Origin of the sequence: Chitinophaga deserti (assembly GCF_003149455.1) — a bacterium.
GTDB classification, from domain to species: domain Bacteria; phylum Bacteroidota; class Bacteroidia; order Chitinophagales; family Chitinophagaceae; genus Chitinophaga; species Chitinophaga deserti.
The window spans coordinates 909,415-967,085 of the sequence record NZ_QFFK01000001.1 but is presented as its reverse complement, the minus strand read 5'-3'; the positions used below and the strand labels follow the sequence as shown (position 1 = coordinate 967,085).

The window sequence follows — 57,671 nt, the reverse complement described above, 5'->3', positions numbered from 1 at the left end:
TGTGGCTTTTTCCTTCCCGCTGAAGATCATGGCAGGGGCTACGCTAATGGATGTTTACCAGAAGGAGAACGGTGTGCGTACCAGGCAGATGCTCACAGAGCAGTTTACGGGTACCTGGTCGGTTAGTTATGCCTTCAAGCGTGCGGGGCTTACTGTGGATTATACCGGTAACATATATGGTCCCATGCTGCTGCCGGTGCAACCAAAAGATCCCCGTCCGGCCAAATCGCCGGTATGGAGCATTCAGAATGTACAGTTAACGAAAAAGCTGGGTAAGGAGTGGGAGATTTATGGCGGGGTGAAGAATCTGCTGAATTTCCTGCCTCCCAGCAACAGTATAGCGCATGCGCATGATCCGTTCGACAAGCGGCCCGGCTTTAATGCCGATGGTTCGGTAGATCCTTATAACATGACATTTGACCCCGCTTATGTATTCGCGCCTAACCAGGGCATCCGCGGATTCCTGGGGGTACGGTTTACGAAGCTCTGATCAGAGGTGGAGGCCTACCTTGATGCCAAGGTGGATGCTGGGAAGATATTTAATGGCTTCATCATGTTTAGCAATAACCGACATACCTTCCAGGTGGTGGGTGGTGGCAGTGTAAACTTTACTGCGGACGCCTACACCGAGGTAGGGATCGAGGATGAACCGGCCCCGGGTCATCTGGCGGCCAAGGAGGAGCTGGAGTCCATAAACATTTTTATCGCCTGAATTTTCGAAGGTCGCGCCATTGAGCGTGACCTTTTCATTTGCATAAAATACTTTCTTGAAGAGCAGAACGGGTTCGAAGTAAGTGCCTGCCATGCGGATGGCGGTGTTCCTGCGTACGAGGTACCATTTAAGTCCGGCCCGGAAGCCAAAGCCGCGGCCTTCCACAAACTGCTCGGTGGAGATGCCCGGGTTTTCCTTTCCGATATTGATCCTTTTAAAGAATACGTAATCGGGGTAATCGGTATAAATGCCGGAAACGCCCAGTTCGAGGCTCAGGGTTTCGGAGAGGTCCTGCTCCAGGTAAAGGTCCAGCTCATTAATAATGGTGGTGGGATTGACTTTGATGTAGGTGCGTTTGCGGAAGGGCTCATCCTGCGCGTGTACGGAGGTAGCTGCTGCAAGGAGAAGAATGGTAAAGATTCTTTTCATACGTCTGCCGGGTTAGAGGGAGGATGAGGCGGGGGTGTGAGACCCGCCTTACGGGAATCAGGTCAATAATCGTTCCACAATAACGGGGAACCATTTGTGTTCGAGTGCCAGTACTTTTTGGGCGAGGGACTGGGGGGTATCGCCGGGAGTGATGGTGCATTTTTCCTGGAGGATGGTGGCGCCGTCGTCATATTTTTCATTGACGAAGTGGATGGTGATACCGCTTTCGGGGTCGCCGGCGGCAATAACTGCTTCATGAACGAAGTGGCCGTACATGCCTTTACCCCCATATTTGGGAAGCAGGGCGGGGTGGATGTTAATGATCTTGTTGGGGAAAGCCTGTACGAGGTTGGCGGGTACTTTCCAGAGGAAGCCTGCGAGTACGATCAGATCGATGTGAAGGTCCTGCATCAATTTAACATAAGTGTCTCCCCTGAAGAAGGCTTCTTTATCTATTATATAAGAAGGTATATTTTCACTGGCGGCGATCTGGAGGACTCCTGCGTCCGGTTTATTGGAAACGATGGCGGCAACCCGGATGCTGGGAGATCCTTTAAGGTGATCGATGATTTTCCGGGCATTTGAGCCGGTTCCGGAGGCGAAAATGGCGATGTTTTTCAAGCTGATCAATTAATTAAGTCACAAAAATAGGCAGATAACCATTCCCGGTAACGCTAAATTTCCATAAATTTAAGTATCCGCCCTGGCCATGCGGGAAGGAGGTGAGGAAAATCATCCTGTGAGAATGCGCAAAATCATGGCAATACAACCTTCTTATGTGTATATTGTTGTAGGTTGAAGTATCACTTATCCGGTCAGGAACAACTACAGGTGAGGCACTATCCGTCAGTCCGGTTGAATTCTCCATGCAAAAATAGTATTACTGTTATCGGCGTTATCCCCATTTGGGGGAAATATGATTTTTATCAGGAATTGGTGTGTGCGTATAGGCGAGAGAGGGATAGAGGGTAGCCGAAATCAGCCACAGGAAGTAATTTCAGCGAAGATGGCTTCGCGGATGTTATATAAAAAGTGCTTTCAAAACAAGGACAATTTTTTTTCGTTTGTTGGTAAATTGTCAACATTCTGTCTTATTTTTGCTGGCACTTTTAAAGAAACCTTAGGTCAAATCTAAACTAAATAGGCTGTGTATCGTCGTGTTTCCATTCGTTTGCGTAAGCAATTTGTGAGTGTTCTTATCCTATGCGCGGGGCTGGTTTGTTCCATCTCCAACGCGCAGGCAGCAGATCCTGGTGCAGGTAAGACGCTATTTCAGCAGAATTGTGCTTCTTGTCACAATGTGCACAAAAAACTGACAGGCCCTGCGCTCGCAGGTGTTGAAAGCAGGTGGGCTGATAAGGCGCTGCTTCACAAGTGGATCCGCAACTCCGCGTCCGTTATTGCCAGTGGCGACAAGTATGCCGTTGATCTGTTCAACGCTTACAATAAGCTGCCGATGACAAACTTCCCTTCACTGACTGATGCTGATATCGACAATATCCTCGCATTCGTTCAGCAGGAAGAGTCTAAGCCTGTAGGTGGCGATAAGGCTGCTGCAGGTGGTGGAGCTGCCGGTGCTGATGGTAAAGATTCAGGAAACAACAGCCTGCTGTTCGGCATCATCACCCTGATCCTCGCGATCGTAGCGGTGATCCTCATGCAGATCAACAGTAACCTGAACAAACTGGCATCTGAGAAAGAAGGTCATGATACCATTGAGCCGGTTCCTTTCTACAAAAACAAAGTTTACATCGCCCTCTGCATCCTGGTGCTCTTTATCGTTGGCGGCTACTACACTATCCAGGGAGCAATTAACCTGGGCCGTCAGGATGGTTACATGCCGGAGCAACCCATCTTCTACTCTCACAAGGTGCACGCAGGTATCAATCAGATCAACTGTCTTTACTGCCACTCTTCCGCTGAAAAGAGCAAGCATGCCATGATCCCTTCGGAGAACGTGTGTATGAACTGCCACAAGGCTGTTACCGAATATACCGGTCCGGACCTGTTCACTGCTGAAGGCAAGAAAGTAAACGGTACTGCTGAGATTCAGAAACTGTACGATCATATCGGTTGGGATAAAGACGCAGGTCGTTACACCAAACCCGCACAGCCGATCGAATGGAAGAAGATTCACAGCCTGCCCGACCACGTTTACTTCAACCACTCCCAGCACGTAAGCGCAGGTAAAGTACAATGCCAGACCTGCCACGGCAATATTCAGGATATGGATGAAGTAAAACAGTTCGCCGACCTGTCTATGGGCTGGTGCGTGAACTGCCACCGTACCACGAAAGTGCAGTTTGCTGAAAATAACTACTACAGCATCTTCGAAAAGCTGCATAACGATGTAAAATCCGGTAAAGTAGACAGTGTAACTGTTGAAATGCTGGGCGGTACAGAGTGCCAGAAGTGCCACTACTAATCAATAGATCAGATAAAAAGATCAGACTAAATTTTCAAATCGTAACGCGATATAAATAATCACATGGAGCAAAAAAAGTATTGGAAAGGCTTGGAGGAGTTGCACAATACCACTTCGCATCAGGAGGCTGTGAAAAACGAATTCAGGGAAGATTTGCCCTTTGAAGAGAGTGAAAGTTTTCTGGGCGCAACCACCCCTCGCCGGGATTTCCTGAAATACCTCGGGTTCACCACCGCTGCCGCTACCATCGCAGCAAGCTGTGATATCCCTGTAAAGAAGGCTATCCCTTACGTAAACAAACCGGAAGATATTACCCCCGGTGTTCCCAACTATTATGCTTCCGCTTATGCAGTAGACGGTGAGTACGTTCCCCTGGTGGTGAAAACCCGTGAGGGCCGCCCCATCAAGGTAGAAGGCAACGAAATGTCTGCCATCACCAAAGGTGCCACCACTGCCCGCGTACAAGCTTCCGTTCTTTCTTTATATGACGTAGCCCGTCTCCGTTTCCCCGGTATCAATAACAAGAACAAGGAAACTGATCTGGCAAAGCGCATCCAGGAACTGCAATATGCTGAGCTGGACAAACAGATCGCCGCTGCCCTTTCCGGGAAATCAGTAGCACTGCTGACCTCTACCATTATCAGTCCTACCACTAAGAAACTGATCGGCGAATTCCTGGCGAAATATCCCGGTAGCCGTCACGTAACATACGATGCCGTTTCCTATTCCGGTATGCTCCTCGCTAACGAGGCATCCTATGGCAAACGCACCCTCCCTGCTTACCATTTCGAGAACGCTAAAGTGATCGTTAGCCTTGGCGCCGACTTCCTCGGTACCTGGCTGAACCCCGCCGAGTTTTCCGGTCAATACGGTGAAACCCGGAAGATCAATGCGAAGAACCCCGAAATGAGCAAGCACTTCCATTTCGAAAGCATGATGAGCCTCACCGGCGCAAATGCTGACGAACGCTTCACTCACCGTCCTTCCGAAGCCGGCGTTGTAGCACAGGCACTCCTCGCTGCCCTTGGTGGCGGCGTTTCTGCCCCTGCTATCGCCAATACCCGTCTGAAAGAAGGTATCGCCAAAGCGGCTAAAGCCATCCAGGCTAACCCCGGTAAGGCGCTCGTGGTGTCTGGCTCTAACGATGTGAATGTGCAGATCCTGGTAAACGCCATCAACAACCTGGCGGGTTCCAACGGTTCTACCATCGACTGGGCTGCTAACGTTAACTACAAACAAGGTATCGACGCTGATATGCAACAGCTGGTGAGCGACCTGAACGCAGGCTCCGTAGGAGCACTGATCGTTTACGGCGTTAACCCCGCTTACGACTATTTCGACGCTGCCAAATTCATCTCCGGTGTTCAGAAAGCCGGCGTATCGATCTCCTTCAACGACCGTTACGACGAAACCACCGAGCTGTGCAAATACATTCTGCCCGACCATCACTACCTCGAAAGCTGGGGTGATGCCGAGCCACGCAGCGGTTACTATGGCTTTATCCAGCCTACCATCGCTCCGCTGTTCAAAACCCGTGCTTTCCAGGACTCCCTGCTGACCTGGACCGGTAACACTACCGCCTGGGTAGATTACCTGAAGAACGAATGGATCACGCGCCTTGGCTCTCAGGGTGCATGGGACAAAACCCTGCAGGACGGTATCATCGAACCGGCTACAGCCCCCGCAATGGGTGGTGCTTCCTTCACAGGAGATGTTGCTGCCGCTGCCGCCAAAATCGGTACACCTAAAACTTCCGGCCTCGAACTGGTAGTGTATGAGAAAGTAGCCATCGGTAACGGTAAAGAAGCAAACAACCCCTGGCTCCAGGAAATGCCCGATCCGATTACCCGTTCTACCTGGGATAACTACGCCTGTGTATCCAATAAGCTGGCGAAGTCCTTCAAAATGGAACTGGGCGACGATTACGAGATCAACGCTGAGAAGAAAGTTCTGAAAATCACCGCTAAAGGCAAAACCGTTGAACTGCCCCTGCTGATTGTACCTGGTATCCAGGAAGATACGATCGCAATCGCAGTAGGTTATGGCCGCGGCAAAAAAGAATTCATTGGTAAAGCCGCCGGCGAGGTGGGAGCGAACGCTTATCCTTTCGTATCCTACAACGGCCAGACTTTCGATTACTTCGTAACCGAAGCGAAAGCCGAAGCCACCGGTGCTAAATATGCTGTAGGTCTTACCCAGACCCACAACAGCTACGAAGGCCGCCCGATCGTGAAAGAAACCACACTGGAAGAGTTCATCAAGAACCCGAAAGAAGTGAACCACGACCGTCAGCACCTTTTCGAAACTTATGGTGAAGATTTCCGTAACGAAGGAACTCTTTATACCGGCGGTACTAAATTTGAATATCCCGGTATCAAATGGGGTATGTCTATCGACCTGAACTCCTGCTTCGGCTGCGGCGCCTGCGTGGTGGCTTGTACAGCGGAGAACAACGTATCTGTTGTAGGTAAAGAGCAGGTGGTTCTGGCGCACGAAATGCACTGGCTGCGTATCGACCGCTACTTCGCCGGAGACGAGAACAACCCTGAAGTTGTTTTCCAGCCTATGCTCTGCCAGCACTGCGATAACGCTCCCTGCGAAAACGTTTGCCCGGTAGCTGCTACCAACCACTCTTCCGAAGGTCTTAACCAGATGGCATATAACCGTTGCATCGGTACCCGCTATTGCGCGAACAACTGTCCGTACAAAGTCCGCCGCTTCAACTGGAGAGACTGGAATGGTGCTGACAGCTTTGAAGGCAACCTGCACGATACTGCTGATATGAACGATGCCCTTACCCGCATGGTGCTGAATCCTGATGTTGTGGTTCGCTCCCGTGGTACGATGGAAAAATGTTCTTTCTGCGTACAGCGTCTGCAAGACGCGAAACTGCACGCGAAGAAAGAAGGCCGCCCCATGAAAGACGGCGAAGCCAAAACCGCTTGCCAGCAGGCTTGTGCTACCGGCGCCATCGTATTCGGTAACGTAAATGATAAGGACAGCCGCATCTTTAAGGTTCGTAACGAAGAGCAGACAGACCGCCTGTACTACGTACTGGAAGAAACGCACGTATTACCCTCCATCAACTACCTGGCTAAGATCCGTAACAAGGATGCAGCCCCGGTAGCCGCAGGACACGGTGCGAAAACCGAAGAGAAAGCTCATCACTAATGATAGCGTTCCCTTCCGAAAGGGAGGGACAAGAATGACAGAACTAGTTAAGAAACAGTTTTAAGTTTTGAAACAACTTAGTTCCGGCTCCGGGCCGGGACGAGCAAAGCTCGAAATACTATGCATTTGAAGTACGAATCCACACTGAGAGAACCTTTAGTAGATGGGGTTAAGGATTATCACCAGGTAACGGAGGACATTATTAGTCCTATTGAAGCGAAACCTGGGAAACTGTGGTATATAGGCTTATTCATCTCCATTCTCCTGCTGCTGTTCGGTGTATTCTCCGTTTTCTGGGAGGTTTACTTCGGTACAGGTGTGTGGAACCTGAACAAAACGATCGGTTGGGGTTGGGACATTACCAACTTCGTATGGTGGGTAGGTATCGGTCACGCCGGTACACTGATCTCCGCCATCCTCCTGCTGTTCCGCCAGGGATGGCGTACAGGGGTAAACCGCGCGGCGGAAGCGATGACCATCTTTGCGGTAATGTGCGCGGGCCAGTTCCCGATCTGGCACATGGGCCGTGTATGGATGGCATTCTTCGTACTCCCTTACCCTAACACCCGTGGCCCGCTGTGGGTTAACTTTAACTCTCCCCTCCTCTGGGACGTGTTCGCGATCTCCACTTACTTTACCGTTTCCCTCCTGTTCTGGTACTCCGGCCTGTTGCCTGACTTCGCAACCGTTCGTGACCGTGCCAAAACCAAGCTGCGGAAAATGCTGTACGGCGTGGCTTCTTTCGGCTGGACAGGTTCTACCAAACACTGGCAGCGTCATGAGTCGCTCTCCCTGGTTCTCGCCGGTTTGAGCACCCCCCTGGTACTGTCTGTACACACCATCGTATCTTTTGACTTTGCTACCTCCGTAATCCCCGGCTGGCACACCACGATCTTCCCTCCCTACTTCGTAGCGGGTGCGATCTTCTCCGGCTTCGCGATGGTACAAACACTGCTGATCATCACCCGTAAAATACTCGGCCTTGAAGATTACATCACCATCGGCCACGTAGAGGCAATGAACAAGGTGATTGTACTGACCGGTTCTATCGTGGGCGTTGCCTACCTTACCGAGCTGTTCATGGCATGGTACTCCGGTGTTCAATACGAATTCGATACCTTCTATAACTTCCGTGCTGCCGGTCCGCTCGGCTGGTCTTACTGGATCATGATGACCTGTAACGTAATTTCTCCGCAGGTGTTCTGGTTCCGCAAGATGAGAAGGAACATTATGGTAACGTTCATCATGTCTATCATCGTAAACATCGGTATGTGGTTTGAGCGTTTCGTAATCATCTGTACTTCACTGTACCGCGATTACCTGCCGTCCAGCTGGAGCTACTATCGTCCGTCCTGGCCAGAAGTTGGCTTCTACCTCGGAACGTTCGGTCTGTTTTTCACCTGCTACTTCCTGTTCGCGAAATACTTCCCGGTAATTGCTGTTGCGGAGATCAAATCGATCCTGAAAACATCCGGTAAGAACTTCAAAGACAAAATGGACGTTTACGAAGATCAGAGCGTTGAGAAATTCGCGCATGATAACACACACCACTAAGAATAGAATTAAGATTAACGGAATACAGAATAATTATCCATATGGCTGTTAAGAAATTTGTTGTAGGCAGTTTTGATGATGAGGCGGTATTGTTTCCGGCGGTAAAGAAAGTACGCCAGGCCGGTTACAAGATACACGACGTTTACACTCCGTTCCCGATCCATGGTCTTGATCATGCGATGGGCCTGAGAGAAACGAGCCTTCACACGGCCGGCTTCATTTACGGCATCACCGGTACTACCACTGCCCTGTCTTTCATGGGCTGGGTATTTACTACCGACTGGCCGATGAACATCGGTGGTAAGCCGCACTTCCCTTTACCGGCGTTTATTCCCATCACTTTTGAGCTGACGGTATTGTTTTCAGCAGTAGGGATGGTAATGACGTTCATGTACCTCTGCCAGATGGCTCCGTTTGTGAAGAAGCACATTTTCCACCCCCGCCAGACAGATGATCTGTTTGTAATGGCGATCGAGCTGTCTGACAAGACAAGCGCGGAAGAGGTGAAAGGCTTCCTGAGCAGCGTAGGTGCGAAGGAGATTAACGAGCAGACGGCTGAGGCCGGATGGTGGTTAGGCCGCTTCGACAAGGAAGACAAAGTGTTTGCGAAATAATTCGTCGGGCACGAAAAGAGACAGATAGATCAGTTTTGACAACATAAAGGAGGGCAGGACCGGAATGGTACTGTCTGACAACTGAAAAGACAATTAATATCGGATGAAAAGGACTTCCAACATACTGATTGTAGCAGCCTTAGCAGGGGGCGCCTTCCTGGCATCCTGCGGGAATAAGGGGCCGCACCATAGAAATCCCGGCAAGATTTATGCGCCCGATATGTACGAGTCCCGTGCATACGAGTTCTACAGCGCCCGTCTGGCGAGCATGAAGCCCGTGGAAGGAACGGTGAAGCGCGGCGCTATGCTGCCGTATCACCTGAAAGCGGAAGACACGGCGCAAGCCAACCTGGGTCGCAATCCCCTGGTGCTCGATAAAGCAGGTCTGGATGAAGGGAAGCGTCTGTACGACATCTACTGCGGCGTTTGCCATGGTCAGAAACTGGATGGTAACGGACCGCTGTACAAAGGCGGCGACGGGCCTTATCCTGCTGCACCTCCGGCATTCCTCACCGGTAAAGTGCTCGGATATACTGAAGGACGTATCTTCCACGTAATCACTTATGGATTCAACGTGATGGGCAGCTATGCCAGCCAGCTGGATATTGAACAGCGTTGGAAAGTGGTAGGCTATATCAAGAACATGCAGAACGGAGGCAAAGCTCCTGAGGCTCCGGCCACAGCAGCACCCGTAGCCGATTCAGCAACAGCAGCGGCACCCGTTGTAGCCGCAGCTAAATAATTAGATTAAAACGCATTTCAACTTCGTATTTTAATATACAACAGTAATGAAGGACCAATTTGTAGTACCAGCAAGATTAAAAACGACCAGCTTCGTGCTTGTGGGCATCGGCTTGCTGACTTTGTTGATCGGAATATTTGCACTAGGCGGCGAACATGGCCCCACCCGTTTCTGGGCAGGGCTGCTGCAAAACAGCACCTTCTTCCTGATGGTAGTGTTGGCCAGCACCTTTTTCATCTGTGTAACCACACTGGCTCATGGTGGCTGGCAGATGGCTTTCCGCCGCGTGCCTGAAGCCATCTCAATGACAGTGCCTGTGCTGAGCGTTATCGTGCTGGTAGTACTGGGCTTCCTTATCTTCGGTAACAAAGGCCATATTTACCACTGGCTCCACCCCGAAGGAGACCGCATCCTGGAGTTCAAATCTCCATTCCTCAATGCCGGTTTCATTTCCACCATGACGGTGATCACACTCGCACTCTGGAGCATTCTCACAATTAAATTGCGCAGAATGTCTCTTGCAGAAGATAAAATGCTCCTCGACCATGAAAGCCGTAAAGCGCTTATCTGGAAAGGAACTGTATGGTGCGGACTGTTTGCCGTTGTTTACGCACTGAGCATGGGTTCCACCACACCGTGGATCTGGCTCATGAGCATCGACGCACACTGGTTCTCCACCATGTACAGCTGGTACACTTTCGCCAGCACCTGGGTTTCCGGTCTCTCCCTCATCGCCCTTTTCGTGATTTACCTGAAAAGCAAAGGTTATCTCGAAATGGTGAACGAAGAGCACCTCCACGATCTGGGCAAATTCATGTTTGCATTCAGCGTATTCTGGACTTACCTCTGGTTCTCCCAGTACATGCTGATTTGGTACGCAAACATGCCCGAAGAAACTATTTACTACAAGCCGCGCGTATGGGGTGAGTTCAGGCCCGTATTCTTCCTGAACCTCATCATCAACTTCATCTGCCCGCTGCTGATTCTGATGAAACGTAATTCCAAACGTAACTATACGCTGGTTGCTTTCATGGGTGGCCTCATCATCTTCGGACACTGGCTCGACTTCTTCCAGATGGTAATGCCCGCTACCGTGAAACATCTGTACTTCCCCTGGTATGAACTGGGTCTCGGTCTTGGTTTCGTTGGTCTGATCATTTATCTGACCGCACAACAGCTCGCTAAAGCGCCGCTGACAGCAAAGAACCATCCGTACCTGAAAGAAAGTATCATCCACCACACCTGATGCGGGGGCGAAGACAAACAACGTTTAGCATTAGATAACTTAATTTTTATTCAATAGCAATGTCAGGATATTTAGCAGTTATAGTAGTTGTTCTCATATTCGTCGTAATCTTCCAGATTGCGAAGGCAAGCGAGTATGTGTCCATTCTCAAAGGGGAAAAGAAAGCGCGCGAGCAGTCCAACCGTATTAACGGTTTCCTGATGATCGTGTTCCTGGTGCTGGGACTGATCGGCGTGTGGTACTGCCACGATATGTTGGATGATTCGATGCTGGGAGAGCCTGCATCAGATCATGGCGTAGGAGTGGATGGACTGATCAAGGTAACCTTCATCATCACCATGATCGTTTTCGTGCTGACGCAGATCGCACTTTTCGTATTCGCCTGGAAATACCAGGAGAAAGACGGCCGTAAAGCATTCTTTTATCCGCATAACAACAAACTGGAAGTAATCTGGACCGTTATTCCGGCCATCGTACTCACCGTACTGGTTGCCTTTGGTATCCGCCACTGGCTGCGTATGACTTCCGATGCTCCGAAAGAGTCCATGATTGTGGAAGTAACCGGCAAACAGTTTAACTGGATTGTTCGTTACCCCGGTAAAGACGGTCAGCTCGGCCGCCGCAACTTTAAACTGACCAACGACTCCAATAACCCTGTGGGCCAGGACTGGGCAGACAGCCTGAACCACGACGACGTGATTGCTCCGGACCTGCACGTAGTAGTAGGCAAACCGGTTAAGCTGATCATCGGATCCCGTGATGTGGTGCATGATGTGGGCCTGCCGCACTTCCGTCTGAAAATGGACGCTGTGCCCGGTATCCCCACTACCCTGTGGTTTACTCCCACCATCACTACCGCAGAATACCGTAAACGCACCGGCAACCCAGACTTCGTATACGAACTGGCCTGCGATCAGATGTGCGGTAACGGTCACTATTCCATGAAGGCGAACATCATTGTGGAAACACAGGAAGAATACGACAAATGGTTAGCGACACAGGTGACCCAGTACTCCCAGGCGCATCCCGCACCTGAGGCTGCTCCGGTAGCACCCGCGGTACCCGCTGATTCCACTAAAGCCGTAGCGGCCCTTACGAAATAGTAACTCATCCTTAGAGAAGAGAAATTAGGAGCGAAAAAAATTAAAGAAATAGCTGGCAGACCCGCCCCGTTTTCCGGCTGATCATAAACAGAACTTATTATGAGTAACGAAGCAAAACCGCACAGTCAGGATTTTCACCATCACGGTCATGAAGACCATGGGCATGAAGGGCATGACCACCATGGGCATGATGGTCATGATCACCATCATGAGGAAACCTTCATCTCGAAGTACGTTTTCAGCATGGACCATAAAATGATCGCGAAGCAATTCCTGATCACTGGTATTATCTGGGCCATTATCGGTGCGTTCTTTTCTGTATTGTTCCGTCTGCAACTGGGCTTCCCGGATGCAACCTTCCCCTGGCTGGAATCTATCCTGGGCCATTGGGCAGAAGGCGGCCGCATTACACCTGAGGCTTACTACGCCCTGGTTACCATGCACGGTACTATCCTCGTGTTCTTCGTATTAACTGCCGGTCTTTCCGGTACATTCTCCAACCTGCTGATTCCCCTGCAGGTAGGTGCACGCGACATGGCGTCTCCCTTCATGAACATGCTGAGCTACTGGTTCTTCTTTACCGCCAGCCTGGTTATGATGTCGTCCCTGTTCGTACAAACCGGCCCTGCTTCCGGTGGCTGGACGTCTTATCCTCCGCTGAGCGCCCTGGGTGATGCCTCTATCGGTTCAAAGATCGGTATGGACCTCTGGCTGATCAGTATGGCGCTGTTCGTAGTTTCTTCCCTGCTGGGTAGCCTTAACTATATCTCTACGATCCTGAACATGCGTACCAAAGGCATGAGCATGACGAAGATGCCCCTTACTATCTGGAGCTTCCTCTTCACCGCTGTGCTGGGTGTTCTTTCGTTCCCCGTACTGCTCTCCGGTTTCGTACTGCTGCTGTTCGACCGTCATGGTGGCACCAGCTTCTATCTGAGCGAACTTTTTGTACAGGGTAAAGTACTGCCTAACGAAGGTGGTTCCGCGATCCTCTACCAGCACTTGTTCTGGTTCCTGGGTCACCCTGAAGTATATATCATCATCCTCCCTGCGATGGGTATGGTATCTGAGATCCTGGCGGTTAATTCCCGTAAGCCCATCTTCGGTTACCTGGCAATGGTGGGTTCTATGTTTGCGATCACGGTACTGGCGTTCCTCGTATGGGCACACCACATGTTCGTGACCGGTCTGAACCCTTTCCTCGGCGCGTTCTTCGTTTTGCTGACGCTCCTGATCGCCGTACCCTCTGCTATCAAGGTATTTAACTGGATTACGACTATCTGGCGCGGTAATATCCGTTTCACGCCTGCTTCCCTGTTCTCTATCGGTTTTGTGAGCACATTCATCTCCGGTGGTCTTACAGGTATCTGGCTGGGTAACTCCGCTATCGATATTCACCTGCACGATACTTACTTCGTAATCGCGCACTTCCACATCGTAATGGGTGTATCCGCATTCTTCGGTATGTTCGCCGGTGTTTACCACTGGTTCCCGAAAATGTACGGCCGTTACATGAACCAGACGCTCGGTTTCATCCACTTCTGGATCACACTGGTAGGTGCTTACCTCATCTTCTGGCCCATGCACTACCAGGGTATGGCAGGTATGCCCCGCCGCTACTTCGATTACAGCAACTGGGCATCCTTTAACCAGTTCGAAGGTCTGAACGCTTTCATCAGCTTTGTAGTAATCATCGTGTTCGCCACACAGCTGCTGTTTGTATTCAACTTCTTCTATAGCATTTTCAAAGGCCGTAAGCTGACCACAACTAACCCGTGGGCTGCTACCACCCTCGAATGGACTACCCCCATCAATCCCGGTCACGGCAACTGGCCTGGTGAGATTCCGGAAGTTCACCGCTGGGCTTACGACTACAGCAAAGACGGAAAAGATTTCATCCCGCAAACAGTACCGGTATCGCCCGACGAATCCGGCCACTAAAGCTGCCGGCAGGGCATACCCCTGCCGTAACAGGATGATGGAAAGAAATAGTGTTGTTTAATATGTTGCAAGAAAATTCCATAAAGTTGTCTTTATCATACGCCATTGCAAGCAGGGTGAAGGATTACTTCATGATGATGAAGTTTACACTGACCTTCATGGTTGTGTTCTCCTGTGTGGTTGCCTATTTACTGGTGCCTGGCGTGGAATTTAACCTGATTAAAGTTCTTTTATTATTTGCAGGCGGTATCCTGGTATCGGGCTCCGCTAATATCATCAACCAGATCCTGGAGCGGGAAACGGATAAACTGATGGCGCGCACGGCTGTAAGGCCGCTGCCCGGCGGAAGGGTTTCCGTATCCGAAGCCTGGTTGCTTTGCGTGATCACCGGTGTGGCAGGCATAGCGATTATGGGTTTTGCTTTCAACTGGTTGAGCGCAGGGCTGAGCCTTCTTTCGCTGGTACTGTACGGTTTCGTATACACCCCGTGGAAGAAGTGGAACTCTCTGGCGGTGCTGGTGGGTGCTGTACCCGGGGCTTTTCCGATGCTGATCGGATGGGCTGCGGGAGAAAATGCACTTTCTATCGGTGGCTGGTCGCTTTTTGCCATCCAGTTCCTCTGGCAGTTCCCCCACTTCTGGGCTATTGCCTGGGTAGCGCATAAGGATTACACCCGCGCGGGCTTCCGGCTGATGCCTTCCGAACAGGGGCCCGGCAAAATGATCGCCCTCCAGGCTGCGATGTATACCTTACTGATGATTCCTGCGGGCGTAGCGCCGTATCTGCTGGGGCTTACCGGGTACATTTCCGCCATAGTGGCCATCCTCATCGGCGGCTGGTACCTCTGGAAAGCCATACAGCTGTACCGCAAGGCAGATGTGCCCTCGGCAAGGAAACTGATGTTCGGTTCGTATATTTACCTGGCAGTGATATTGCTGGCCTTTTTGTTTGATAAAGTAAAACTGTGAGGAGATGATGACAATGAACGCACCAAAGAATAAGTTGCACCCGCATAAATATTCACTCTGGATTGCCATGGCGAGCATCACCATGATGTTCATCGGGTTTACTAGTGCATATGTGGTAAAACGTTCGCAGGCCAACTGGCTGGCGTTCGAACTGCCAACGATTTTTTACGTGTCTACCGTCCTGATCCTGCTGAGCAGCCTTACCATTTACCTGGCCGGCCGTCAGTTCAAAGCGCGCAACATGAGCGCTTACAAACAGCTGATCACGTTAACGGCACTGTTGGGAATAGGATTCGTGGTATGCCAGTTCATGGGTTTCGCGGATCTTAAAAGCAACGGCTTACCCCTGAGCAGCACGGTTTCCGCTTCGTTCATATATGTGATCGTTGGCGCACACGTACTGCACGTACTGGGCGGTGTGGCGGTATTGATGGTGATGTTTGTACGGGCTTTCCGTACCCGCATTCGTACCTACAGTACCATTCCCATCGAAGTAGCATCCACCTACTGGCATTTTGTGGACGGCCTCTGGATTTATCTGCTGATATTTTTTAGCCTGGCCAGATAATAAAACTAGAAAAAAGATACTGTTTAGAACCAATAAAATTCACAATTCGTACAATGGATAACGCAGTAACAGCGAAGAAAAAATGGTGGACCGGAGGGCATTCCCCCTTCAACGTGAGCTATGGTAAGTTGATGATGTGGTATTTCCTCATCTCCGATGCTTTCACGTTCGGCGCATTGCTGATTTCTTACGGCACGCAACGTTTCATGGCAGAAGGCTGGCCTGACCCCAACGTCGTATTCCATTCATTCCCTTTCATGGGGCATGCAAATCTCCCGCTGGTGTTCGTGAGCTTGATGACCTTCATCCTGATCATGTCATCCGTAACCATGGTACTGGCAGTAAACGCCGGTCACTACATGGATAAAAAAGCGGTTGTGAAATGGCTTTCCCTCACTATCGTAGGTGGTATCATGTTCCTCGGCTGTCAGGCATGGGAATGGACGCACTTACATGAAGTAGGCGCCTGGTGGGGCCGCAACCCCTTCCCGAATGCTGACGGAACGGCTGCCATCTCTACCAACTTCGTTGACTTCTTCTTTACCATCACCGGCTTCCACGGGCTTCACGTAACTTCCGGCGTTGTACTGAACATCATCGTTCTCATCAACGTGCTGAAAGGTACCTACGAACACCGCGGCCACTACGAAATGGTAGAAAAGGTAGGCCTCTACTGGCACTTTGTAGACTTGGTTTGGGTATTCGTATTCACCTGCTTCTACCTGCTGTAAGAAGCTCCCCGATTTTTGACTGAACGTATTTTAATAAAGAGAAAAGTTATTTTTGATCATGGCGCAAACTCAAAACGCATCCGATAGGCAGGCATCCATCAAGAGCATCTGGAAAACATTCTGGATCCTCCTGATCGTTACCATGGTGGAAGTAGGACTGGCTTTCCTGCACCTGTATTCCGGATTCCCCGGCAAACTGTTGCTGAACTCCATCTTCATTGGTCTCACCATTGTGAAGGCTTTTTATATCGTTGCCGAATTCATGCACCTCGGCCATGAAATTAAAAACCTGATCTGGACGATCATGATGCCGCTGCTGCTGTTCATCTGGTTCATCATCGCCTTCCTCGCAGACGGCGACAGCTGGAAACACATGCGCAGAAACTCCCCCAGCGCTCCGCTCCCTGCAGAGAAAGTGGCGCCCGCGCATGGTGGTGGCAATCATCACTAAGCACCCGGTCGTAAACACGATATTCCGAAAAATGTAAAAGTGATGCCGTCACAACCGATAGCACTCATTTTTACATTTTTCGCTTTTATAAACGTCTAAAACTTACGGTTATCAACAGGAAAGCATTACTCGGCGTTGCACTGGCCATTCTCGTTCCCCTCGCAGGGTACCTGATTGTGGACCATTACGGCAAGAATGTCGTGTCTATACCGCCGTTTCTCATAGCAGAAAGAGTAGACACGATCGTGAAAGATGGAAAAACGTCCTACGATACCGTTTTCCACCAGGTAAAGGATTTCACTCTCACCAACCAGCTCGGAGAGCAGGTGAGCCTCAGCCAGATGGAAGGCAAGATCCTCGTCGTGAATTACTTCTTTACGAGCTGCCCCACCATTTGCCCTACCCTCATCAAAAACCTGAAAAAGGTACAGGACACTTACACAAAGAACGATACCCTCATCCAGATACTCTCTCTCTCGGTAGATCCCGTACGTGATTCCGTGCCTGTTATCAAACATTATGCAGACAGTAAAGGTATCGATCCCCGTAACTGGTGGCTGCTCACCGGTGATAAGAAGAAGATCTACGACCTGGCCCGTCACGAATTCTTCGTGAATGCGCTCGAAGGTGATGGCGGACCCGATGATTTCATACACACGGAGAAATTTGTGCTGATTGATAAAGACCGCTTTATCCGCGGTTATTACAATGGCATGGATACCAGTGATGTAGCCCGTATGGTGAACGACATTGCCATTTTGCACATTGCCAAGAACAAGAAAAAGCCCGGACTGCTCAAGCGCCTCTTTTCCGGGGGCGATAAATAACAAGTGAACATGAATCTGAAGAATAAGAATCTGAATGCGATCATCACGATTATATCCATCGCCATCCCTGTAGTGGTGGCAGTGTTATTCGTAATTCCCAAGCCCGATATAGAAGCCGGGTTCGATGTGAAGGTGATGCCTTTCTTCCATGCGGTGCTCAATTCCGCTACGGCTGTGCTGCTGCTGGCGAGCCTGTATTTTATCAAGAATGGTAAGAAACAGGCCCATAAATGGGCGAATCTCACTGCGGTGGGCCTCTCTGTGATTTTCCTGCTTTCTTACGTAACCTATCACTTCCTCACTGATTCCACGAAGTTCGGGGATATGAATCACGACGGCCTGGTAGATGCAGCGGAAATATCCACGGTGGGAGGTATCCGGTATTTTTACTACTTCCTGCTGCTCACGCATATCCTATTGGCCATTGTCATTGTGCCTATGGTGCTTTTCACACTCCTGCGGGCATTCCAGAACGATGATGCTAAGCACCGCCGCATAGCACGGATAACCTGGCCGATTTGGTTCTATGTAGCCATTACCGGGGTGATCGTGTACATGATGATACAGCCATATTATGCCTGAGGCCTGACGTAAATCAGGCCCGGGCGCTTAAAAATTGCCTAATTTCGGAACGTGAAAAAGTTATTCTACCTGTTGATGACCGCAGCGTTGCTGCTACCCGGAAGCCAGTTACTGGCGCAATGCTCCCTCTGCACGAAAACCGCGCAGCAATTAGGTGAAGGACCGGCCAAAGGCCTTAACAATGGTATCCTGATGCTGGCCGCAGCACCGTTGGCGCTGGGCATATTCCTGGGAGTACGTTGGTATAGGAGCCAGCGGGTGGCAGAATAAGCGCCTCCCTGCTATTACTTAGATGGCAGGTTTCCGGAACTCCGGACAATCCACCCGTAAATCTCCCGCCTTTAAAATGGCGTTCACGAGGTGGCAGTAGTGAAGTTTCCCTTTCTTTTCGTAAAATCTGCAGTTCAGGCACATCCGCTGTGGCGTAATCACCAGGTTCCTGTTAAGATCCTGAATAAGGCCCAGCAATTGTTCCAGCATACCCGCCTGCTTCTCCGGCGGCATTTCTTTTACTGATTCCTGCATCGGCTCGGCAAAGCCTTCTACTTTGCGGGCTACGGATTTACCCTCACGGGTAAGGTGCAGTGTATGGCTCCGGCTGTCTTCCTTATCATCTTTACGCTTCACAAAACCTTTCGATTCGATCGTTTTGATAGCATCGCTGATCGTCGCTTTCGTCATGTTGAAATGCGCAGCCAGGTGAGTGACAGTTTTGAGCTTTTCCGGATAATGGAGGAGGTAGGTGAGTATTTGCACCTGAATGGGGCTGATCCCGTACTGTTTCGCTTCCTGCCAGAGCAAAACACGGAAAGCTTCTGAAAGTCTTTCCAGCGCTGCCACCACTTTACTGGCGGTATTGGTGGCCTGGTGCTCCGGATTGAAGGTGGATTCCTTTCGCATGGTATTTATTGTAACGCAATAGTTTTTCTGTTAAGCCTAATTGTTCTTCTATCGGGTTTACGCGGGGGGCGTAATGTACAAAAGTTTTAAGCGGCCGATATCACACTTTCATGGTGATTCACAAGCTTTTTGATAAACGGAACTGCACCTGCAAAATTGTACGGAACATCTCTCCGGGGGGTATTTCGTGCCTCCCTCACCGCGCTTTATCCGCAGTATCTTTGCATCACCTAATTTCGATATATCTATCTGGTTGAATGGAAATTAGCCCCGTTTGCTAAACGGTACTTCCCCCGGTAAATTTATTTACGGAAACTTCTTTGACCGCCTCATTGCCCGATAGTACATGCGTGGGATAAGTACGATGTACTGCGGTGGGGCTATTGCTCAGACATTGTATAAATACATCATGCGAGCACCCCCGGGATACATTACGGGGAATAAATATAAAAAAGAAAAAGAGGCCGGAGCCTCTTTTTTTAATGCGATTCGGATACAAACTTCAGTCCGATGATAGAACCGATCAGCATCACTAGGAATACGAGCCGCATGGCGGAAGCCGGCTCTTTAAAAAAGAGCATGCCTGCAATAGCGGTTCCGGCAGCGCCTATGCCCGTCCACACGGCATAAGCTGTACCAATGGGCAAGCCGTTGTTGATCGCTTTATTGAGCAGGAAAAAGCTCAGCGTAATACATACCACGAATGAGATGGAGGGCCAGAGCTTCGAGAAATTCTCAGAATACTTCAGCGAAATGGTAAAGCCGATCTCGAACAGACCGCCCAGCACCAGGAATAACCAGGCCATAACAAATGCTTGTTTTAGATGATTAAAAAATATGTCGGAAATGTTGAAAGAAAAGAGTGTGCGCGCAGGATCAGCCGCCGTAATTGAAAACGGCGTAAGTGAAGAAAAGTCGGAATACTCTGATTTGGGTGACCATTTCTGCGTTTACGTTAAGATGGGGCAAAGATAGCAATTTTTCAGCTATAGCGGTGAATGATGCGGTAGAGGTTAAACCCCGGAGCGTCCATATGGGTGCGGATCTCGCTTATAAGGCCCGCCCTGTCTATCTGTTGCATCCTGCGGTACTGGATAAGCTGCCAGGCTTTTTCTGCCAACAGCAGCGCCTTACGGTCGTTGTTTTCGTGTATATGATCCCGGTGGCCGTCTATGGCGGCCACTAGTTCATCGATACCCTCACCACGGAAAGCCACTGTTTTCACAACAGGTGTTTCCCAGGTGGCGCTTGCCCGTGAATGGGCCAGCAGGCGCAGGTTACGGGCAAACTCATCCGCCTTCGGCCGGTCGGCCTTATTAACTGCGAAAACTGAAGCGATCTCCATCAGTCCTGCCTTCATCGTCTGTATCTCATCTCCCGCTTCAGGAACCACCACTACCACCGTTGTATCAGCCACGCCGGCGATCTCCACTTCGCTCTGCCCCACACCTACCGTTTCAATAAACAGGTAATCGTACCCGGCTGCTTTGATGATATCAGCCACCTCGAGAATCTTGGGGCTCAGTCCTCCAAGTGCGCCGCGGCTGGCCATGGAGCGGATGAATACATCGGGGTCCGAAAAATGCCCCGACATGCGGATGCGGTCGCCCAGCAGGGCGCCGAAATTAAAGGGCGAAGATGGGTCTACCGCAATAACGGCTACACGTTGCTTACGCTCCAGCAGGGAAGAAATCAGTGCATTAACCAGCGTGCTCTTACCTGCACCGGGAGGGCCTGTAATGCCCACCACGCGCGTGTCTGCCCGCGGCGGAAGGGATTCCAGCAGCAGTTCATATCCCGGAGTTTCATTTTCCACCAGGGAAATACAACGGGCCAGGGCGCGCACGTCTCCCACCAGGAGCCGCTCGAGTAAGGCAGACATAAAACAAATGTATTGAGGATTTTTCACAACTGGGCAGGCACCATTTCACAGCCAACTTTTTTCAGCGGAAAATCGTATCTTTTATCAGACTATTGAACCGGCTGACTTACTATGACGAACTTTATTCCGATATTTCCCCTTGGCATCGTTGTCTACCCGGGCGAGATGCTGAACCTGCATATTTTCGAGCCGCGGTACAAACAGCTCATAGACGAGTGTATCGTGGAAAAAAAGCCCTTTGGCATCCCCGCTGTTATAGATAAGAAAGTCAATGAATACGGTACCCTCGTGGAGATTTCACGCGTGGAGAAAACCTATGACAACGGTGAAATTGAAGTGCGGACGCGCGGCCTCAAAGTATTCCGCATACTGGAAGTGATCCGCGAAGTACCCGAAAAACTGTATGCAGGCGCTATCGTTAATTACCCCGATAATCAGGAGCGTACCAGTGAAAAACTGCGCGAACAGGTACTCACTGCCCTGCGGGAATTGCACGAATTATTACAGGTTACCAAAAGCTTTCCGGTGGAAGATCATCGCCTGCGCGCATATGATATCGCGCATCATGCGGGGCTATCGCTGGAAGAAGAATATGAAATGCTCCACCTTTTCCAGGAACTGCAGCGCCTGGAGTACCTCAAACGTCACCTCAGCAAGGTTATTCCCCTCATGGCCGAAATGGAGCGGCTGAAAGACCGTGTGAAACTGAACGGTCACTTCCGGAATTTATCCGTGGATAATTTTTAACTTGGCGCCATGATAGGCCCGATTTTTTGTCTGGACCTGGGCAATACCCGGTTAAAATGTGGCATTATGCAAGGTGGGGAACTGCGGGAAGAGCGGTTTTTCAGCGAGGAAGCATTGTTACAGGAGGTGCAGGCATTGCTGAAGGAATGGCGTCCTGCAGCGGCGGTACTATCCTCGGTAATTGATCATCCGCCGGCACTGGAAGAGCTGCTGGCGAAGGAAACACGGTTCATCCGGCTGCAATACGACACACCCATGCCGGTAAGTATTGAATACGAAAAGCCGGAAACACTGGGGGTAGACCGGTTAGCGCTGGCAGCAGGGGCATGGGAGTTGTTTCCGGGAAAGAACAGTCTTATCATTGGGGCCGGATCGGCCATCACATACAATTTTGTGAACAACCGCGGAGCGTTTCTGGGCGGAGGCATCAGCCCGGGAATTGACATGCGCTTCAGGGCACTGCATGCTTTCACAGATAAATTACCATTGGTTAAAGCGGAAGAACATTATAGTTTTGTGGGATATAATACCCGTCAAAGCATACTCAGCGGAGTGCTGGAAGGCGCACTGGCGGAGGTAGACGGCATGATTGCGTCCTATGCTGCGAGGTACGGGAACTTTAACGTGCTTTTAACAGGGGGGAATTTGGTTTTTTTTGCTTCCCGCCTTAAAAATAAGATATTTGCAAGCCCGTATTTAATGTATAAAGGTTTAAAATCAATCGCAGAATATAATGTATTGGACAAAAGCTAGCTTCTTTTGCCTGTTAGGCGTTTCAGTGCTATCGGCAAAAAATGCTGTCGCCCAGGATAATTCACCGTATTCCCGCTTTGGATTGGGGGAGGTTTCCCGTTCGGAAAACGCCGTCAATCTGGGTATGGGAGGTGTGGCACAGGCATATGGCGATGCCCAGTCCATTAACTTCGTGAACCCCGCCAGTTATTCCAGGCTTCAACTGGTAACGTTCGACGTGGGTGTTCATGGTGGCTCGCGCCGCCTCTCGTCAAGAGATGCAAGCTCCAGCGCCGGTTTTGGTACTTTGAGTTACCTCCAGCTGGGTATGCCGCTCAGCCCTAAATGGGGCCTCAACATTGGTATCCGACCCCTCACCCGCGTTTCTTACAACGTGGCCATGCCGGAAGAAAGAACCTTCTTCGATACACTGAAAGTAAACACCGTAAACCAGTTTGAAGGTAACGGAGGTATTTATCAGGCTTATGTAGGTTCCGGTATCGGCTTTGGCGGCTTTAGCGTAGGTGTTAACATCGGTTACATCTTCGGTAACGTAACAAACAGCACCAAAGCGCTCTTCCCGGCAGAATCCAACATCACCCCCTCCAGGGATATGAAGCGGACCAGCTATGGCTCGTTCTTCTACACCCTCGGTCTCCAGCAGAACATCAAACTCGGTAACGATCTTAACCTCCAGCTCGGCGTGTCCGGCAACCTGGAACAAAAGCTCTCTGCCAAACGTGAACGCCTGCAGGAAACCCTTTTCTACGATCAGGCCTCCGATGAATACGATACCCGCGACACCGTGAAATACACCAGCGGAGACAGAGGCGATCTCATCTACCCGCAGTCCATCGGCGCCGGTATCATGCTTTCCAAAACCGATAAGTTCTCCGTAGGCGTGGATTATAACACCTCCAAATGGAGCAACTTCCGGAATTATGGCGCAATCGACTCTACACAGGACAGCTGGCGTATGAGCGTTGGCGGCCAGTTCGTTCCCAATGCACAATCATTCTCCGGATACTGGAATAAAGTTACTTACCGCCTTGGTGGTTATTTCGGGAAAGATTATGTAAGACTGGCCGGTATGGATATGAACACACTTGGTTTCTCCATCGGTGCAGGCTTCCCCGTAAGAAGGATCATGCCCGCCATGAACCAGTTCACCATGATTAATGCGGCCTTTGAAGTAGGATCTCGCGGTAATGTAGACCAGCTCCGCGAAACTTACTACCGCCTCACACTGGGCTTCACCCTCAGCGACCGCTGGTTCCTCAAGGCTAAATACGACTAGCAGCTTGAAACGATTACTCGCATACGGAGCTTTCGCCTGCATAGCCATCGGCTGTGAGAACGATTTGAGCGCCGTTGCCGCTTTCGATACAAAGAAACTGGGTGTGGAACAGGCTTACAACGTAGAAACCATCGTAAGCCAGTCTGCCGTTGTAAAAGGTGTTCTCACTGCCCCCTACATGGAAAGATACGTGACGCATCCGCCCCATACGGATTTCCCCAAGGGACTGCAGGTTATCTTCTACGACGATTCTTCCCGGAAAGAAAGCATCCTGACCGCTAACTTCGGCCGGATGGATGAAGGGAACAACGATATCTTTCTCCGCGACTCAGTAGTGTTTATCAATCTCACCAGCGCCCAGCGCCTCGATTGTAAAGACCTCCGCTGGGATTCCAAAACATCGCTCTTTATCACCGACCGCTTTTGCCGCCTGTCTACACTCACAGATACCATTTACGGCCAGGGATTCAGGGCTAACCAGGACTTCAGCTGGAGTGAGTTCGTACATATCTATGGCTCATTTGTGCCGCAGGACAGTATTCTCTCGCTCGACTAAACGAAGTTTCAAACTTATCATAACAAAAGAACCCGGTCATGTGACCGGGTTCTTTTGCTTTAACCTAATTGTTTGTACGATCTGAAAACAGATCAAACGCTATTTTTTTAACCTAAAATTTCCTGCTCCTTTTGGTCCAACAACCATGCCAAAGTATTATTTTACCACCTTCAGGAAAAACCCGTAAATAGTTTTCATATGGAATACAGAAGATTAGGCAAATCAGGCCTTCAGATCAGCGCACTTTCGTTCGGCAGCTGGGTCACTTTTCATTCCCAGATCGATGATTCGAATGGCGACCGCCTCATGGGGCTGGCTTACGATAACGGTATTAACTTCTTCGACAACGCGGAAATTTACGCGCTTGGGGAATCGGAGAAGATGATGGGTCGTGTTTTGAAAGCGAAACAGTGGGATCGTACATCCTATATTATTTCCAGCAAGGCCTACTTTGGCTGGCGGGGAGATAAGAATAAGCCGAACCAGACGGGCCTTAGCCGTAAGCACCTCATGGAGGCCTGCCACGAGGCGCTGCAAAGGCTCCAGCTCGATTACCTGGATATTTACTATTGCCACCGGCCAGACCGGAATGTGCCGATCGAAGAAGTGGTATGGACGATGACGAACCTCATCCAGCAGGGCAAGATCCTGTATTGGGGTACTTCTGAATGGACGGCCGCCGAAATCATGGAGGCGCATATGGTGGCCAGACAGTATAACCTCATTGGCCCCGTGGTGGAACAGCCGGAGTACAACCTTTTCCGCCGGGAAAAGCTGGAGCTGGAATATTTACCGGTTTTCAACAGCGTAGGGCTCGGCACCACCATTTTCAGCCCCCTGGCTTCCGGGATACTGACCGGGAAGTATAACAACGGGGTACCGGAAGGCTCCCGCCTCAGCCTGGAAGGCTATGAGTGGCTGCGTAACCGTAACCTGCTGGATTCCAGTATCGCCAAAGTGAAGAAGCTGGAAAAGGTAGCGAACGACCTGGGAACTACCCTGGCGGTGCTGGCTGTAGCCTGGACGATCCGTAACCCCAACGTTTCCAGCACTATCCTGGGGGCAACGAAGGAATCCCAGCTTACGGAAACCCTCAAAGCCCTCGAAGTATATCCGCTGCTGACGCCTGAGATTATGAAGGAAATCGACGGTATTATGGATAATGTGCCGAGCGCAGTGAGGCACTAACGGGTGACAAACGGATGGTTAAATCGATGTTAATAAACATTATTTCTATACGTTTACGAGGCAAAATCTTGCGTTTACGAAATGCCAGATCCTGATATGGAGCACACCAGTATCTTTGTATTGGTTTTTCATAGGATATGGTTAAAAATATTTGTGGGCGGTATTCTTACCGCCCAATTTTTTTTGATACCTCCAAAGCGCTAAATTCCATTTTTGTAACCATTCAATCTTCTCAACAGCGCAAATATGGATACCATCACCTGGAATGATTTTGAGAAAGTCCACATACACGTTGGCACCATCCTCTCTGCAAGTGTTTTCGAAAAAGCCCGTAATCCGGCATATAAGCTCGAAATAGACTTCGGTCCCGAAATAGGGATACTACGTTCATCCGCACAAATCACGCAGTTATACGAACCCGGAGCGCTTCCCGGAAAGCAGGTAGTGGCAGTGGTGAACTTCCCTGTCAAACAGATCGCTAATTTCTTCTCTGAATGCCTCGTGCTGGGCGTTGTAGGGGAAGGGAAGGAAATAGTATTACTGCAGCCAGACCGCCCCGTTAAAAACGGCCACAGGATTGCGTAGGATGATAATTTATAATATGAAGAAATTATTAATATAATAACAAAAAGACGGTTTTTTGCGCTTCACGAACTAAAACCATGCGTTCACGGAAATGCACTTGCGAAGGAAAAGAACCGCCTTATCTTTGACTTAGGTTTTTCATAGGATATGGTTAAAATTATTACAAGGGCGGTATTCTTACCGCCTTTTTTCTTTTCCCATAGCGCCATTCGCGGCATATTCGCCGTTACAACATCATATAACAATTTTACTTACTGATTTATTTGCCCGGCCCGATGCGGCCATTTTTCCATTCACTGCTTTTATCGTTCAGGGGGATTTTCTATACGTTAACTGGAAAAAATATAGCGTTCGCTAATTTGCAGATGGGAGTTGTTTCTAAATTATGGAAATTTGTAACAGGTTTTTCAATAAAGATATGGTTAAAATTTTTCGGGGCTGTATTCTTGCAGCCCTGTTTTTTTGCCCCTAAGTCATTTGCTGTAATAGCAAAAAGAGCTGATCCGAAACGGTCAGCTCTTTTTTTATGCGCATCTTTCCCTTTTACTTTCCTTATCCCTCTCTTAATAGCCAGACCGCTTCACTACAGTTATATTACGATTAGTGATAAGGTATCTCCGCTTCACCACATCTTGGCAAACTATTACATCCATACTATCAGCATGCTGTACTCCCCATACTTTCACAGGATGTGCATATCAGTAAAACAGGTAACGGGAGGATTTGTGCCGTTAAATGCAGTTATACTGTAGGCTTACTCCTGCCTTAAAGAAGGGTTAAAGAGGGTTTAATGTATATAAAACGGTACTGAACCCGCTACTGTAGCGGGATAGGGCTGAAAAATATACATAAAGTACCCTTTCGGTATACATACAGTATAGATGCAGCAACCCCGGAGTTAGCCGTAAAAAGGCTGGCAGGAAGCCCGGGAAGCCCCTGAAATGAGAACGGGCTGACCGTATACCGGCCAGCCCGTTGTTATGACTTTATGCCCCTGGCATTAGTTGGTGCCCTGGAATAATTTGGGCAGCGGCTTCTGCAGCAGGTTCTGATAGTAGAAACGGTAGTTCTCGTTCCGGGAATGCGTGGCTTTAGGCCCGCCCCACCCATGGCGCTCGCCGGGGTACACCATAAACTCGAAGTGTTTGCCGAGGTCTTCCAGCTTATCCACCAGCTGGATGGAGTTCTGCAAATGCACGTTATCGTCCATGGTACCATGAACGATACGCAGCAGGCCCTTCAGTTTGTCGGCATGCGTAATTACAGAAGTTATCTTGTAGCCTTCACGGTTATCTTTCGGAAGGTCCATATAACGTTCGGTGTAGTGACTGTCGTAAAGCTGCCAGTCGGTAACGCTGAAATTGGCGATTCCGTGCGTGAAAACCTCCGCACCATAGGTAAGTGCCATTGCGCTCATATAACCGCCGTAGCTGCCTCCTGTGATGCCCATACGTGAGGCATCCACACCGGGTTGGGTAGCCAGCCACCGGGCAGCATCCATGTAATCCTCAATTTCATATTTACCCAGCTGGCGGTGGATGTAGTTCATCCCCATTTTGCCAAGGTGGCCTGCAGCTCGGTTGTCGATCACCACCTGAATAAGACCTTCCTGTGCAAACCACTGGCCGGAAAGGTTAGGTTTCCAGGTATCGTAGATGGAACCGGCATCCGGCCCGCCGTAGATAGAGATCAGCACAGGGTATTTTTTACCTGCCTGCATATCAAAGGGCCACTGAATAGTGATCGGCAGCACCAGGCCATCGCGGGTAGTGTAAGTTTTCAGCTCTGTGGGTGCCAGGCGGTAGCTGTCGTACGTGGCTCCGCGGGCATTACCCAGCTCCCTTGCCACCTTACCCTTGTCAGATACGAGGGCTATGCGCGTAGGGGTGTTCAGGTTGCTGTAAGAGGTAATAAACCAGTCGCCTTCGGGCGCAAGCATCACATTATGGCTGAAATCACCAAAAGTGAGGCGCTGCGGTGCGCTGCCTTTCAGGTCGGTTTTGTAGAGGTCGTAACGGGTGCTGGCTTCTTTACGGGCGGTAAAATAGATAGTGCCTTTCTTTTCATTGATCTGCAGCATATCCTTTACGCGCCAGTTACCCGAAGTCAACTGCTTATTCAGGCTGCCGTCCATGTTATGAAGGTAGAGGTGATCCCAGCCGGTTTTATCGCTTTTTACGATAAATCCTTTGCCGTTCTGCAGGAAGTAGATATCGGTAAACCAGTCGATCCAGGTTTTCTGTTGTTCTTCATACACTACTTTCTTGGCTCCGGTGTTGGAGTCGATCGCGTAAATGAAGAGCTGGTTCTGGTCGCGTGGCATCCATTGTGCCCACAGGGCGGAGCCATCGGGCGTCCAGAAAGGCTGGCCGAAATACTGGTCGTCTTTTTCATTGAAATCGGCCCAGGTAATTTTACCACCGTCTACGGGCACTACTCCAAGGCGTACTTCCGGATTGGGATCGCCGGCTTTGGGGTAGCGGGTATTTTCGAGATAGCCGTGCTGGCCTTTTTCGCTATAGATGGGGAATACGGGAACACGGGTATCGTCAAACCGCATGAAAGCGATCTTCCGGCTGTCGGGGCTCCACCAGAAAGCTCTGTAGCGCGAAGGGCGCCCGAGGATTTCTTCGTAGTATACCCAGGATGCCCAGCCGTTGTAGATCACATCGGTACCATCGGTGGTATATTGAATTTCTTTCTGTGAAGCCACTTCGATGGCATACAGGTTATTATTGCGGGTGAAGGCCACGTATTTTTCGTCGGGAGAAAGCGTGGGGTTCTTTTCTTCGGCTTCCGTGGTGGTGAGGCGGATGGGTGCGCTCCCGTCCGGACGTTGCAGATAAATGTCGTTATCCTTCACGTTTACCGTGCTGCCAGTGGCAGGTGGTGGCGTGTAAGGCGCATCTGAACCGGTTTTAACGTCTACAGCTACCTGCTTCCCGTTCCGCATTTCGATGTAATGCGTCTTATCGGCCCAGCCTCTGATGCCGGGGAGCTGTTCAGTAATGGAAACGGGCCTGGTGAAGATCTGGTCGAAAGAGAGCATTTTCTTTTCCTGCGCTGAAGTTGGCAAAGCGGCCAAAAGACACAGGCCGGCTGTCCATGCCGGAATGGACTTGTGCATATTTCTCATAATTATTGACAGGTTGAAGCCGGTATTTTCCGGCACGGAAGCGAAAATAAAGATCAATTATCAATTATGACAATCAATTATACCAGTGGTTTACAGAAAACTACCGGTTATGCGGTGGAACCGCGCGTCCGTGAAACGGTGCTGCAGTGGGGTATGCATGGCGCGTACCTTACCGTATGGTTTTTCATAGGATATGGTTATCAGGCACAGGGCCGGTTATTTCTACAGCTGGCCCAGCTGCCTGATATGTGTCCGGATGTTGCCGATAATGATGGCTGCGGCAATAAATCCGAAATCCCTGATGATATTAATGGGCGCATTCAGATTGCCGCCAACGAGCGACGGCATGTGTACGGTGAGGATGATAATGAAAACCATCAGTGCCAGCAGGTAACAGGCCGGCTTGGCCCATATGTTCAGGATGATGGAGAAACCGGCCAGTATTAAGGCGATGCCGGTGAAATACACCCAGAAGATGCCTCCGGGAATGGGCAGGCGGGTTACCAGCGGCAGGATAACCTCAGCGTTTACCAGGTGAACAATGCCCAGGAACAATAAAACAATAGCGAATAATACTACGGCTACGAAAGTGGGTATGTGGATACGCATATGACGAGGGTTTTCTTGTTAACGAAGCCGGCCCGCTTTTGTTCAACTGATACTGACTTGCTTATTGACCGAAACCGTCTTTGTTGAAACCCTCTAAAAAAAAGCCCTGCGCCATGGCGCAGGGCTTGCTATTGAAAATCATACGGTTACTCTGCAATATGTTGCTTTTCAGGGCGCATCTGCGGGAAGAACAGCACATCCTGGATAGAGGGCTGGTTCGTCATGAGCATGGTGAGCCTGTCTATACCGATGCCGATACCTGAGGTAGGGGGCATACCGTATTCGAGGGAACGGAGGAAGTCGTAATCGATGTACATGGCTTCATCATCGCCACGTTCCATGAGTGCCACCTGGTCTTCAAAGCGCTGACGCTGGTCGATGGGGTCGTTCAGCTCAGAATAGGCATTGGCAATTTCTTTACCGTTGCAGATCAGCTCAAAACGTTCCACCACACCTGCTTTGGAGCGGTGCTTTTTGGTGAGGGGACTCATTTCAACAGGGTAATCAGTTATGAAAGTGGGCTGTACGTAGTGGTGCTCACACTTCTCGCCGAAGATCTCATCGATGAGTTTGCCTTTACCATGGTTGGCTTCAGCATGGATATCGAGTTTTTTGCAAACCTCGCGGATACCTGCTTCATCCATTTCGGAGATATCGAAACCGGTATGTTCCTTAATGGCATCGTACATGGTAACGCGACGGAAGGGAGCTTTAAAATCGATCTCCCGCTCACCCACGGTTACTTTGGTGGTACCGTTCACGTTCAGGGCAACTTTTTCGAGGAGCTGCTCGGTGGTGCGCATCATCCATTCGTAATCCTTGTAGGCTGCGTACATTTCCATTACGGTGAACTCAGGGTTGTGGGTACGGTCCATCCCTTCGTTTCTGAAATCCTTCGCGAATTCGAATACACCTTCGAAGCCGCCTACGATGAGCCTTTTCAGGTACAGCTCGTTGGCGATGCGGAGGTACAACGGCATATCGAGTGCGTTGTGGTGGGTGATGAAGGGGCGTGCCGCTGCTCCACCGGGGATGGCTTGCAGGATCGGCGTTTCCACTTCGAGGTATCCCATTCCGTTATAGAAGTCGCGGATGGTCTGCATCAGGCGGGTGCGCTTGATGAATACTTCCTTTACTTCGGGATTGATGACGAGGTCGGCATAACGCTGGCGGTATTTGAACTCGGGATCGGTTACCGCGTCAAAGGTTTCTCCTTCTTTCGACTTTACAACAGGCAGCGGGCGGAGGGCCTTGGCCAGTATAGTTAATTCCCTAACGTGAATGGAGGTTTCTCCGGTTTTGGTAATAAAGGCATAGCCTTTCACGCCAATGAAATCACCGATATCAGTCAGTTTCTTCCATACGTTGTCGTAGAGCGACTTATCTTCTCCGGGGCAAATGTCGTCCCGCTTTATGTACAATTGGATTCTACCCTTGCTATCCTGCAAAACGGCGAAGTTCGCCTTGCCCATGTCGCGGGTGCTCATAATACGGCCGGCCAGGCATACATCCTGATACTGGTCCTTCGTCTCTTCCGAATAGCCGGCCTTAATATCCGTAGAATACGCATTCACTGGGTATTCTGCGGCGGGATACGGATCGATCCCCAGGTTCTGCAGCTCTTTCAGCTTGTCGCGGCGGATAATTTCCTGTTCTGACAGCTGTTGTTGGGTAGTTACGCTCATTGTCGTGAATAATACTGTTTTATGGGGGGATAAGCCTCCCCCGGCATTACGAGACCGCAAAAATAATTGTTTTCGGGCGCATTTGCCGCATCCTTCTCCCGGCGCCCGCATGGTTTGTTTTTATAATTTATTTAAGATTTCGGCTCAATGATTGGTGCAGTTATTGCGTACCTTTAAGCAGATAAAAACTAACCCGGCATGAAAACCATCATTGTACCAACGGACTTTTCTGAAACGGCTTATAACGCAGCCCGTTATGCCATCGGCCTTGCCGGACAAACGGGGGCTACCCGCATCGTGCTGTATCATGCATATGAGCTGATCGTGCCCATCCCCGACCTCCCCACGGCAGTGCCTATGGTAAATATGGACGACCTCCGGGCATCCAGTATGGAAGGCCTCCGCAACATGCAAAGCCAGCTCAAACAATCCGTACCCGCCAATATAACACTCGATATCCGTGCAGATAATCACCTCCTCGCTGCCAGTATAGACCAGGTATGCCGCGAAGAACTGGCCGATATCATCGTTATGGGTATTACCGGTGGCAGCCAGCTGGAAGAGATCCTCGTTGGCTCCAACACCGTGGATGTGGTGAAAACCTCTGCATACCCCGTTATAGTGGTGCCCACACATGCAGGATTTAGTCCCATCCGTAAAGTGGTATTCGCCTGCGATCTTCGCAAAGTGACTAAAACCACCCGTAAAGATGTGCTTACCCGGCTCCTCGATATCTTCCAGCCGGAGCTGCATGTGGTGAATATTCAAAAAGAAGGCCGGGAAAACTTCCATCCGGAAGAGAATCAGGCGCTCGATAACATGTTACATAATTACAATCCGCAGTATCATTTCCTCGACAGGCCCAATGTACCGGATGCCGTTACATCCTTTGCACAGGAACAGAAAGCAGACCTTCTGCTCATCATTCCTAAAAGGCATGGCTTATTCGACAGCATATTCAAACGCAGCAATACATCACGGATCGCATTCCATACGAATGTTCCGCTGTTGTCCATCCATGAATAAATTGAACTTATCCCCGGAAATCCTGTACCAAACTAACACAGCAGAGATCATATGTTAAAGAAAACTATCGTTGTACTTGCAGGGGCGCTTTTCCTGCATACTGCCGCTGATGCGCAGATCCTGAAAAAAGCGGGCAGCATCCTGAAATCCGGCAGCACTTCCACCACCGGCACTAACGTCACAGAAGGCGAAGCAGCAGGCGGTATTAAGGAAGCACTGGAAAAAGGTGTTCTCAAAGGCATTGGCCTTCTTAATAAGCAGGACGGCTTCTTCGGGAACCAGCTCTACAAAGTGCTTCTCCCGCCCGATGCTCTCAAAGCAGAAAAAGCCCTCCGCAGCATAGGCATGGGCAGCCTGGTAGATAAGGCTATCCTCCAGATCAACCGTGGTGCCGAACAGGCCGTTGGCTTTGCAGCTCCCATCTTCGTGAATGCCATCAAACAAATGACCATTACCGATGCCCTGAAGCTGGTTACAGGTGGTGCTAACTCCGCCACTAACTTCTTCAAAGAGAAAACTACCGCCAGCCTCGTTGCAGCATTCTCTCCCGTGATCGATTCCGCTCTCAATCAAACCGCAGCTACCCGCTACTATGGTGAAATCGCGGATAAGTATAACAGCCTGCCTACCACCTTCAACAAACTCAATCCTGATCTGAAAGGCTATGTGACAGACAAGGCCGTATCTGCCCTGTTCGACCAGATCAGTAAGGAAGAAGCTGCCATCCGCAACAATCCCGCGGCACGTACTACCGACCTCCTGAAGAAGGTGTTCGCTAAAAACTAAGTATTACACACCCGTATAATCGAAAAGGGCCGTCTCCAATGTTCGTAAAACAAGGAGATGGCCCTTTTCATTTGTGACAGTTCCAACTGTTAATATCGTACCGGATTAACGTGTTCCATCCTTCATCAATCCTTCATCCAACCTTCATCCAACCTTCATCCAACCTTCAGCAAAATATACCTTTTGATATAGGTTGGATGAAGGTTGGATGAAGGATCGTTATTAATTGATTGATAATGAGTGCTTTGTGAACGCCCCTAAACCAAGGCGAAAGTGGTATTTCTGATAGTAAATTAACCATCTTTCCTATTCCTGATTGCCTGCCAGTAGCACCTGCCAGGCTTCGTTCACCTTATGGGAATCCAGGAGCTGTTTGGCATAGCGGTGCAGTTCTTTTTCCATCTCTTCGGGATTGATGGAGAAATACTGGATGATGTTGGTAAGATGCTCATCGGTAAACGCCGGGTCTACAGGAGGCATTGTATTTACATTCCCCAGCTGGCCCAGATTGTTACCGGTAAGCACATGGCTCTGGCGGATGGAAGCCGGTAAAGCATCTACTCCTATACCCAGTTGCGTATTAGGCTTGGCTACTTCGAATACCGCCGTGCCGGAGGCACGGCAATAGTAATCACCTCCCATACGCGCTACCAGATCAATTTTTTGCGGGTCTATTTTACCATCTGTATCGAGGATGTTGTCATTGACATGTAACAGTATGGGCTCGCAGATCACAAGGTTACCCGCTCCGCCTCCGGTACCGGTTTCTATAATGTCTTTCACCTTACACTCCATTTGCACAGGGCTTTCCGCCACGCGGAAAGGCTTTACCTTTTCTGACGGCAGCGGAGTGAAGCCTGCTTTTACAAACTCATCAATACCACGCGGATATTCACAGCTTGCTAAAGATGCCTGTTGCACCATGGCATAGCTCACCACGTTAATCACCACCTCGCCGGTAGCATATACGTTTTCCAGTGTGTGCTTAACCGTATTGTCGCGCACCCGGCGGGAAGGGGAAAATACCAGTGTGGGCGGGTTAGAGCCAAATACGTTGAAGAAACTGAAGGGGCTCAGATTGGGCTGCCCGTCTGCATCAATCGTGCTGGCGAAGCATATCGGGCGCGGTGCCACCGCACCCAACAGGTACGCGTGGAGCGCAGAGGTTTTTACTTCCGAGGGATCTACTCTCATGCCTGTCTGTTAAATATTTTTCTTTTGTGCAAGGATGGAAAAGTCGCTTTCTTCTGCTACAATGGTGTTCGTCAGTTTACCCAGCCCGTCTATTTCCATTTCCACTACATCGCCGGCCTGCAGCCATTGTACCTGGTAGTTGGGGTCATTGAGTTTACCGGTGCCGTTCAGCTCCAGGAAGCAGCCGGTACCTACCGTTCCGCTACCGATTACATCGCCGGGGAGAATGTCGGCACCATATGCACAGCGCTCAACGATCTCCGCGAAAGTCCAGTCCATATCGCCCATGTTACCTTCACTCACCTGTACGCCATTTACCCAACAGCGCATTTTCAGATTGTAGTTATTTCCGGTATGCCCTTCTTTGGCGGGAATACGATACGGCTCCAGTTCATCAGGCGTAACCAGCATGGGGCCTATTACGGTGCTGAAGTCTTTGCCTTTGGCAGGACCAAGGTTGAGCTTCATTTCTTCCATCTGCAGCAGGCGGGCGCTCATGTCGTTCATGATCATATATCCGCCGATGTAATCGTCGGCCTCTGATGCAGGGATGTTACGGCCACGCTTACAGATCACGATGGCTGCTTCCAGTTCAAAGTCGAGCTGCTGGAAGTGGTCGGGCATACAGAGTATATCGCCGGGGCCCTGGATGGCGTTGTGGTTGGTAAAGTAAAAGATGGGATACTGATCAAACTCGGGGATCATATCCACACGGCGGTTTCTGCGTGCGGCGGCCACATGCTGGCGGAAGGCATAGCCATCGCGGCAGCTGGTAGGGAATGGCACCGGGGCCAGCAGTTGTACTTCTTCGAATGGTACACCGTGGATATTGGCACGGGGAGAATGGCCTTCTTTCAGCCGGGCATCAATCGCTTTAGCCAGGTCAATCACTTCTTCCCACATCTGCAAAAACATATGCATGGTGGTAGGAAGCTCGGGGTGGAGGTCCTGCAGGTTATAAAGCTGCCCGTTTACAAGCATGGCCAGCTGATCTACATCTTCCCGTATATAGGTTACGAGTTTCATTGCGTTGGTTTTGGTGTTCTGGCGCCAAATATATCGGATTTTTATAGCTTTAAGGTATGTCCAGATGGTTCCTTTTATGCCTTTTGCTGCCGTATTCCTGCGCAGTTACCGCGCAGGCCCGTACAGACGCACCTTTGCGCGACCTCCTCTTTCAGCGCGCATCTCCGCAACTGCGGCATATCCTCAGCAACCCGGATTCTTTCCACGTTCAACTCATCTTTACCACCATTTCCCGGGACAGTAAAGGCAATCCCACCTTCCGCGACTGGCATTTCAATACCGACCGTAACCAGTATTTTAATCCTGCCTCCACCGTTAAAATGCCACTGGCCTTCCTGGCGCTGGAGAAAATGCGGCAGCTGAAACTCTGGAAATGGACGCCTATGCTTACAGACAGTGCATGGAGCCGCCAATCCGCCGTGTATACAGATACTTCCGCAGCTAACGGACTGCCATCCGTTGCGCAATACATCAAAAAGATATTCCTCGTTTCTGATAATGACGCATACAACCGGTTGTATGAATTCCTGGGGCAGGGGTATATCCATGATAATTTGCGCAGTAAAGGATTTAAAGATGTCCGGATCGTACGGCGCTTTGTTTCGATGAGTGAAGAAGAAAACCGGCATACCAATCCCGTGCGCTTTGTGCAGAACGGGAAAACATTGTACAGTCAGCCCGCGGTATATAACAGTGCGGCATTTGACTACAGTAAAACCGTGCTGGTGGGGCATTCGCATTGGGACAGGAACGACAGCCTCATCCGTACCCCCATGGACTTTACGAGGCATAATTACTTTCCCCTTGAAGATCTGCACCGCCTGCTGCGATCCGTTATATTCCCGGAGTCTGTGGCGGTTAAGGAGCGGTTTGCATTACAGGAAGAAGACTACAGGTTCCTCTACCGCTGGATGGCAGCATTGCCATCCGAAAGTGATCACCCGCGGTATGATACTTCGGAATTTTTTGACAGCTACACGAAGTTTTTCCGATATAAAGACGGCCGCCGGAAACTCCCTTCACATATCAGGGTGTTCAACAAAACCGGATGGTCGTATGGCTACCTCACGGATGTGGCCTATTTCGCGGATTTCAGGAATAATCTGGAATTCATGGTATCAGGGAATATCTATGTAAACCGCGACGGGGTGCTGAACGATGGCAAGTATGAATATGAAGAAACCGGCTATCCGTTTTTCCGTGAGGTGGGAGATATTTTGTACGACTACGCACTGGCTAACGCGCCTGCCATCAGGCCGGATCTCTCACGCTTTAGGGAAGCTGTTCGGGGACTGGGAGAAAAGCCGGCAGCCATTACCCGGGGCGATACCACACGGAAACAGCTGGCACTTGTATTTACAGGGCATGAGTATGCCGATGGCGGGAAGCATATACTGGAAACACTGAAGCGCCTGGGAGTAAAAGCGTCTTTCTTTCTAACAGGCGATTTTTATGAGAATCCATCATTTGCATCGCTTATCCGCAGTCTGTATGCCGATGGGCATTACCTCGGCCCGCATTCCGGGAAGCACCTGTTGTATTGCGACTGGAAGAAGCGCGACAGCCTGCTGGTTACCCGCAGTGAATTTGAGGCTGATCTGGATATGAATCTCCTTGCCATGACGCGCCTCGGCCTGCCGGAACCCCATTACTTCCTGCCGCCTTATGAATGGTACAACGACAGCATCGTGAAATGGACGAACGATCTGGGGATGCAGCTCATCAACTTTACACCGGGTACACGTTCCCATGCAGACTATACCTATCCTGAAATGGGGAAATCATACCTGCCAAGCGACAAAATCCATGAATCCGTCATTCAGTACGAAAACCTGCGCCCGGCGGGGCTTAATGGGTTTATGTTGTTGGTACACATAGGTACTGACCCCCGGCGGAAGGATAAATTTTATTTTCAATTGCATAAATTGATACGATATTTGCAGCTGAAAGACTATGAATTTGTAATTGTTCCCCGGTTATTGGCCACACAATAACCAACAAAACATTTGGTTCCCTACTCCTGTTACTGATTAAATAAATGGTTTAATTTAAAACTTGGGAGTCATGAAGTTTGAGAAGATCAAGAATAAAGGACAGGCAAAACTTTTTGAAAGCCGGTATCTGGAAATGCTGACCAAAACCCACCCCCTCGTTATCTGGGGAATGTATCTTCCTTTGATCGGATACTCGCTGTATTATAGTCACAGTGCTTTGGGATTCAGCGTAGGGCGTATAGCGCTGGTATTTTTCGGCGCCATGTTTTTCTGGTCCTTTTTCGAATACATCATGCATCGCTGGATTTTTCACATGGTAACTGAAAGCCCGCGTATGACCCGCTTTATTTATGTGTTGCATGGCAACCATCACGAATACCCTCGCGATAAGCAGCGGCTCTTTATGCCGCCTGTTCCCAGCCTCATCCTTGCTTCACTGATATTTGGCGGCATATATATATTCCTGCGGGAGACGACGTTTATGTTCTTCCCCGGGTTTCTGCTGGGGTATCTAATGTATGGCAGCATGCACTACGCCATCCATGCCTGGAACCCGCCTTTCAGGTTCCTGAAGCCGCTCTGGCGCAATCATCACCTGCATCATTATAAAAGCGACGACAAAGGCTTTGGTGTAAGCTCCGCATTCTGGGACCGGGTGTTCGGGACATTCTTCGACCTGGAAAAAGAGAAGGAAGATAAAGACAAGGTTAAGACGCTGATGTTTGACAAATAATTGAATCTGTAAAATAAAAGAAGCCGCCCTGGTAATACCGGGGCGGCTTCTTTTTATATTAGTTTTTACCATTTTTCCGCATCACTGGCGAGGGAGTCAGGCGACTGGCGGTACTTTTCCCGGGAGATGATTTTCTCTGTTTGCCGTTCTATGATCAGCCTGGCAACAGACCGGTAAACATCCGGATAACTTTCGCTGGCGAGTATGGTTTTAACCTTATTCTCCGGTACATCTACCTGGTAAAGGAGCAATACAAACTGCTGGAAGTTGCTCTCTACAAGTGCTTCGAGCGCAGCAGCAAGCGTATTCTCGAGATCTTCCATGGTGAAGGCGGAGGGCAGGTTAATACCAGCATTTTCCACCAGCCAGGTTCCGGCTTCTTCCAGGTGTCGCTGTTCCATTATTTGATCTGCTTGATCTTATAGGAGGCGTTAGTAACGATTTTTACCGGCACTTTCAGATCCTTTTTAAGCTGCTTCTTACGGTTGGCCAGATAAACATATTCTCCCTTCATTTCTGTGTTCTGCACGGCAATGCTGGGGAAACCGCTTTCGCGGTTGATGAGATAGTTGGTGGTAAGCGTACCGTCAATAGAAGCAGTTGCCTGAATACCTTCTTCTATGGTAAAGGTTTCCACCTTATCGGTTTTGATATTACCGGTGGTATTGATCTTGGCGGTCTGGCCATCCCAGTGCTGGAGGTTCCAGTAGAGATCTATGCGGCCTTTAAGCCCTCCGCGGAGCGGAACGCTTTCTTCCCACTGTGTGCCGTTTTTAATGCCATGTACGGGGTAGATGACCAGCAGCTGCTCCAGCCACCCGCGGAATGCATCGGTACCAAACTGGTCTTTCAGGAGCTTCTTATAAGCATCGCGCTCATCAGTTTTCAGTTTGGCGAATGCTTCCGAAGCCTTGTCTAACAATGCATCGAGGCCATCCACTTTTACGATGGAACCATTCCCCTGTATTTCTACCGTGAAGGATTGGTTGAGCATCAGTTTAAGCGCACCCTGCAGCGGCTCGTCCGGATGGTCTGTTTTGGCATCTACGTAAATATTCTGGTTCTTGGCGTTGAAGTTAAACTTGATGTCGGTATAGGCCCATGCCAGGGTATACTTGCCGGGATTGGCATCGGTTACCTTAACAGACATTTTATTATTGTAATCGCGGGTGGTGCGCTGGATTACTTCGCTTACCGTAATGTAGGTTTCACTGCGGCTTTCCTGGCTCAGCGAAAATTCACTCCCTGTTTTCAGTTTGTAATTCAGCTCCACATAGTCCTGCGCGGAGAGGGATAAGGCGAGGCAGCACAGCGCTACCAGTCCGGTGAGTTTCTTCATTATCACTTACTTTGATCAAACGTATTTTTCAATGACCCCCAGCCCGAACAATGCGAAATCGTATTTCACAGGGTCTGCGGGATCCATCAGTCGCAGCTGGCTGGTAAGCTCGAGAGCCGTTTTCCAGTTGGCATCAGCACTCTGAATGAGGCCGAGCCTGGCAGCTACGCGGCTGACATGGATATCCACCGGGCAAACGAGCTGCGTGGGCGAAATATGCTTCCACAGTCCAAAATCCACGCCATTTTTATCCTGGCGCACCATCCACCGCAGGTACATGTTGAGCCTTTTGCAGGCGCTGTTACGCGCTGGGGTGGAGATATGTTTGCGCGTCCTGTCCGGATGCTCCATGGCAAAAAATATCTGGTGGAAGCCGGTAAGGGCGTTTTCCACCGAGGTGTCTTCCGGCTGAAGGTGCCCGCTGAAGGCAAATTCAAGGGAAGTAACGTTGGTATAATAATGCTGGAGGAACTCCACGAAATAGAGGAGGTCCAGCCCGTTAAACGTGCGGTGCCTGAAATTCATGAGCTTCATCCGGTCGCGCGGGTCATGATTCAGGATATAATCATAGGGGGCATTATCAAAAAGCTCCATCAGTTCGGAACACTTGTTGATAATGGTAGTGCGGTTACCCCAGGCGAGGATGGCCGCAAACAATCCCGAAATCTCAATATCCTGCAGTTTCGAATACCGGTGTGGGATACTCACCGGATCGCCCGCTATGAAGGCAGGCTGGTCGTAATGATCCGCTTTGGCGTCTAAAAATTCTTTCAGTTGCTGGAACTTCATGGTCGTAGTATATGGAAAAAATGCCCCCAACCATTTGCAGGACCGGGAGGCATGTAGGTGTAATGTGCTAAAAGTAAGCAGATTGACCCAACAATCCTATCAGCTTAAGGCTTTTTTAAGGTCTTCGATCAGATCAGACACATCTTCAATGCCTACGCTCAGCCTGATCAGGGAATCTGTCAGGCCATTTTTCAGCCTTTCTTCCCGTGGAATGGAAGCATGCGTCATGGATGCCGGATGGCCTATCAGGCTTTCCACACCACCCAGAGACTCGGCCAGGGAAAAGAGATGCGTGCCGCTGAGTACTTTCAGGGCGGCATCCATACTATCATCTTTCAGGGTAAAAGAAATCATGCCGCCGAAGCCGCGCATCTGCTTTTTGGCGATATCGTGGTTAGGATGGTCTTCGAAGCCGCACCAGTACACTTTCCCTACTTTAGGATGCTCCCGGAGGTAGCGGGCTACGGCCTCACCGTTCTCGCAATGGCGCTGCATGCGTACATGTAGGGTTTTAATACCACGGAGTACCAGGAAGCAATCCTGCGGGCCCGGTACGGCACCACAACTGTTCTGAATAAAGGCCAGTTGCTGGGCAAGGGCGTCGTCTTTTACGATCACGGCACCATGTACCACATCACTATGCCCGCCAAGGTATTTTGTGGCAGAATGTACCACTATATCAGCTCCGAGATCAAGCGGGTTCTGGAGATAAGGGGAAGCAAAGGTATTATCGACCGCCAGCAGGATGCCTTTTCCTTTGGCTATGGCAGCGCAGGCGGCAATATCGATGATATTGAGCATGGGGTTGGTAGGCGTCTCTATCCAGATGAGCTTTGTAGCCGGGGTGAGGTGCTGGTTGAGCTGGGCCGCATCCTGGAGGTCTGCAAACTGGAATTTGATACCGTATTTGGCAAAAACTTTTGTGAAAATCCGGAAGGTTCCGCCATATAAGTCGCTGGAAGCCACTACTTCATCACCAGGAGAGAGCAGTTTCATGATCGCATCGGTGGCAGCGAGGCCGCTTCCGAAGCAAATGCCATGCTTCCCGTTTTCTATGGCTGCCAGGGCATTCTGGAGGGCGTGGCGGGTAGGGTTCTGTGTCCGGGCGTATTCGTAGCCCTTATGGTCGCCCGGAGCGGCCTGAACATAGGTAGATGTCTGGAAAATCGGCGTCATAATGGCGCCGGTAGAGGGGTCTGGCTCAACGCCGGCATGGATCAGCTTAGTACCTAACTTCATGGTTTGCTAGATTTTATGGGAAAGCCAAAGGTAACGATTTTACGCGCCCGGAATCCGTTGCCGCAATATAACCTCACATGACACGTATGTGCTATGCCGTATGCGCTGAAACCGTTTCGCAGTGGGCATTTGGTGGTTTCAGGGTTCTTTATCGGCATTACGCCCGCCCTTTTCCATCGCTTACGAGAAAAATAACAGCTTTCACCAGAATGCGCTCAGATGTATGGAGATTTCCGATAATTTTAACTCAGGTTTTTCATAGGATATGGTTAAAATTTTCTGAAGGCGGTATTCTTACCGCTTTTTTCTTTAGACCCAATCTCAGATTGCAGAAATAAAAAAAGGGCAGCGAAATCTCGCTGCCCTTTTTGCATATCGTTCATTCCCACCGGGGTTATTTCTTCTTCGGTTTAGTATTGGAAGCGGTAATGGCTTTTGAATCCGACCAGCGGATGGGGAGCGTTACCTGCGTTTTATCCCAGCCCATCAGCAGGTTGGCGCCGTAAGGGGCCTTTTCAAACACGAGGCTGAAAGCTTCTATCTCCTCCGGAGAAGCGGTCACCGGAACATCCACACGGGCTACATCAAGCTGAGGCTCATATTTATAGGCTCCCCAGATGTCGGTCTGCTTATTAAGAATAACCGTCCACTTGGTTTCACTGGGGATGGCATACAGGGTATAACGGCCTTTAGGGATGGTTTTGCCGCCGATGGTCACCGGGCGGTAGAACTCCAGCTCGGTGGCTTCGTTAGCCCCGAGGCGCCATACTTTGCCGTATTCCACGAGGTTCCCGAAGATGGGGCGTCCTTTTTTCTGCGGACGGCTGAAGATGGCCCTGGCCACCAGAGCGCCGGGCTCACCTTTTACCTTACAAACGTAAGGGTACATTACGGGGTAATATGCCATATCCATAGGACTGGGGTCCACCGGAGGCATTTTCTTTTCCTGGGCGGTTGCCAGGCTGCACACAGCCAATCCTGCTATGACGAAGAGCGTTTTGAGCGTATTCATATGCGTTGAATAATAGATTAGAAATTGGCCCCAAACCTACGTGTTTTTCAGGGAATCAGGAAAGCTCGATTGTCAGAGATTTCATAAAGTTTTCGGCATCAGGGATGAAGGTATTGTAACAATCGCGTAGTTCTTCGTAATGATCACTTAGTACGGCATAAGGCACGGCAGCAGGTTGATTGAAGTACCTGGCCCGGCGTATAATGCCCCCGAAGCTGCGGAGGATGCTGTCGCGCTCATGATAGTGATACAGCCAGTTATGGGTACGCATGAAGGCGAACATCTGGCGGAAAGCCGGCGGTAATATGGGAAGGCGCTCTTCCACAGCCTGGTACGTTGCTTCAGAGAACCGTGCCAGCTCCGGCAGGGTAAACCTTTCCGCGTCGTTGGCCAGAAAGTGATCATATACAATATCCAGGAAAACCCCGCCGTAAAGGCCCGTAGCAGGCCTGAAGATATCGCGGGCAGTGCGGGATGCGGGATGACTGTCTGTATACTCATCCAGCGCACGGTGTAAAATGATGCCTTTACGGATAGGAGCCGGATATGCTTCGGACTGCTTACCTTTTACAAAATCCCCGATCAGCTGTCCGGCCGTAACATCCGGATCATGGAAAGATAAATATGCGTGCGCGAGATAATTCATAGTCAGACGAGCGGCTCTTCCGGCAGATGAGTGGCAAAACCACGACAACCGGGCGTTTCCGCTACTTCGAAGATAGGTATTATTCCCCGGTCCGTCCGTTTCCGGAAGCCATTGTCCGTTTTCGGAAATGCTTTTCCAGCTCCTACCACACGTCACCGCCCGATCACTTTAACAAAGTCTTAACCCGGCCGCGTGCAACATTTGTTCGTTCCGCTCAACTCCGCTGCAGGCAAAGGTTTGCAACTACGGGGATACGACATTTTACGTATACGTTATAACATGCATAACATTGGCCTCATACAACCATGCCAATCATACTTATTCCCTTGACGACGGCTGCTTCCCGTACTAATTTTACATCATCAAATCACCGCATTCTAAAACAAACACCCTGATTAAATTTTTCCGCCATGAAAAAGATTATCGCCATTCTAACCTTAGTAACCGTGTTCGTCACAGGCGCTTTTGCCGCTGATGGTGTCACAATTGACAACAAGAAAGTACTCGAAGCCTTTAAAAGGGAATTCGCCACCGCAGAAGATGTGGCCTGGTACACTACGCCCGACAAATTCGTGGCCAAGTTCACCATGCATGCCCGTAAAGTGACAGCGCATTACAACAAAGAAGGGGAACTGCTCGCTACCAGCCGTTACATCACCGATTCAGACCTCCCGCTGAACGTGATCACCCGGCTCATGAAAAAGTACCCCGACCAGAAAATTAACAACATCGTGGAATATGAAGCCGATGGCTCCACCACGTATGTAATTACTCTCGAGAGCGAAACGCATTGGACCGTGCTGAGAGCCGAATCTAACGGCAACATCTCCCGGTTAAAGAAATTGCAGAAAGCATAACCGAAGTTTTAGTTTTAGTTTCAGTCAGTATGCCGTCCCGTGTTAAAGCGGGACGGTTTTTTTGTGCCCTATTAAATTGTACCTTTGCGGCTTGTATACACAAGTAAAACACGTACTGTAATGACAAAAGGACCTGTTTCACAATTTATCCAGCATCATTACCGCCACTTCAACGCGGCGGCGCTGGTAGATGCAGCCAAAGGATATGAGACGCATTTGCTGGAAGGCGGCAAAATGATGGTGACCCTTGCAGGGGCTATGAGCACTGCTGAGCTGGGTATTTCGTTTGCAGAAATGATCCGTGCCGGTAAGGTGGATATCATTTCCTGTACAGGCGCCAACCTCGAGGAAGATATCATGAACCTCGTAGCCCATACGCACTATAAGCGTGTACCCAACTACCGTGACCTCAGCCCGCAGGAAGAGTGGGATCTGCTCGAGCAGGGCTTTAACCGGGTTACTGACACCTGTATCCCTGAAGAAGAAGCTTTCCGCCGCATTCAGCAGCACATCCATAAAATCTGGAAAGATGCAGAGGCAGCCGGTGAGCGCTACTTCCCCCACGAATACATGTATAAACTGCTCCTTAGCGGTGTAATGAAGGAACATTATGAGATCGACCCTAAGAACAGCTGGATGCTGGCAGCGGCCGAGAAGAATATTCCTATCATCGTACCAGGCTGGGAAGACAGCACCATGGGTAACATCTTCGCTTCCTACGTAATCAAGGGTGAGCTGCAGGCTTCTACCATGAAGAGCGGTATCGAGTACATGGTATGGCTCAGCGAATGGTACCGTAACAACTCCGCCGGTAAAGGTGTAGGCTTCTTCCAGATCGGAGGCGGTATTGCAGGTGATTTCCCCATTTGCGTGGTGCCTATGATGTACCAGGATCTTGAGTGGACCGACGTGCCTTTCTGGAGCTATTTCTGCCAGATTTCTGACTCCACCACTTCCTACGGTTCCTATTCCGGTGCTGTGCCCAATGAGAAGATCACCTGGGGCAAGCTGGATATCAATACACCGAAATTCATCGTTGAGTCGGATGCTACGATTGTGGCTCCCCTCATTTTCGCTTACCTGCTCGGCTGGTAATCGAAGTACATTATACCGGAGGCCGCAGCTAATGCGGCCTCTTTTTTTACCTTAAAACCCCGCCCCAAGTGCTTATAACCCCATACTGCCGCAGATTTAACAAATTCTTTCACGATACATATGCGAAATATTAAATATTTCTTTATGTTTGCGGTACAAATGCATTACATATTGCGTTTTTTGTAGTTCTTAAAAATCAGGCATAATATTTTTTTGCAGATTCCAAATTAATCCTACATTTGACCCGCAAAGTCAAAAAGTCAAACGCGGTTTTGCACCAACAGTAAAATGGCCGAGCAGGATCAGAAAAGGGAAGTGATACTGGAGGCTGCGCTGAAGCGGTTCAAACGCTTTGGCCTGGCCAAGACGACCATGGACGAAATCGCGAGAGATTTGGAGATCAGCAAAGGATCTTTGTACTATTATTTTTCCGATAAGGATCGCATTTATGTGGCGGTGGTGGAGCGGATCGTTAACGACTGCTTTACGGACATCAGCACATTCCTGCAAACAGCCGGGTCTGTCCAGGAAGTGATGGACCGCTACTTATCGGTAAAAGAAAGGATTTTACTGGATTATCATTTCCTGTTTGGCATCAACTTGTGGGTGAGCGACAAACCGAGTAGCCTGATGCGGCAGATTGGAGAAATGGTACATCAGTCCGAAATCCGCTTCATTTCCAGCTGGCTTAAGAAGGGTATTGAGCTGGGAGAAGTAGCGGAAGTACATGATCCTTCACATACAGCCGATTTGCTTGTACAGGTGTTGTTCGGATTCTGGATTAACTGGTGCAAGTGGCAGGCTGGCGATTTTGACCTTCAGGATGCTAATAATATAAAGGAGTTTATGAGTCGGGAGAGAAAAGTGCTCACAATATTCTTCAACGGCTTAAGATAACACCCCCGAGAAAAACCGTTTTACAACCGAAAACCTATTCCCTGCTGATCGCATGTATGTAGAACATGAGTAAGCGATTCAATCATTGACATATTAAAATCAAAATTGTACGACAGATGAAAAAGATGATCGTTATGGCCGCGCTGGCCCTGTTCGGAACCCAATTCGCCAAAGCACAGGTGCAGAAAGGTAACTTCCTCGTAGGTGGTTCCGTTGGTATCAACAGCAAAACTGAGAAAGTAGACGGCTCTGACAACAAAGAAACTGCTACTAAATTCACCATCAGCCCTAAAGTTGGTTACGCTCTGAGCGACAAATGGATGGTTGGTGTATTCGTTGATGGTACTTTCAATTCCACTAAAGACAAAGTTGGTGAGGTAACCTCCAAAACCAAAGGTAACATGATCGCTCCTGGTATCTTCGTTCGCAACTACTGCCAGATCGCTGATTCCAAAGTATTCTTCACCAGCGAAGCAAACGTAGCTTATGGATTCGGTAGCAAAAAAGTTGGCGATACTAAGGTTAGCAAAACCACAGGTATTAACGCTAACCTCATGCCCGGTATCTCTTACCTGGTAGGCAAACGCCTGATGCTGGACGGTCAGTTCGGTGGCCTGAGCTACCTCAATACCACTGAGAAAATGGAGGCAACTGGTGCTAAAAACAAAACTAGCACTATCGACTTCAACTTTATCAAATCTTTCTCAGTTGGAGCTTCTTTCCTGTTCTAATTGCTAAGATATTAGCGTTTTTTATAAAGGCGTTGTCCCTGAGGGACAACGCCTTTTTTCTTTTGTTATGGTTCATGCATACTTTGGCTTGTATCTTGTAATATTAATACCAAACAGAATACACCTTTTATGAAATTTAATCGAGTACACCTGCTTTTGACCCTTGCCGGTACATTGATGTTCGGCAGTTGTGTGGTAGAAAGGCATCACCATCCACATAATAAGCCGATGCCGCCAGGTCAGGCAAAAAAGAAGTATGGCACTAAATCAGCCAAACCTTTTGCGCCGGGTCAGCAGAAAAAGCATCATTAATGACTTTTTAAAATACAGGCATATGAAAAGGAATTGGAGAGTATCCGGAATGATAGCAATAGCAGCAGTTATGCTCACTGCATCTTGTGCATTGCCAAGGCCTCAAAGGCCTCCAACGCCACTGCATCCACCAGGCTCTGGTCAGCGGCCACCTACTCCGCCCACACCACCAAGGCCGCCTAATGGCCCAAATGCGGAAACACCTCATACCACCCTGATCATAGCATACCCACAGCGATAAACGGAAATCACTTTAAAAAGAGAAAAGAGATTGCATTTTGCAGTCTCTTTTTTTATTTTGAATAACTATATATAACGACTATACGGAAATCCTTAGTTTTTTAACCCGATAATATAAAACACCTATGATCAAAAAGCTAATGCTTTTATTGTTGCCCGTCTTTACATTGATAACATCTTTTACCGCCGCACCCATAAAATTACCTGCCCGGTGTGGAAGCTATTTTACTATTGAAACCGGATTGGGAACTCCGAAAATCGAAATGCTCACGTTTTGGGATTTGAATTATGGAACATTGCACCCGCACTATGTGCCTTTTCAATTTGACCCTTATCTGATACCCGCGACTTTCCTTCCAGGTCATTATTATCAACTAATCTTTTCTATAAGTTCACTATCAAGTATTGATAATACTACGTATGAAGTACGAATTAAGAACCAAAGTGGAATTATTATTGAAAGGTTAGAATTTTCCAGAAGCTCACATGGTGCTTATCCAGATGTAACTATCAATAACTTTACGGTAGCTTGTGAGACTTATCATGCATATGTTCGCAAGAAATCCGATCCTGATTCCTGGTAACCAGAAAATCAATGACATACAAAGAAAAGGGCCTATACCAGCAGGTATAGGCCCTTTTCTTTTATACATTAATTCCTGTATTATCTGTTCATAGTAACCAGGAATTCTTCGTTGTTGCGGGTGCCGCGCATGTGCTGGAGCATGAAGTTCATGGATTCTTCCGTGTTCATATCTGCCAGGTGATTGCGCAGGATGTATACTTTCTGCAGTACGTCTTTTTCCAGCAGCAGATCGTCGCGGCGGGTAGAAGATGCGGTAACGTCGATGGCAGGGAAGATGCGGCGGTTGGCCAGGCGGCGGTCCAGCGCAAGCTCCATGTTACCGGTACCTTTGAATTCTTCGAAGATAACTTCATCCATTTTGGAACCGGTGTCGATCAGAGCGGTAGCGAGGATGGTGAGAGAACCGCCGTTTTCGATTTTACGGGCGGCACCGAAGAACTGTTTGGGTTTCTGCATGGCGTTAGCTTCCACACCACCGGAGAGTACCTTACCGGATGCAGGAGCCACAGTATTGTGGGCGCGGGCAAGGCGGGTGAGGGAATCGAGCAGGATCACCACATCGTGTCCGCATTCTACCAGTCGCTTAGCTTTCTGCAGTGCGATGGCGGATACTTTCACGTGTTTTTCTGCAGGCTCGTCGAAGGTGGAAGCGATAACTTCTGCTTTAACGGAGCGTTCCATATCGGTCACCTCTTCAGGGCGCTCATCGATGAGTACAACCATGAGATAGATCTCGGGGTGGTTGGTGGCGATGGCGTTTGCCACTTCTTTCAGCAGCATGGTTTTACCTACTTTAGGCTGTGCCACGATGAGGCCGCGCTGGCCTTTACCGATGGGCGTAAAGAGGTCAATGATGCGGGTGGAGTAGTTATTGGAAGTGGTGGTGAGGTGCAGTTTCTCGAAGGGGAACAGCGGTGTCAGGTAATCGAAGGGAACGCGGTCGCGTACTTCTTCGGGTGTTTTACCATTGATGGTTTCTACTTTCAGCAGTGCGAAATACTTCTCACCTTCTTTCGGAGGGCGAACGGAACCGCGTACGGTATCGCCGGTTTTAAGACCGAAAAGTTTTATCTGGCTGGGAGAAACGTAAATATCATCGGGTGAGCTGAGATAGTTGTAATCGGAAGAGCGGAGGAAACCGTAGCCGTCGGGCATCATTTCCAATACGCCTTCGCTGAGGATTACACCATCGAACTCAATATTGAAAGCGGGTTCCTTCTTCGGGTATTTGTGTTGCTGAATGGCAGCAGGCTGTTGCTTGATAGGTGCCACTGGATCCTGAACGGTCACGAAATCATCTTCTGCTTCTTCTTCAGGAATCACGGTAGTTTCTTCTTCTTCCTCTTCGGTAAGTGCGGGAAGTACAATGTCGTCATCGTCATCAAACGTCAGGGACGGGATGTCAAGGTCGAGATCGATCTTGCGCTTTGCCGGAGGAGCTTTAACTGCTTCTTCTTCGTCTTCGGATTTGGAAACTTTAGTGGTGGCGGCTTTTCGTGATTTCTTTGCGGAAGGCTTATCGTCGGAGGAGGGAGTGGGTGGGTTCTGTGGGGTGGGGTCCGGAGTGGGTTCGTCTTTCTTGTTACTCACCGGTTTCCGTTTCCTCACTTTCTTGTCATCTCCGTTTCCTTGCTTATCTTCTGATGCTATCACAGCTTGTTTATCGAGGATTTTATAGATGATTGTTTGCTTGTCCAGTTTTTTTGCGTTGGGAATTTCCAGCTTCTCGGCAATGTCAAGTAGTTCAGGAACGAGCATGTCGTTCAGTTGTAAGATGTCGTACATCATCTGTTTTTGTCAAATTTTAGAAGTGTCGTAAGGCGGGTACCATCGCATACCAACATACACCAATTAACAAATAATTGTTTTGAGTCAATGTAAAGTCTTGATCATTAAATTGATAGGGATCACCTGCGTAAAGGACTGCTGATGAAGATGGCAAAAAAGGAATCTAATCAGACAGATTGAGGACACAAGATTATGACTATTTTCGCGATTCTCCAAAAAAATATTGAACATGGACGCCTAACGCATAACGTTTTATGCTCATGCACTTTCCGCCCTGTAAACCCCGCCCCTTGCCAAAAAGCGGATTTTCGTCATCCGATTTTATCTATTTTTGCAACTCAATTCAAAACACACAATTGATATGAGCCAAAGAGTAAAAATCAGGCAGGTCCTGCAAGATGACAGAACCAACTATGAAGTTACGGTGAAAGGATGGGTGCGCACCTTCCGGAATAACCAGTTTATAGCGCTGAACGATGGCTCAACCAATAATAATCTCCAGATCGTTGTAAACGAGGCGGAGATGGACCCTGCCACCTTCAAACGCATCACCCGCGGCGCTGCTATCTCCGTAACCGGCGAGATCATTCCCTCCCTGGGCAAAGGCCAACGCGTAGAGCTTAAAACCGCTCAGCTGGAGATCCTGGGCGACTGCGATGCGGAAGCCTATCCCATCCAGCCACAGAAGCAAAGCCTGGAGTTTATGCGTGAGATCGCGCACCTGCGCTTCCGTACCAACACTTTCGGTGCTGTGTTCCGGATCCGCCATTCCCTGGCATTCGCCGTTCACCAGTTCTTCCACCAGAAAGGTTTCGTGTACCTCCATACGCCTATCGTTACTGCTTCCGACGCAGAAGGCGCCGGCGAAATGTTCCGCGTTACCACGCTCGACATGAAGAACCCGCCCCGCACCGAGTCAGGAGAGATCGATTATAAAGAAGACTTCTTCGGCCGCGCCACCAACCTCACCGTTTCGGGCCAGCTCGAAGGCGAACTCGGCGCCATGGCTTTTGGTGACATTTACACCTTCGGCCCCACCTTCCGTGCCGAAAACTCCAATACCGCCCGCCACCTCGCGGAGTTCTGGATGATTGAACCGGAAATGGCGTTCTATGAACTGAAAGACAATATGGACCTCGCCGAAGAGTTCATCAAATACGTGATCCGCTTTGCACTGGAGCATAACCGCGAAGATCTCGAGTTCCTCGCACAACGTCTCGCGGAAGAAGAAAAGCAGAAACCGCAGGCAGAGCGCAGTGAACTGGGCCTCATCGAGAAACTGGAGTTCGTGCTCAACAACGAATTCGAGCGCATCTCCTACACCGAAGCCATTGAAATCCTCCGCAACAGCAAGCCTAACAAGAATAAGAAGTTTACCTACCCGGTAGATGCATGGGGTACGGATCTCCAGTCGGAACACGAACGCTACCTTGTAGAGAAACACTTCAGGAAACCTGTGATTCTGACAGATTACCCTGCCGCTATCAAATCGTTCTACATGAAACAGAACGATGACGGGAAAACCGTTCGTGCCATGGACATCCTGTTCCCCGGCATCGGTGAAATAGTAGGCGGCTCACAAAGGGAAGAAAGCTACGACAAGCTGGTTGCCCGTATGAATGAGCTGGGCATCCCTGTGGAAGAACTGTACTGGTACCTGGATACACGCCGCTTTGGAACCGCTCCCCACAGTGGTTTCGGCCTCGGTTTCGAACGCCTTGTGCTGTTCGTAACGGGTATGACCAACATCCGCGACGTGATCCCCTTCCCCCGCACTCCCAAGAGCGCAGAGTTCTAGACATTTTAACTACGTACATACGAAAGCAGGCGCACCGCGCCTGCTTTTTTTTATGCCTGTAACTTATGGAAACACCTGCCTGCTGCATCATACAGGCAATTGAGCAAAACAATACAGTGTGTGTAATCACGGTGGCGGGTATCGCTCCCGCCGCCGGAATTTTCTTCACCCGTACAAACATTACCTATGGCAGAAATGATTTCCTCCCAACAGTCTGGCATCCGCAAAGGCCGCCGCCACGGCGCTAAGCATTCCACCCGTGTAGATATGACGCCCATGGTGGATCTTGGCTTCCTGCTTATTACGTTCTTCATGCTTACCACCACGCTCACGGAGCCTAAAGCCCTTCCGCTCATTATGCCGGCCGATGGTGAGCCTGTGGCAGTAGCCGTCAGTAAATCCATGACTTTGCTGGTGCGGTGTAACCGTACGGTATCCTGGTACGAAGGACTGGGCGACGATCCCGCTGCTCCGCCAGATATCCGCCACAGCACCTTCTCGGCTTCCGACGGTATAGGAAATGTAATCCGTGCACGCCAGCGTGCGGTAGCAGCAAAGTATGGCGATCCGGAAGAGCTGATCGTATTGATTAAAGCGGAAAAAGGGGCCAGCTATGGCAATGTGGTTGATGCACTGGATGAAATGAAAATTAACCGGGTAGCCCGTTATTCGCTGGCCGACATAACACCGCAGGAGGAGAAATTGTTGCAGCCATAAGCCGTTCGGCGGAGGGGTTTTTCCCTTACCTTTAGTGCTCCAAAAACACTACAGATATGGCAACCGTTCATTCCATCCCCTCCGTTGACCTTGCGGATTTCCGTTCCGGCGATCCGGTCAAAAAAGCAACATTCGTGAAAGCGCTGGGTAAGGCGTATGAAGAAGTCGGTTTCGTGGCAGTAAAAAACCACGGTATATCCGATGAGCTGATCGCGCAGTTGTACGATAATGTCAAAACGTTTTTTCAGCAACCCTCAAGTACTAAAAGCAAGTATGAATTACCTGAACTGGCCGGCCAGCGGGGGTATACATCTTTCGGGAAAGAGCATGCAAAGGGATATGACGCACCAGATCTGAAAGAGTTTTTCCAGTTCGGGCAGTCGGTGGAAGATAATGATCCCGTGAAAGAAACCTATCCCAATAATGTTACCGTAAAGGAAGTGCCGGAGTTTACGCCTACTCTTTTCAAAGCCTACCGCGGGTTTGAAGCTTCAGGTACTGCGCTCCTTCAGGCAATTGCATTATACCTCGGGTTAGACGAGCATTTCTTCGACGATAAAGTACACAATGGCAATTCCATCCTGCGGGCTATCCATTATCCCCCCATCACCCAGGAGCCCTCTTCGGCCATCCGTGCAGAGCAACACGAGGATATTAACCTCATAACCCTGCTGGTAGGCGCTTCTGCAGACGGATTGCAAATTCTGGATAAACAGGGGGATTGGGTGCCGGTAACCTCACTGCCCGATCAGATTGTGGTGAACGTGGGCGATATGCTCCAGCGCCTCACTAACAATCGTTTGAAATCTACCACCCACCGCGTGGTTAATCCACCGCGGGAACTATGGAATACTTCCCGTTTCTCCATCCCGTTTTTCCTGCATCCCAAGTCAGACATGGATCTTACATGTTTGCCCCAATGCGTGGATGAACAGCATCCGGTTGTTTATCCTCCTATTACTGCCGGCGAGTATCTCGACGAGCGTTTACGGGAAATAGGCCTCAAGAAATAAACAAGTTTGACTGGCCCGGCGCTCTAGCACCGGGCCTTTTTGTGCCTTGTGCTGAACAGGGATGTACCGGAAAACTGAGAATGAACAAAATGAACAACATCCGGATAGCAGGGAAGCCCGTAATTAGCAGCATGCATACTAACAATTTCCTCACGCTGAGCACGGAAGACATGAGGCTTATTGCCGGCGGTATTTCCGACAGCTCGGGCGAACTGCCCACTCTCCCTCCTGTGAGAAACAATGAATCTGCAGGAACAACTGGTGAAAAGACTACTGAACAGGAGACGGTACCTCAGGTAGAGCCTCCCGGCCTTAACATCGCCAGGATGATGGGGAAAACCGCCTGATTAATTGGATCCTGTTTCCGCGGGGGCGCTTGCCTTAAGGGCCGTCAGCTCCCCTGCGGTTACCCCTCTCCCGGTAAATAACCGGTCGAAGTAAGTGACCATCGCCGTATTCAGACGGTATTCATTATAGGGGAAATTCATAAAGTAACTATGCTGCCAGCGCGCCACTTCGAGGAAGTTAACATATTGTGCATTGGATGCCTTTTGCCTGCGGGTCACCTTTTCTCCCAGCTGGCGCTTTAAAGTGAGCAGGTGCGCACCTTTCAGCTGTAAATCGCGGCGATTGTAATGAATGTAAATGTTTTTGGCAAAGCGGATCTTTTCCACCCATCGGGCATGCCGCTTCATAGGTACACAGGCCGCATTGATAATGAGATTGTCAACAAAGGGTACCGCCTCGTTCTCCAGCGTTCCCAGGTCGCCCTCCCGCATCATCTGTTCGAGTATGATATTGCCCATACTGTGGTAAAACGTAGAAACTGATACGCCTTCAATCCATGGGGCGCCTTTCTCCCGGGCGGTTTTGATCATCTGCAGCAAAGCAGCGTACTGCCTGGCCGATAACCGCGCATTCTGACGGGCAAACCTGAAATTCTGCGAAGGCTTAAAGGTTGTATTGATACTGGCGTAATCGAACATCACTACGTTTACCCCATACTGCCCGCTCATGAGCTGAGCCCTTTCCACGTTGGAGGTAAATATCTTCCCCATGCCCTCCGCATACACCACAATATTGCGGCGGAGGGGTAAATGCTCCATTGCCTGATCCAGCGAAGGTTCCTGGTATACCTTCCAGATACCGTTCTGCTTTTCGAGGAAGAAGTATTTCAGGGCCGAGGTATCGATGAATTCATCGACGAAACGGAGACTGTCGGGGTGGATGAACCGGTTGGATACGAATACAAGGGAGGTATCGCTTCCGGCAGGGTGCTGGTGGGCGGTCTGCAGGTTAAACCTGGACCAGTATGCATGGCTGTTGTAGTTAGACAGTTGTGCCTGGGCGGAGCATGCCAGCGCGAGGAGAATGCCGGTCAGAAGACGTTTCATGGTACTGCTGTTATTTCTTTAACGCCTAAACGAAAGCAAATGTTTTCGTAAAATGAATAATACAAGTATTATGCCTTGCTAACCACCGGATTATCAGGCACATTTGCACACAGTATTTGAATATCTCATTATTTTACTGGAAATTGAGGGACGAACTGATATCCGAACGTGTTTTTACGTCACATCTCATTTTTAAAAGCAGTCTTATTGCACAGCTTCACGGCATTTGGTGGCCCTCAGGGTCACCTGGCTATGATGATGAAGACCTTTGTGCAACAACGCCGGGATGTGACGGAAAAGGAACTGATGGAATACAATGCGTTCTGCCAGTTATTACCCGGCGCCTCTTCCTCCCAGACACTGACCCTTATCGGATATAAGCGGGGTGGCGCCCCCCTGGCGGTAGCTACCCTGGCCATCTGGATCACCCCCGCCTGCCTCCTGATGGGCTCCCTCAGCTTCCTGTTGCAGTTCATGGACAAGCGGGCGCTCAGTGTCGATATCTTTAAATACGTACAGCCTATGGCGGTTGGATTTCTCGCCTACGGCGGCATGCGCGCCTACCAGATATCCATCCGCAATACCGCCACCTTCATCATCATGATTGTGGCCATGGGGGCAGCTTTCTTCTTTAAATCGCCCTGGACCTTCCCTGCCCTTATCATCCTTGGCGGTACCATTTCCAACTTCAGCGACAAGCGCATCCCCGATATCAATGAGCCAAGGAAAAAGATACAATGGGGCAACCTCTGGCTTTTTGCCCTCATCTTCGTACTGGCGGGTGTTATGTCGGAGCTGGCGCGTACCAATAACTGGATCACGCGGCGCCCTTTTAACCTGTTCGAGAACTTTTACCGTTTCGGGAGCCTCGTATTTGGCGGGGGCGATATCCTTATAGCCATGATGCTGGAACAGTATGTGTTCCGTTCCAAAAGCCAGTTTATGTCGGCAGAGGAGCTGCTGACGGGTGCGGGTATCATGCGGGCCATGCCGGGGCCCACCTTCTCGGTATCTGCATATGTAGGGGGGATGATCATGCGCAACCTGGGGCCGGGCTACCAGTTCCTGGGATGCATACTGGCGCCGGTGGCCATATTCCTGCCAAGCATGCTGCTGGTACTTTTCTTCTTCCCCATCTGGAACAACCTGAAAAAACATGTGGTGATTTACCGCGCTTTAGAGGGCATCAATGCGGTAGTGGTGGGTGTCATGTGGGCGGCTACCATCTTCCTCTTCATCTCCATTCCGGTTAACTGGTACAACGTGCTTATAATGATCGCTACGCTCAGCCTGCTGACCTTCACGCGGCTGCCTTCCCCAATAATTGTAATCGCCTGCATTGCAGCGGGCGCATTGATGTAGCGGCTAAGCCTGCGGCTTCCAGATCGCCATCAGTTCCTTTTTCCTTCTGTCCGTAATATCCAGCACTGCCTGATTCTGCAGATGTAATTGCAGCTGCTCATGATCAACCTTGCGGATCTGCGGCAGATGTACCATCTGGTGATTGTTCACCTGGTAAAAACGCATACCTGCAAACAGCTCGGTGTAATAACGGAACGGGCGGCGGGATTGTAAAAGGTCGCCGTCTGCCAGACTGAACAATGTTTTATCGCCTGCACCTTCCACAAAAGCGATTTTTTCGATGGATACGATGTGTTCCCCGCCTTCGGAAAGGGGGATAACGATCTGGCGCATTTCACGGGCCGCTTTGCTGAAGTTATGCAGCAGTACCTCGTAACGTTCCTGCTTGCCGGGGATGGAAAGGCGCTGGCGTACGGTTTGTACCGCCGTCTGCAGGCTTTCGCGGTCAATGGGTTTAAGGATCAGCTCTACCTCACTGAGGCGGATGGTATGGAGGTACCGCTTTTCGAAAGCGGTTACGAATACAGTTTCGAAAGTGGCGTCGTAAGCACCTGTCAGTACGTCGAACCCTGTGCCGTCGGGCATTTCAAGATCAAGAAATACTAATTGCGGGCGGTGTTCCCTGATTTGGGCGATGCCTTCACGGCAATTGGCGGCCTGTGCCACGGCTTCAATGTCGGGGCAATAACGCTGTAACATAAGGGCGATTATATCCCTGCTGTTCCGCTCATCGTCAATAATTACTGCACGGATCATGGTTTCCCAATTTGTTCCCGGCTACAGTTGGGGGATCAGCACACGCACAAGGGTGCCGCTTTCCTGTGTCTCGCGGGTAGATTTGTCTATGATTTCAATCTGGATGCCGGTATTGTACATTTTGTTCAGCAGCTCTGCCCTGTTGGAGCTAATTTCCATGCCCGATGACTGGTGGTGGCCCGGGAGGGTCCGCAACTCGCGGGATCGTGCTATGCCGATGCCATTATCTTCCACAATGCATTCGAGCATATCGTGGGCGAGCATATTAAAGCGGATGGTCAATAGTCCTGTAGTGTGCTCTTCGTTGTTCATGCCATGCTTAACGGCATTTTCCACATACGGCTGCAGTAACATCGCAGGCACTTCCAGCTCGGCCGTATTTATGGATGGGTCCGTCAGAATCTCGAAACTCATCTTTTGTTCAAACCGCATCTTCTCCAGACCAAGATAAGTATTTAAATAAGTTATTTCGTCGGCCAGGGAAATAAAATTGCGGCGTGAGAAGTCCAGCGTTTTACGGATCAGGTACGAGAAATCGGACAGGTATTTCTGTGCATGTTCGTAATCCCGCTGCATCACAAAAAGCTGAATGGAGTTGAGGCAGTTGAATATAAAATGCGGGTTGATCTGTGCACGGATGGCTTTCAGCTCTATTTCCGCGAACTTCTTACTGTATTCCGCTTCCATCTGCAGCTTCCTTTGCTCTTCCAGCTCGGTCTTCTTCCGCACGATTTCCGTGGTTTGTTCGCGTACGAGTTCTTCCAGCTGCTCGTTCAGCTTATGCTGCAGTTCCTTATTTTTATTCAGTTGTTTGATAAGCAGCTCCTGCGTTCTTGTTTTTTCCTGGTGTACGAGCTTGTTACGGTAGCTGAGACCGGCAGCGTAAAAGAGTGACTGCAGCAGCACGCCCAGAACCAGCAGGCCGTAAGGCGTAATCATCTCCGGCAGCGGCGTAAAGGG

The 57,671-nt window shown here is 49.8% G+C and carries 57 protein-coding genes (2 of these 57 only partly in view); 37 read left to right on the top strand and 20 right to left on the bottom strand.

Annotation, left to right across the window (positions count from 1 at the left end; genetic code table 11):
• Positions 1-490 carry the 3' end of a TonB-dependent receptor gene (locus DEV76_RS03945; RefSeq protein ID WP_198651928.1) on the top strand. The gene continues 1,760 nt to the left of window position 1, outside the view, so the window shows 490 of its 2,250 coding nt (coding positions 1,761-2,250); its start codon lies off the left edge, out of view; the stop codon is at positions 488-490.
• Here the strand turns inward: DEV76_RS03945 and DEV76_RS03940 are convergent, their stop codons facing one another.
• Positions 491-1,141 carry a hypothetical protein gene (locus DEV76_RS03940; RefSeq protein ID WP_109695272.1) on the bottom strand — a complete coding sequence of 217 codons (651 nt, stop codon included), beginning with the start codon at positions 1,139-1,141 and terminating at the stop codon, positions 491-493.
• A 57-nt stretch (positions 1,142-1,198) separates the two neighbouring features.
• Positions 1,199-1,762 carry a phosphoribosylglycinamide formyltransferase gene (gene purN, locus DEV76_RS03935; RefSeq protein WP_109695404.1) on the bottom strand — a complete coding sequence of 188 codons (564 nt, stop codon included), beginning with the start codon at positions 1,760-1,762 and terminating at the stop codon, positions 1,199-1,201.
• Positions 1,763-2,288: 526 nt separating this feature from the next.
• Between purN and DEV76_RS03925 the strand changes: the two genes are divergently transcribed.
• From DEV76_RS03925 to DEV76_RS03855, 15 genes are all read left to right on the top strand, one after another.
• Positions 2,289-3,566 (top strand): c-type cytochrome, encoded by a 1,278-nt coding sequence (locus DEV76_RS03925; RefSeq protein ID WP_262509819.1) that lies wholly within the window; start codon positions 2,289-2,291, stop codon positions 3,564-3,566.
• A 63-nt stretch (positions 3,567-3,629) separates the two neighbouring features.
• The gene (locus DEV76_RS03920; protein WP_109695268.1) at positions 3,630-6,737 is read left to right on the top strand and encodes a TAT-variant-translocated molybdopterin oxidoreductase; all 3,108 of its coding nucleotides are present in this window, start codon (positions 3,630-3,632) and stop codon (positions 6,735-6,737) included.
• A gap of 120 nt (positions 6,738-6,857) precedes the next feature.
• A complete protein-coding gene (gene nrfD / locus DEV76_RS03915; RefSeq protein ID WP_109695266.1) occupies positions 6,858-8,291 on the top strand; it encodes an NrfD/PsrC family molybdoenzyme membrane anchor subunit in 1,434 nt (477 codons plus the stop codon).
• Between the two features lie 41 nt (positions 8,292-8,332).
• Complete coding sequence (locus DEV76_RS03910; protein WP_109695264.1) at positions 8,333-8,905, top strand: DUF3341 domain-containing protein; 573 nt, start codon at positions 8,333-8,335, stop codon at positions 8,903-8,905.
• 103 nt (positions 8,906-9,008) lie between these two features.
• Positions 9,009-9,647 (top strand): c-type cytochrome, encoded by a 639-nt coding sequence (locus tag DEV76_RS03905; RefSeq protein ID WP_109695262.1) that lies wholly within the window; start codon positions 9,009-9,011, stop codon positions 9,645-9,647.
• 46 nt (positions 9,648-9,693) lie between these two features.
• Positions 9,694-10,893: a quinol:cytochrome C oxidoreductase gene (locus DEV76_RS03900; protein ID WP_109695260.1), complete on the top strand. Its 1,200-nt coding sequence runs from the start codon at positions 9,694-9,696 to the stop codon at positions 10,891-10,893.
• Positions 10,894-10,952: 59 nt separating this feature from the next.
• A complete protein-coding gene (locus DEV76_RS03895; protein WP_109695259.1) occupies positions 10,953-11,996 on the top strand; it encodes a cytochrome c oxidase subunit II in 1,044 nt (347 codons plus the stop codon).
• A 99-nt stretch (positions 11,997-12,095) separates the two neighbouring features.
• The gene (locus DEV76_RS03890) at positions 12,096-13,937 is read left to right on the top strand and encodes a cytochrome c oxidase subunit I (RefSeq protein WP_109695257.1); all 1,842 of its coding nucleotides are present in this window, start codon (positions 12,096-12,098) and stop codon (positions 13,935-13,937) included.
• Positions 13,938-14,023: 86 nt separating this feature from the next.
• Positions 14,024-14,905, top strand: coding sequence for a heme o synthase (cyoE, locus tag DEV76_RS03885; protein WP_232826866.1), 882 nt, complete (start codon positions 14,024-14,026; stop codon positions 14,903-14,905).
• A 4-nt stretch (positions 14,906-14,909) separates the two neighbouring features.
• Complete coding sequence (locus tag DEV76_RS03880) at positions 14,910-15,473, top strand: cytochrome c oxidase subunit 3 (protein WP_109695253.1); 564 nt, start codon at positions 14,910-14,912, stop codon at positions 15,471-15,473.
• A 53-nt stretch (positions 15,474-15,526) separates the two neighbouring features.
• Entirely contained in the window at positions 15,527-16,204 is a 678-nt protein-coding gene (locus tag DEV76_RS03875; protein ID WP_109695251.1) for a cytochrome c oxidase subunit 3, read from the top strand.
• A 58-nt stretch (positions 16,205-16,262) separates the two neighbouring features.
• Positions 16,263-16,655, top strand: coding sequence for a cytochrome C oxidase subunit IV family protein (locus DEV76_RS03870; RefSeq protein WP_109695249.1), 393 nt, complete (start codon positions 16,263-16,265; stop codon positions 16,653-16,655).
• A 200-nt stretch (positions 16,656-16,855) separates the two neighbouring features.
• Positions 16,856-17,482, top strand: coding sequence for an SCO family protein (locus tag DEV76_RS03865; RefSeq protein WP_157962703.1), 627 nt, complete (start codon positions 16,856-16,858; stop codon positions 17,480-17,482).
• 9 nt (positions 17,483-17,491) lie between these two features.
• Entirely contained in the window at positions 17,492-18,064 is a 573-nt protein-coding gene (locus DEV76_RS03860) for a DUF420 domain-containing protein (RefSeq protein ID WP_109695245.1), read from the top strand.
• Between the two features lie 51 nt (positions 18,065-18,115).
• Positions 18,116-18,334 (top strand): hypothetical protein, encoded by a 219-nt coding sequence (locus DEV76_RS03855; protein WP_109695243.1) that lies wholly within the window; start codon positions 18,116-18,118, stop codon positions 18,332-18,334.
• An 18-nt stretch (positions 18,335-18,352) separates the two neighbouring features.
• Here DEV76_RS03855 and DEV76_RS03850 read toward each other — a convergent pair whose 3' ends face one another.
• The 3 genes from DEV76_RS03850 to meaB form a co-directional block, all read right to left on the bottom strand.
• Positions 18,353-18,964 (bottom strand): MarR family winged helix-turn-helix transcriptional regulator, encoded by a 612-nt coding sequence (locus tag DEV76_RS03850; protein WP_109695241.1) that lies wholly within the window; start codon positions 18,962-18,964, stop codon positions 18,353-18,355.
• 479 nt (positions 18,965-19,443) lie between these two features.
• On the bottom strand, positions 19,444-19,770 hold the full coding sequence (locus tag DEV76_RS03845; RefSeq protein ID WP_109695239.1) for a DMT family transporter: 327 nt from the start codon (positions 19,768-19,770) through the stop codon (positions 19,444-19,446).
• A gap of 176 nt (positions 19,771-19,946) precedes the next feature.
• Positions 19,947-20,846, bottom strand: coding sequence for a methylmalonyl Co-A mutase-associated GTPase MeaB (gene meaB / locus DEV76_RS03840; protein ID WP_109695237.1), 900 nt, complete (start codon positions 20,844-20,846; stop codon positions 19,947-19,949).
• 111 nt (positions 20,847-20,957) lie between these two features.
• Here meaB and DEV76_RS03835 point away from each other — a divergent pair, with 111 nt between their 5' ends.
• From DEV76_RS03835 to DEV76_RS03810, 6 genes are all read left to right on the top strand, one after another.
• Positions 20,958-21,593, top strand: coding sequence for an LON peptidase substrate-binding domain-containing protein (locus DEV76_RS03835; RefSeq protein ID WP_109695235.1), 636 nt, complete (start codon positions 20,958-20,960; stop codon positions 21,591-21,593).
• 9 nt (positions 21,594-21,602) lie between these two features.
• The gene (locus DEV76_RS03830) at positions 21,603-22,346 is read left to right on the top strand and encodes a type III pantothenate kinase (protein WP_109695233.1); all 744 of its coding nucleotides are present in this window, start codon (positions 21,603-21,605) and stop codon (positions 22,344-22,346) included.
• 82 nt (positions 22,347-22,428) lie between these two features.
• Positions 22,429-23,622: a hypothetical protein gene (locus DEV76_RS03825; protein ID WP_109695231.1), complete on the top strand. Its 1,194-nt coding sequence runs from the start codon at positions 22,429-22,431 to the stop codon at positions 23,620-23,622.
• A gap of 4 nt (positions 23,623-23,626) precedes the next feature.
• Entirely contained in the window at positions 23,627-24,178 is a 552-nt protein-coding gene (gene lptC / locus DEV76_RS03820; RefSeq protein WP_157962702.1) for an LPS export ABC transporter periplasmic protein LptC, read from the top strand.
• Between the two features lie 198 nt (positions 24,179-24,376).
• Positions 24,377-25,366 (top strand): potassium channel beta subunit family protein, encoded by a 990-nt coding sequence (locus DEV76_RS03815; protein ID WP_109695227.1) that lies wholly within the window; start codon positions 24,377-24,379, stop codon positions 25,364-25,366.
• A 246-nt stretch (positions 25,367-25,612) separates the two neighbouring features.
• Complete coding sequence (locus DEV76_RS03810; protein WP_109695225.1) at positions 25,613-25,951, top strand: tRNA-binding protein; 339 nt, start codon at positions 25,613-25,615, stop codon at positions 25,949-25,951.
• Between the two features lie 1,000 nt (positions 25,952-26,951).
• Here the strand turns inward: DEV76_RS03810 and DEV76_RS03800 are convergent.
• From DEV76_RS03800 to lysS, 3 genes are all read right to left on the bottom strand, one after another.
• On the bottom strand, positions 26,952-29,078 hold the full coding sequence (locus DEV76_RS03800) for a S9 family peptidase (RefSeq protein WP_109695400.1): 2,127 nt from the start codon (positions 29,076-29,078) through the stop codon (positions 26,952-26,954).
• 231 nt (positions 29,079-29,309) lie between these two features.
• Positions 29,310-29,696, bottom strand: coding sequence for a DoxX family protein (locus tag DEV76_RS03795; protein ID WP_157962701.1), 387 nt, complete (start codon positions 29,694-29,696; stop codon positions 29,310-29,312).
• A 146-nt stretch (positions 29,697-29,842) separates the two neighbouring features.
• Entirely contained in the window at positions 29,843-31,381 is a 1,539-nt protein-coding gene (lysS, locus tag DEV76_RS03790; RefSeq protein WP_109695219.1) for a lysine--tRNA ligase, read from the bottom strand.
• Between the two features lie 198 nt (positions 31,382-31,579).
• Here lysS and DEV76_RS03785 point away from each other — a divergent pair, with 198 nt between their 5' ends.
• Positions 31,580-32,407 carry a universal stress protein gene (locus tag DEV76_RS03785; protein ID WP_109695217.1) on the top strand — a complete coding sequence of 276 codons (828 nt, stop codon included), beginning with the start codon at positions 31,580-31,582 and terminating at the stop codon, positions 32,405-32,407.
• Positions 32,408-32,458: 51 nt separating this feature from the next.
• Positions 32,459-33,193 carry a DUF4197 domain-containing protein gene (locus tag DEV76_RS03780; protein WP_109695215.1) on the top strand — a complete coding sequence of 245 codons (735 nt, stop codon included), beginning with the start codon at positions 32,459-32,461 and terminating at the stop codon, positions 33,191-33,193.
• Positions 33,194-33,499: 306 nt separating this feature from the next.
• On the opposite strand, the gene DEV76_RS03775 is transcribed toward DEV76_RS03780, so the two are convergent.
• On the bottom strand, positions 33,500-34,387 hold the full coding sequence (locus DEV76_RS03775; protein ID WP_109695213.1) for a flavin reductase family protein: 888 nt from the start codon (positions 34,385-34,387) through the stop codon (positions 33,500-33,502).
• A 9-nt stretch (positions 34,388-34,396) separates the two neighbouring features.
• Positions 34,397-35,413 (bottom strand): fumarylacetoacetate hydrolase family protein, encoded by a 1,017-nt coding sequence (locus DEV76_RS03770; protein ID WP_109695211.1) that lies wholly within the window; start codon positions 35,411-35,413, stop codon positions 34,397-34,399.
• Positions 35,414-35,469: 56 nt separating this feature from the next.
• On the opposite strand from DEV76_RS03770, the gene DEV76_RS03765 reads away from it, so the two are divergent.
• A complete protein-coding gene (locus DEV76_RS03765) occupies positions 35,470-37,407 on the top strand; it encodes a serine hydrolase (protein WP_109695209.1) in 1,938 nt (645 codons plus the stop codon).
• 70 nt (positions 37,408-37,477) lie between these two features.
• Positions 37,478-38,140 carry a sterol desaturase family protein gene (locus tag DEV76_RS03760; RefSeq protein WP_109695207.1) on the top strand — a complete coding sequence of 221 codons (663 nt, stop codon included), beginning with the start codon at positions 37,478-37,480 and terminating at the stop codon, positions 38,138-38,140.
• A 65-nt stretch (positions 38,141-38,205) separates the two neighbouring features.
• Here the strand turns inward: DEV76_RS03760 and DEV76_RS03755 are convergent, their stop codons facing one another.
• The 6 genes from DEV76_RS03755 to DEV76_RS03730 form a co-directional block, all read right to left on the bottom strand.
• Positions 38,206-38,541 carry a hypothetical protein gene (locus tag DEV76_RS03755; protein ID WP_109695205.1) on the bottom strand — a complete coding sequence of 112 codons (336 nt, stop codon included), beginning with the start codon at positions 38,539-38,541 and terminating at the stop codon, positions 38,206-38,208.
• Complete coding sequence (locus DEV76_RS03750; RefSeq protein WP_109695203.1) at positions 38,541-39,479, bottom strand: DUF6263 family protein; 939 nt, start codon at positions 39,477-39,479, stop codon at positions 38,541-38,543. Before DEV76_RS03750 ends, DEV76_RS03755 begins: the two co-directional genes overlap by 1 nt.
• A gap of 15 nt (positions 39,480-39,494) precedes the next feature.
• Positions 39,495-40,268, bottom strand: coding sequence for a TIGR02757 family protein (locus DEV76_RS03745; protein ID WP_109695201.1), 774 nt, complete (start codon positions 40,266-40,268; stop codon positions 39,495-39,497).
• A 99-nt stretch (positions 40,269-40,367) separates the two neighbouring features.
• Positions 40,368-41,507 (bottom strand): cystathionine gamma-synthase, encoded by a 1,140-nt coding sequence (locus DEV76_RS03740; RefSeq protein WP_109695199.1) that lies wholly within the window; start codon positions 41,505-41,507, stop codon positions 40,368-40,370.
• Positions 41,508-41,901: 394 nt separating this feature from the next.
• Entirely contained in the window at positions 41,902-42,519 is a 618-nt protein-coding gene (locus tag DEV76_RS03735; protein ID WP_109695197.1) for a DUF2911 domain-containing protein, read from the bottom strand.
• 55 nt (positions 42,520-42,574) lie between these two features.
• On the bottom strand, positions 42,575-43,165 hold the full coding sequence (locus DEV76_RS03730) for an acyl carrier protein phosphodiesterase (protein ID WP_109695195.1): 591 nt from the start codon (positions 43,163-43,165) through the stop codon (positions 42,575-42,577).
• Positions 43,166-43,575: 410 nt separating this feature from the next.
• On the opposite strand from DEV76_RS03730, the gene DEV76_RS03725 reads away from it, so the two are divergent.
• From DEV76_RS03725 to DEV76_RS25840, 6 genes are all read left to right on the top strand, one after another.
• Entirely contained in the window at positions 43,576-44,022 is a 447-nt protein-coding gene (locus DEV76_RS03725; RefSeq protein ID WP_109695193.1) for a PepSY-like domain-containing protein, read from the top strand.
• A 120-nt stretch (positions 44,023-44,142) separates the two neighbouring features.
• Positions 44,143-45,117 carry a deoxyhypusine synthase family protein gene (locus DEV76_RS03720; protein WP_109695191.1) on the top strand — a complete coding sequence of 325 codons (975 nt, stop codon included), beginning with the start codon at positions 44,143-44,145 and terminating at the stop codon, positions 45,115-45,117.
• A 288-nt stretch (positions 45,118-45,405) separates the two neighbouring features.
• A complete protein-coding gene (locus DEV76_RS03715; RefSeq protein ID WP_109695189.1) occupies positions 45,406-46,014 on the top strand; it encodes a TetR/AcrR family transcriptional regulator in 609 nt (202 codons plus the stop codon).
• A gap of 116 nt (positions 46,015-46,130) precedes the next feature.
• Positions 46,131-46,745: an outer membrane beta-barrel protein gene (locus DEV76_RS03710; RefSeq protein ID WP_109695187.1), complete on the top strand. Its 615-nt coding sequence runs from the start codon at positions 46,131-46,133 to the stop codon at positions 46,743-46,745.
• Between the two features lie 129 nt (positions 46,746-46,874).
• Positions 46,875-47,057: a quinol oxidase subunit 4 gene (locus DEV76_RS03705; protein ID WP_109695185.1), complete on the top strand. Its 183-nt coding sequence runs from the start codon at positions 46,875-46,877 to the stop codon at positions 47,055-47,057.
• 365 nt (positions 47,058-47,422) lie between these two features.
• On the top strand, positions 47,423-47,881 hold the full coding sequence (locus DEV76_RS25840; protein WP_157962700.1) for a hypothetical protein: 459 nt from the start codon (positions 47,423-47,425) through the stop codon (positions 47,879-47,881).
• An 80-nt stretch (positions 47,882-47,961) separates the two neighbouring features.
• On the opposite strand, the gene rho is transcribed toward DEV76_RS25840, so the two are convergent.
• A complete protein-coding gene (gene rho, locus DEV76_RS03700; protein WP_109695398.1) occupies positions 47,962-49,668 on the bottom strand; it encodes a transcription termination factor Rho in 1,707 nt (568 codons plus the stop codon).
• Positions 49,669-50,032: 364 nt separating this feature from the next.
• Here rho and asnS point away from each other — a divergent pair, with 364 nt between their 5' ends.
• From asnS to DEV76_RS03680, 4 genes are all read left to right on the top strand, one after another.
• Positions 50,033-51,469: an asparagine--tRNA ligase gene (asnS, locus tag DEV76_RS03695; RefSeq protein WP_109695184.1), complete on the top strand. Its 1,437-nt coding sequence runs from the start codon at positions 50,033-50,035 to the stop codon at positions 51,467-51,469.
• A 186-nt stretch (positions 51,470-51,655) separates the two neighbouring features.
• The gene (locus tag DEV76_RS03690) at positions 51,656-52,186 is read left to right on the top strand and encodes an ExbD/TolR family protein (protein WP_109695183.1); all 531 of its coding nucleotides are present in this window, start codon (positions 51,656-51,658) and stop codon (positions 52,184-52,186) included.
• Between the two features lie 56 nt (positions 52,187-52,242).
• Positions 52,243-53,199: an isopenicillin N synthase family dioxygenase gene (locus DEV76_RS03685; RefSeq protein WP_109695181.1), complete on the top strand. Its 957-nt coding sequence runs from the start codon at positions 52,243-52,245 to the stop codon at positions 53,197-53,199.
• Between the two features lie 131 nt (positions 53,200-53,330).
• A complete protein-coding gene (locus tag DEV76_RS03680; protein ID WP_157962699.1) occupies positions 53,331-53,546 on the top strand; it encodes a hypothetical protein in 216 nt (71 codons plus the stop codon).
• Here the strand turns inward: DEV76_RS03680 and DEV76_RS03675 are convergent, their stop codons facing one another.
• Positions 53,547-54,593 carry an alpha/beta hydrolase gene (locus DEV76_RS03675; protein ID WP_109695176.1) on the bottom strand — a complete coding sequence of 349 codons (1,047 nt, stop codon included), beginning with the start codon at positions 54,591-54,593 and terminating at the stop codon, positions 53,547-53,549.
• Between the two features lie 168 nt (positions 54,594-54,761).
• Between DEV76_RS03675 and chrA the strand changes: the two genes are divergently transcribed.
• Complete coding sequence (gene chrA / locus DEV76_RS03670; RefSeq protein WP_109695174.1) at positions 54,762-55,955, top strand: chromate efflux transporter; 1,194 nt, start codon at positions 54,762-54,764, stop codon at positions 55,953-55,955.
• Between the two features lie 3 nt (positions 55,956-55,958).
• Here the strand turns inward: chrA and DEV76_RS03665 are convergent, their stop codons facing one another.
• Both DEV76_RS03665 and DEV76_RS03660 read right to left on the bottom strand, forming a co-directional pair.
• Positions 55,959-56,711: a LytR/AlgR family response regulator transcription factor gene (locus DEV76_RS03665; protein WP_109695172.1), complete on the bottom strand. Its 753-nt coding sequence runs from the start codon at positions 56,709-56,711 to the stop codon at positions 55,959-55,961.
• Positions 56,712-56,732: 21 nt separating this feature from the next.
• Positions 56,733-57,671, bottom strand: partial view of a histidine kinase gene (locus DEV76_RS03660; RefSeq protein WP_157962698.1) — the 3' end only. Its footprint extends 1,128 nt past the window's final position; only the last 939 of its 2,067 coding nucleotides appear in the window; the start codon falls outside the window, past its right edge — the gene reads right to left on this strand; the stop codon is at positions 56,733-56,735.

Coding starts and splice junctions, on each gene's coding strand:
- DEV76_RS03750 (WP_109695203.1), bottom strand. CDS start 39,479: ATGAAGAAACTCACCGGACTGGTAGCGCTGTGCTGCCTCGCCTTATCC.
- DEV76_RS03760 (WP_109695207.1), top strand. CDS start 37,478: ATGAAGTTTGAGAAGATCAAGAATAAAGGACAGGCAAAACTTTTTGAA.
- DEV76_RS03835 (WP_109695235.1), top strand. CDS start 20,958: ATGACGAACTTTATTCCGATATTTCCCCTTGGCATCGTTGTCTACCCG.
- DEV76_RS03870 (WP_109695249.1), top strand. CDS start 16,263: ATGGCGCAAACTCAAAACGCATCCGATAGGCAGGCATCCATCAAGAGC.
- DEV76_RS25840 (WP_157962700.1), top strand. CDS start 47,423: ATGATCAAAAAGCTAATGCTTTTATTGTTGCCCGTCTTTACATTGATA.
- asnS (WP_109695184.1), top strand. CDS start 50,033: ATGAGCCAAAGAGTAAAAATCAGGCAGGTCCTGCAAGATGACAGAACC.
- DEV76_RS03705 (WP_109695185.1), top strand. CDS start 46,875: ATGAAATTTAATCGAGTACACCTGCTTTTGACCCTTGCCGGTACATTG.
- DEV76_RS03675 (WP_109695176.1), bottom strand. CDS start 54,593: ATGAAACGTCTTCTGACCGGCATTCTCCTCGCGCTGGCATGCTCCGCC.
- DEV76_RS03740 (WP_109695199.1), bottom strand. CDS start 41,507: ATGAAGTTAGGTACTAAGCTGATCCATGCCGGCGTTGAGCCAGACCCC.
- DEV76_RS03900 (WP_109695260.1), top strand. CDS start 9,694: ATGAAGGACCAATTTGTAGTACCAGCAAGATTAAAAACGACCAGCTTC.
- DEV76_RS03800 (WP_109695400.1), bottom strand. CDS start 29,078: ATGCACAAGTCCATTCCGGCATGGACAGCCGGCCTGTGTCTTTTGGCC.
- DEV76_RS03770 (WP_109695211.1), bottom strand. CDS start 35,413: ATGAAACTCGTAACCTATATACGGGAAGATGTAGATCAGCTGGCCATG.
- DEV76_RS03755 (WP_109695205.1), bottom strand. CDS start 38,541: ATGGAACAGCGACACCTGGAAGAAGCCGGAACCTGGCTGGTGGAAAAT.
- DEV76_RS03860 (WP_109695245.1), top strand. CDS start 17,492: ATGAATCTGAAGAATAAGAATCTGAATGCGATCATCACGATTATATCC.
- DEV76_RS03765 (WP_109695209.1), top strand. CDS start 35,470: ATGTCCAGATGGTTCCTTTTATGCCTTTTGCTGCCGTATTCCTGCGCA.
- DEV76_RS03850 (WP_109695241.1), bottom strand. CDS start 18,964: ATGCGAAAGGAATCCACCTTCAATCCGGAGCACCAGGCCACCAATACC.
- DEV76_RS03780 (WP_109695215.1), top strand. CDS start 32,459: ATGTTAAAGAAAACTATCGTTGTACTTGCAGGGGCGCTTTTCCTGCAT.
- DEV76_RS03735 (WP_109695197.1), bottom strand. CDS start 42,519: ATGAATACGCTCAAAACGCTCTTCGTCATAGCAGGATTGGCTGTGTGC.
- DEV76_RS03665 (WP_109695172.1), bottom strand. CDS start 56,711: ATGATCCGTGCAGTAATTATTGACGATGAGCGGAACAGCAGGGATATA.
- DEV76_RS03745 (WP_109695201.1), bottom strand. CDS start 40,268: ATGAAGTTCCAGCAACTGAAAGAATTTTTAGACGCCAAAGCGGATCAT.
- DEV76_RS03715 (WP_109695189.1), top strand. CDS start 45,406: ATGGCCGAGCAGGATCAGAAAAGGGAAGTGATACTGGAGGCTGCGCTG.
- DEV76_RS03685 (WP_109695181.1), top strand. CDS start 52,243: ATGGCAACCGTTCATTCCATCCCCTCCGTTGACCTTGCGGATTTCCGT.
- DEV76_RS03845 (WP_109695239.1), bottom strand. CDS start 19,770: ATGGCCTGGTTATTCCTGGTGCTGGGCGGTCTGTTCGAGATCGGCTTT.
- meaB (WP_109695237.1), bottom strand. CDS start 20,846: ATGTCTGCCTTACTCGAGCGGCTCCTGGTGGGAGACGTGCGCGCCCTG.
- DEV76_RS03830 (WP_109695233.1), top strand. CDS start 21,603: ATGATAGGCCCGATTTTTTGTCTGGACCTGGGCAATACCCGGTTAAAA.
- nrfD (WP_109695266.1), top strand. CDS start 6,858: ATGCATTTGAAGTACGAATCCACACTGAGAGAACCTTTAGTAGATGGG.
- DEV76_RS03875 (WP_109695251.1), top strand. CDS start 15,527: ATGGATAACGCAGTAACAGCGAAGAAAAAATGGTGGACCGGAGGGCAT.
- DEV76_RS03775 (WP_109695213.1), bottom strand. CDS start 34,387: ATGAGAGTAGATCCCTCGGAAGTAAAAACCTCTGCGCTCCACGCGTAC.
- DEV76_RS03905 (WP_109695262.1), top strand. CDS start 9,009: ATGAAAAGGACTTCCAACATACTGATTGTAGCAGCCTTAGCAGGGGGC.
- DEV76_RS03690 (WP_109695183.1), top strand. CDS start 51,656: ATGGCAGAAATGATTTCCTCCCAACAGTCTGGCATCCGCAAAGGCCGC.
- DEV76_RS03730 (WP_109695195.1), bottom strand. CDS start 43,165: ATGAATTATCTCGCGCACGCATATTTATCTTTCCATGATCCGGATGTT.
- DEV76_RS03785 (WP_109695217.1), top strand. CDS start 31,580: ATGAAAACCATCATTGTACCAACGGACTTTTCTGAAACGGCTTATAAC.
- DEV76_RS03720 (WP_109695191.1), top strand. CDS start 44,143: ATGACAAAAGGACCTGTTTCACAATTTATCCAGCATCATTACCGCCAC.
- DEV76_RS03795 (WP_157962701.1), bottom strand. CDS start 29,696: ATGCGTATCCACATACCCACTTTCGTAGCCGTAGTATTATTCGCTATT.
- DEV76_RS03940 (WP_109695272.1), bottom strand. CDS start 1,141: ATGAAAAGAATCTTTACCATTCTTCTCCTTGCAGCAGCTACCTCCGTA.
- DEV76_RS03725 (WP_109695193.1), top strand. CDS start 43,576: ATGAAAAAGATTATCGCCATTCTAACCTTAGTAACCGTGTTCGTCACA.
- DEV76_RS03910 (WP_109695264.1), top strand. CDS start 8,333: ATGGCTGTTAAGAAATTTGTTGTAGGCAGTTTTGATGATGAGGCGGTA.
- DEV76_RS03680 (WP_157962699.1), top strand. CDS start 53,331: ATGCATACTAACAATTTCCTCACGCTGAGCACGGAAGACATGAGGCTT.
- DEV76_RS03710 (WP_109695187.1), top strand. CDS start 46,131: ATGAAAAAGATGATCGTTATGGCCGCGCTGGCCCTGTTCGGAACCCAA.
- DEV76_RS03890 (WP_109695257.1), top strand. CDS start 12,096: ATGAGTAACGAAGCAAAACCGCACAGTCAGGATTTTCACCATCACGGT.
- DEV76_RS03920 (WP_109695268.1), top strand. CDS start 3,630: ATGGAGCAAAAAAAGTATTGGAAAGGCTTGGAGGAGTTGCACAATACC.
- DEV76_RS03895 (WP_109695259.1), top strand. CDS start 10,953: ATGTCAGGATATTTAGCAGTTATAGTAGTTGTTCTCATATTCGTCGTA.
- rho (WP_109695398.1), bottom strand. CDS start 49,668: ATGTACGACATCTTACAACTGAACGACATGCTCGTTCCTGAACTACTT.
- lysS (WP_109695219.1), bottom strand. CDS start 31,381: ATGAGCGTAACTACCCAACAACAGCTGTCAGAACAGGAAATTATCCGC.
- DEV76_RS03810 (WP_109695225.1), top strand. CDS start 25,613: ATGGATACCATCACCTGGAATGATTTTGAGAAAGTCCACATACACGTT.
- DEV76_RS03880 (WP_109695253.1), top strand. CDS start 14,910: ATGATGACAATGAACGCACCAAAGAATAAGTTGCACCCGCATAAATAT.
- DEV76_RS03815 (WP_109695227.1), top strand. CDS start 24,377: ATGGAATACAGAAGATTAGGCAAATCAGGCCTTCAGATCAGCGCACTT.